This is a genomic window from Caulobacter sp. FG7 (assembly GCF_057808875.1).
In genome coordinates this window covers 1-54,829 of record NZ_JBMDIW010000025.1, presented here as the reverse complement: position 1 = coordinate 54,829, position 54,829 = coordinate 1, and the positions used below count along the sequence as shown (strand labels likewise).

Annotated in this window: 57 protein-coding genes, 1 tRNA gene and 2 pseudogenes (1 of these 60 cut by a window edge); 39 read left to right on the top strand and 21 right to left on the bottom strand. The window is 66.4% G+C overall.

The features are described 5' to 3' along the window. Positions 1 to 973: the end of a DNA/RNA non-specific endonuclease gene (locus tag ACODR1_RS19080; RefSeq protein ID WP_488881865.1), read on the top strand. 1,025 nt of this gene lie to the left of the window's left edge; only the last 973 of its 1,998 coding nucleotides appear in the window; its start codon lies off the left edge, out of view; its stop codon occupies positions 971 to 973. A gap of 161 nt (positions 974 to 1,134) precedes the next feature. On the opposite strand, the gene ACODR1_RS19075 is transcribed toward ACODR1_RS19080, so the two are convergent. Both ACODR1_RS19075 and ACODR1_RS19070 read right to left on the bottom strand, forming a co-directional pair. Then, on the bottom strand, positions 1,135 to 1,587 hold the full coding sequence (locus tag ACODR1_RS19075) for a response regulator transcription factor (protein WP_488881864.1): 453 nt from the start codon (positions 1,585 to 1,587) through the stop codon (positions 1,135 to 1,137). Between the two features lie 37 nt (positions 1,588 to 1,624). Further along, the gene (locus tag ACODR1_RS19070) at positions 1,625 to 2,239 is read right to left on the bottom strand and encodes a response regulator transcription factor (protein ID WP_488881863.1); all 615 of its coding nucleotides are present in this window, start codon (positions 2,237 to 2,239) and stop codon (positions 1,625 to 1,627) included. A 67-nt stretch (positions 2,240 to 2,306) separates the two neighbouring features. Here ACODR1_RS19070 and ACODR1_RS19065 point away from each other — a divergent pair, with 67 nt between their 5' ends. The 6 genes from ACODR1_RS19065 (at position 2,307) to ACODR1_RS19040 (ending at position 8,160) form a co-directional block, all read left to right on the top strand. After that, complete coding sequence (locus tag ACODR1_RS19065; RefSeq protein ID WP_488881874.1) at positions 2,307 to 3,908, top strand: sensor histidine kinase; 1,602 nt, start codon at positions 2,307 to 2,309, stop codon at positions 3,906 to 3,908. Positions 3,909 to 4,037: 129 nt separating this feature from the next. Then, entirely contained in the window at positions 4,038 to 5,093 is a 1,056-nt protein-coding gene (locus ACODR1_RS19060; protein WP_488881862.1) for an NAD(P)-dependent alcohol dehydrogenase, read from the top strand. A 198-nt stretch (positions 5,094 to 5,291) separates the two neighbouring features. Next, positions 5,292 to 5,852 carry a helix-turn-helix domain-containing protein gene (locus ACODR1_RS19055; protein WP_488881861.1) on the top strand — a complete coding sequence of 187 codons (561 nt, stop codon included), beginning with the start codon at positions 5,292 to 5,294 and terminating at the stop codon, positions 5,850 to 5,852. 97 nt (positions 5,853 to 5,949) lie between these two features. Further along, the gene (hisD, locus tag ACODR1_RS19050; RefSeq protein ID WP_488881860.1) at positions 5,950 to 7,275 is read left to right on the top strand and encodes a histidinol dehydrogenase; all 1,326 of its coding nucleotides are present in this window, start codon (positions 5,950 to 5,952) and stop codon (positions 7,273 to 7,275) included. A 4-nt stretch (positions 7,276 to 7,279) separates the two neighbouring features. Further along, positions 7,280 to 8,026 (top strand): SDR family NAD(P)-dependent oxidoreductase, encoded by a 747-nt coding sequence (locus ACODR1_RS19045; RefSeq protein ID WP_488881859.1) that lies wholly within the window; start codon positions 7,280 to 7,282, stop codon positions 8,024 to 8,026. Between the two features lie 47 nt (positions 8,027 to 8,073). After that, positions 8,074 to 8,160, top strand: a tRNA-Leu gene (locus ACODR1_RS19040). A gap of 57 nt (positions 8,161 to 8,217) precedes the next feature. On the opposite strand, the gene ACODR1_RS19035 is transcribed toward ACODR1_RS19040, so the two are convergent. Further along, entirely contained in the window at positions 8,218 to 9,129 is a 912-nt protein-coding gene (locus tag ACODR1_RS19035) for a hypothetical protein (RefSeq protein ID WP_488881858.1), read from the bottom strand. 237 nt (positions 9,130 to 9,366) lie between these two features. On the opposite strand from ACODR1_RS19035, the gene ACODR1_RS19030 reads away from it, so the two are divergent. Next, positions 9,367 to 9,582: a hypothetical protein gene (locus ACODR1_RS19030; RefSeq protein ID WP_488881857.1), complete on the top strand. Its 216-nt coding sequence runs from the start codon at positions 9,367 to 9,369 to the stop codon at positions 9,580 to 9,582. Here the strand turns inward: ACODR1_RS19030 and ACODR1_RS19025 are convergent. From ACODR1_RS19025 to ACODR1_RS19010, 4 genes and pseudogenes are all read right to left on the bottom strand, one after another. Then, the gene (locus ACODR1_RS19025; protein WP_488881856.1) at positions 9,570 to 10,010 is read right to left on the bottom strand and encodes a hypothetical protein; all 441 of its coding nucleotides are present in this window, start codon (positions 10,008 to 10,010) and stop codon (positions 9,570 to 9,572) included. The two genes, ACODR1_RS19030 and ACODR1_RS19025, sit on opposite strands and share 13 nt — an antisense overlap. A gap of 63 nt (positions 10,011 to 10,073) precedes the next feature. Continuing rightward, on the bottom strand, positions 10,074 to 10,421 hold the full coding sequence (locus ACODR1_RS19020) for a hypothetical protein (RefSeq protein ID WP_058350191.1): 348 nt from the start codon (positions 10,419 to 10,421) through the stop codon (positions 10,074 to 10,076). 213 nt (positions 10,422 to 10,634) lie between these two features. Beyond that, positions 10,635 to 11,006: a hypothetical protein gene (locus ACODR1_RS19015; protein ID WP_488881855.1), complete on the bottom strand. Its 372-nt coding sequence runs from the start codon at positions 11,004 to 11,006 to the stop codon at positions 10,635 to 10,637. Positions 11,007 to 11,166: 160 nt separating this feature from the next. After that, positions 11,167 to 11,355 (bottom strand): annotated as a pseudogene (locus ACODR1_RS19010) (LuxR C-terminal-related transcriptional regulator); the annotation flags it as partial. A 105-nt stretch (positions 11,356 to 11,460) separates the two neighbouring features. Between ACODR1_RS19010 and ACODR1_RS19005 the strand changes: the two are divergent. Continuing rightward, positions 11,461 to 11,835 (top strand): helix-turn-helix domain-containing protein, encoded by a 375-nt coding sequence (locus tag ACODR1_RS19005; protein WP_116488708.1) that lies wholly within the window; start codon positions 11,461 to 11,463, stop codon positions 11,833 to 11,835. A gap of 10 nt (positions 11,836 to 11,845) precedes the next feature. Here the strand turns inward: ACODR1_RS19005 and ACODR1_RS19000 are convergent, their stop codons facing one another. Further along, positions 11,846 to 12,607: a competence/damage-inducible protein A gene (locus tag ACODR1_RS19000; RefSeq protein ID WP_488881854.1), complete on the bottom strand. Its 762-nt coding sequence runs from the start codon at positions 12,605 to 12,607 to the stop codon at positions 11,846 to 11,848. Positions 12,608 to 12,796: 189 nt separating this feature from the next. Between ACODR1_RS19000 and ACODR1_RS18995 the strand changes: the two genes are divergently transcribed. Together ACODR1_RS18995 and ACODR1_RS18990 are read left to right on the top strand one after the other, a co-directional pair. Continuing rightward, positions 12,797 to 13,087: a hypothetical protein gene (locus ACODR1_RS18995; protein ID WP_488881853.1), complete on the top strand. Its 291-nt coding sequence runs from the start codon at positions 12,797 to 12,799 to the stop codon at positions 13,085 to 13,087. 13 nt (positions 13,088 to 13,100) lie between these two features. Beyond that, positions 13,101 to 13,886, top strand: a complete 786-nt coding sequence (locus tag ACODR1_RS18990) for a DNA/RNA nuclease SfsA (protein WP_488881852.1) — start codon at positions 13,101 to 13,103, stop codon at positions 13,884 to 13,886. An 18-nt stretch (positions 13,887 to 13,904) separates the two neighbouring features. On the opposite strand, the gene ACODR1_RS18985 is transcribed toward ACODR1_RS18990, so the two are convergent. Continuing rightward, entirely contained in the window at positions 13,905 to 14,714 is an 810-nt protein-coding gene (locus ACODR1_RS18985) for a DUF5677 domain-containing protein (RefSeq protein WP_488881851.1), read from the bottom strand. A 307-nt stretch (positions 14,715 to 15,021) separates the two neighbouring features. Next, entirely contained in the window at positions 15,022 to 15,906 is an 885-nt protein-coding gene (locus ACODR1_RS18980; protein ID WP_488881850.1) for a hypothetical protein, read from the bottom strand. Positions 15,907 to 16,117: 211 nt separating this feature from the next. Here ACODR1_RS18980 and ACODR1_RS18975 point away from each other — a divergent pair, with 211 nt between their 5' ends. Beyond that, positions 16,118 to 16,684 carry a recombinase family protein gene (locus tag ACODR1_RS18975; protein WP_488881849.1) on the top strand — a complete coding sequence of 189 codons (567 nt, stop codon included), beginning with the start codon at positions 16,118 to 16,120 and terminating at the stop codon, positions 16,682 to 16,684. A gap of 41 nt (positions 16,685 to 16,725) precedes the next feature. On the opposite strand, the gene ACODR1_RS18970 is transcribed toward ACODR1_RS18975, so the two are convergent. Continuing rightward, on the bottom strand, positions 16,726 to 17,385 hold the full coding sequence (locus ACODR1_RS18970) for a DUF2971 domain-containing protein (RefSeq protein WP_488881848.1): 660 nt from the start codon (positions 17,383 to 17,385) through the stop codon (positions 16,726 to 16,728). An 87-nt stretch (positions 17,386 to 17,472) separates the two neighbouring features. On the opposite strand from ACODR1_RS18970, the gene ACODR1_RS18965 reads away from it, so the two are divergent. From ACODR1_RS18965 to ACODR1_RS18950, 4 genes are all read left to right on the top strand, one after another. Continuing rightward, a complete protein-coding gene (locus ACODR1_RS18965) occupies positions 17,473 to 18,024 on the top strand; it encodes a hypothetical protein (RefSeq protein ID WP_488881847.1) in 552 nt (183 codons plus the stop codon). A 932-nt stretch (positions 18,025 to 18,956) separates the two neighbouring features. Beyond that, positions 18,957 to 20,156 (top strand): DNA methyltransferase, encoded by a 1,200-nt coding sequence (locus ACODR1_RS18960; protein ID WP_488881846.1) that lies wholly within the window; start codon positions 18,957 to 18,959, stop codon positions 20,154 to 20,156. A 1,139-nt stretch (positions 20,157 to 21,295) separates the two neighbouring features. After that, a complete protein-coding gene (locus ACODR1_RS18955; RefSeq protein WP_488881845.1) occupies positions 21,296 to 22,240 on the top strand; it encodes a DUF4238 domain-containing protein in 945 nt (314 codons plus the stop codon). 139 nt (positions 22,241 to 22,379) lie between these two features. Beyond that, on the top strand, positions 22,380 to 23,243 hold the full coding sequence (locus ACODR1_RS18950; protein ID WP_488881844.1) for a hypothetical protein: 864 nt from the start codon (positions 22,380 to 22,382) through the stop codon (positions 23,241 to 23,243). A gap of 36 nt (positions 23,244 to 23,279) precedes the next feature. Here the strand turns inward: ACODR1_RS18950 and ACODR1_RS18945 are convergent, their stop codons facing one another. The 3 genes from ACODR1_RS18945 to ACODR1_RS18935 form a co-directional block, all read right to left on the bottom strand. Further along, on the bottom strand, positions 23,280 to 23,927 hold the full coding sequence (locus ACODR1_RS18945) for a trypsin-like peptidase domain-containing protein (RefSeq protein ID WP_488881843.1): 648 nt from the start codon (positions 23,925 to 23,927) through the stop codon (positions 23,280 to 23,282). A gap of 17 nt (positions 23,928 to 23,944) precedes the next feature. Then, the gene (locus ACODR1_RS18940) at positions 23,945 to 24,682 is read right to left on the bottom strand and encodes a hypothetical protein (RefSeq protein WP_488881842.1); all 738 of its coding nucleotides are present in this window, start codon (positions 24,680 to 24,682) and stop codon (positions 23,945 to 23,947) included. 296 nt (positions 24,683 to 24,978) lie between these two features. After that, the gene (locus ACODR1_RS18935) at positions 24,979 to 26,646 is read right to left on the bottom strand and encodes a recombinase family protein (RefSeq protein WP_488881841.1); all 1,668 of its coding nucleotides are present in this window, start codon (positions 26,644 to 26,646) and stop codon (positions 24,979 to 24,981) included. A 40-nt stretch (positions 26,647 to 26,686) separates the two neighbouring features. Here ACODR1_RS18935 and ACODR1_RS18930 point away from each other — a divergent pair. The 9 genes and pseudogenes from ACODR1_RS18930 to ACODR1_RS18890 all read left to right on the top strand — a co-directional run. Further along, positions 26,687 to 26,992 (top strand): annotated as a pseudogene (locus ACODR1_RS18930) (DNA/RNA nuclease SfsA); the annotation flags it as partial. Positions 26,993 to 27,137: 145 nt separating this feature from the next. Further along, entirely contained in the window at positions 27,138 to 27,968 is an 831-nt protein-coding gene (map, locus tag ACODR1_RS18925) for a type I methionyl aminopeptidase (RefSeq protein ID WP_488881840.1), read from the top strand. 294 nt (positions 27,969 to 28,262) lie between these two features. Continuing rightward, positions 28,263 to 28,955: a GntR family transcriptional regulator gene (locus ACODR1_RS18920; protein ID WP_488881873.1), complete on the top strand. Its 693-nt coding sequence runs from the start codon at positions 28,263 to 28,265 to the stop codon at positions 28,953 to 28,955. 198 nt (positions 28,956 to 29,153) lie between these two features. Further along, the gene (locus ACODR1_RS18915) at positions 29,154 to 29,678 is read left to right on the top strand and encodes an antitoxin Xre/MbcA/ParS toxin-binding domain-containing protein (RefSeq protein WP_488881839.1); all 525 of its coding nucleotides are present in this window, start codon (positions 29,154 to 29,156) and stop codon (positions 29,676 to 29,678) included. After that, complete coding sequence (locus ACODR1_RS18910; RefSeq protein WP_488881838.1) at positions 29,675 to 30,349, top strand: RES family NAD+ phosphorylase; 675 nt, start codon at positions 29,675 to 29,677, stop codon at positions 30,347 to 30,349. The genes ACODR1_RS18915 and ACODR1_RS18910 overlap by 4 nt, the downstream gene beginning before the upstream one ends. Positions 30,350 to 30,507: 158 nt before the next feature. Then, on the top strand, positions 30,508 to 32,892 hold the full coding sequence (locus tag ACODR1_RS18905) for a TonB-dependent siderophore receptor (RefSeq protein WP_488881837.1): 2,385 nt from the start codon (positions 30,508 to 30,510) through the stop codon (positions 32,890 to 32,892). After that, positions 32,892 to 34,181, top strand: coding sequence for an MFS transporter (locus ACODR1_RS18900; RefSeq protein WP_488881836.1), 1,290 nt, complete (start codon positions 32,892 to 32,894; stop codon positions 34,179 to 34,181). Before ACODR1_RS18905 ends, ACODR1_RS18900 begins: the two co-directional genes overlap by 1 nt. A gap of 78 nt (positions 34,182 to 34,259) precedes the next feature. Beyond that, on the top strand, positions 34,260 to 35,321 hold the full coding sequence (locus ACODR1_RS18895) for an LLM class flavin-dependent oxidoreductase (protein WP_488881835.1): 1,062 nt from the start codon (positions 34,260 to 34,262) through the stop codon (positions 35,319 to 35,321). Next, the gene (locus ACODR1_RS18890) at positions 35,318 to 35,971 is read left to right on the top strand and encodes a cysteine hydrolase family protein (protein ID WP_488881834.1); all 654 of its coding nucleotides are present in this window, start codon (positions 35,318 to 35,320) and stop codon (positions 35,969 to 35,971) included. Before ACODR1_RS18895 ends, ACODR1_RS18890 begins: the two co-directional genes overlap by 4 nt. Before the next feature lie 77 nt (positions 35,972 to 36,048). Here the strand turns inward: ACODR1_RS18890 and ACODR1_RS18885 are convergent, their stop codons facing one another. Both ACODR1_RS18885 and ACODR1_RS18880 read right to left on the bottom strand, forming a co-directional pair. Next, positions 36,049 to 36,741, bottom strand: a complete 693-nt coding sequence (locus tag ACODR1_RS18885) for a TorF family putative porin (protein WP_488881833.1) — start codon at positions 36,739 to 36,741, stop codon at positions 36,049 to 36,051. Between the two features lie 248 nt (positions 36,742 to 36,989). Beyond that, positions 36,990 to 37,811 carry an SDR family NAD(P)-dependent oxidoreductase gene (locus ACODR1_RS18880; protein WP_488881832.1) on the bottom strand — a complete coding sequence of 274 codons (822 nt, stop codon included), beginning with the start codon at positions 37,809 to 37,811 and terminating at the stop codon, positions 36,990 to 36,992. 68 nt (positions 37,812 to 37,879) lie between these two features. On the opposite strand from ACODR1_RS18880, the gene queF reads away from it, so the two are divergent. Then, complete coding sequence (gene queF / locus ACODR1_RS18875; RefSeq protein WP_101716658.1) at positions 37,880 to 38,335, top strand: preQ(1) synthase; 456 nt, start codon at positions 37,880 to 37,882, stop codon at positions 38,333 to 38,335. Between the two features lie 4 nt (positions 38,336 to 38,339). Here queF and ACODR1_RS18870 read toward each other — a convergent pair whose 3' ends face one another. Next, entirely contained in the window at positions 38,340 to 39,059 is a 720-nt protein-coding gene (locus ACODR1_RS18870) for a hypothetical protein (protein ID WP_488881831.1), read from the bottom strand. A 237-nt stretch (positions 39,060 to 39,296) separates the two neighbouring features. After that, positions 39,297 to 39,911: a nitroreductase family protein gene (locus ACODR1_RS18865; RefSeq protein ID WP_488881830.1), complete on the bottom strand. Its 615-nt coding sequence runs from the start codon at positions 39,909 to 39,911 to the stop codon at positions 39,297 to 39,299. Between the two features lie 77 nt (positions 39,912 to 39,988). On the opposite strand from ACODR1_RS18865, the gene ACODR1_RS18860 reads away from it, so the two are divergent. The 4 genes from ACODR1_RS18860 to ACODR1_RS18845 all read left to right on the top strand — a co-directional run bounded on the left by ACODR1_RS18860 (position 39,989) and on the right by ACODR1_RS18845 (position 43,002). Then, complete coding sequence (locus tag ACODR1_RS18860) at positions 39,989 to 40,600, top strand: NUDIX domain-containing protein (RefSeq protein ID WP_488881829.1); 612 nt, start codon at positions 39,989 to 39,991, stop codon at positions 40,598 to 40,600. Positions 40,601 to 40,672: 72 nt separating this feature from the next. Beyond that, positions 40,673 to 41,503 carry a serine O-acetyltransferase gene (cysE, locus tag ACODR1_RS18855; RefSeq protein ID WP_101716655.1) on the top strand — a complete coding sequence of 277 codons (831 nt, stop codon included), beginning with the start codon at positions 40,673 to 40,675 and terminating at the stop codon, positions 41,501 to 41,503. A 274-nt stretch (positions 41,504 to 41,777) separates the two neighbouring features. Next, positions 41,778 to 42,689, top strand: coding sequence for a LysR substrate-binding domain-containing protein (locus ACODR1_RS18850; RefSeq protein ID WP_488881828.1), 912 nt, complete (start codon positions 41,778 to 41,780; stop codon positions 42,687 to 42,689). A 106-nt stretch (positions 42,690 to 42,795) separates the two neighbouring features. Then, entirely contained in the window at positions 42,796 to 43,002 is a 207-nt protein-coding gene (locus ACODR1_RS18845) for a DUF3126 family protein (protein ID WP_101711814.1), read from the top strand. Between the two features lie 167 nt (positions 43,003 to 43,169). Here the strand turns inward: ACODR1_RS18845 and ACODR1_RS18840 are convergent, their stop codons facing one another. Then, entirely contained in the window at positions 43,170 to 44,435 is a 1,266-nt protein-coding gene (locus ACODR1_RS18840; protein WP_488881827.1) for an MFS transporter, read from the bottom strand. 94 nt (positions 44,436 to 44,529) lie between these two features. Here ACODR1_RS18840 and ACODR1_RS18835 point away from each other — a divergent pair, with 94 nt between their 5' ends. Both ACODR1_RS18835 and ACODR1_RS18830 read left to right on the top strand, forming a co-directional pair. Further along, entirely contained in the window at positions 44,530 to 45,144 is a 615-nt protein-coding gene (locus ACODR1_RS18835) for a TetR/AcrR family transcriptional regulator (protein ID WP_488881826.1), read from the top strand. After that, positions 45,141 to 45,821: a GNAT family N-acetyltransferase gene (locus tag ACODR1_RS18830; protein WP_488881825.1), complete on the top strand. Its 681-nt coding sequence runs from the start codon at positions 45,141 to 45,143 to the stop codon at positions 45,819 to 45,821. Before ACODR1_RS18835 ends, ACODR1_RS18830 begins: the two co-directional genes overlap by 4 nt. An 82-nt stretch (positions 45,822 to 45,903) precedes the next feature. Here the strand turns inward: ACODR1_RS18830 and ACODR1_RS18825 are convergent, their stop codons facing one another. Beyond that, complete coding sequence (locus ACODR1_RS18825; protein WP_488881824.1) at positions 45,904 to 47,895, bottom strand: OPT family oligopeptide transporter; 1,992 nt, start codon at positions 47,893 to 47,895, stop codon at positions 45,904 to 45,906. A gap of 101 nt (positions 47,896 to 47,996) precedes the next feature. After that, positions 47,997 to 48,776 (bottom strand): PhoH family protein, encoded by a 780-nt coding sequence (locus ACODR1_RS18820; protein ID WP_154112524.1) that lies wholly within the window; start codon positions 48,774 to 48,776, stop codon positions 47,997 to 47,999. Between the two features lie 313 nt (positions 48,777 to 49,089). Here ACODR1_RS18820 and ACODR1_RS18815 point away from each other — a divergent pair, with 313 nt between their 5' ends. The 7 genes from ACODR1_RS18815 to ACODR1_RS18785 all read left to right on the top strand — a co-directional run bounded on the left by ACODR1_RS18815 (position 49,090) and on the right by ACODR1_RS18785 (position 54,674). Further along, a complete protein-coding gene (locus ACODR1_RS18815) occupies positions 49,090 to 49,617 on the top strand; it encodes a gamma carbonic anhydrase family protein (RefSeq protein WP_488881823.1) in 528 nt (175 codons plus the stop codon). Positions 49,618 to 50,146: 529 nt separating this feature from the next. Next, positions 50,147 to 50,428 (top strand): hypothetical protein, encoded by a 282-nt coding sequence (locus ACODR1_RS18810; RefSeq protein ID WP_488881822.1) that lies wholly within the window; start codon positions 50,147 to 50,149, stop codon positions 50,426 to 50,428. Further along, positions 50,428 to 50,865 (top strand): periplasmic heavy metal sensor, encoded by a 438-nt coding sequence (locus tag ACODR1_RS18805; protein WP_488881821.1) that lies wholly within the window; start codon positions 50,428 to 50,430, stop codon positions 50,863 to 50,865. The genes ACODR1_RS18810 and ACODR1_RS18805 overlap by 1 nt, the downstream gene beginning before the upstream one ends. Continuing rightward, on the top strand, positions 50,862 to 51,434 hold the full coding sequence (locus ACODR1_RS18800) for an RNA polymerase sigma factor (protein WP_488881820.1): 573 nt from the start codon (positions 50,862 to 50,864) through the stop codon (positions 51,432 to 51,434). Before ACODR1_RS18805 ends, ACODR1_RS18800 begins: the two co-directional genes overlap by 4 nt. Positions 51,435 to 51,543: 109 nt before the next feature. After that, complete coding sequence (locus tag ACODR1_RS18795) at positions 51,544 to 53,352, top strand: copper resistance system multicopper oxidase (protein WP_488881819.1); 1,809 nt, start codon at positions 51,544 to 51,546, stop codon at positions 53,350 to 53,352. Beyond that, entirely contained in the window at positions 53,352 to 54,311 is a 960-nt protein-coding gene (locus ACODR1_RS18790; protein ID WP_488881818.1) for a copper resistance protein B, read from the top strand. Before ACODR1_RS18795 ends, ACODR1_RS18790 begins: the two co-directional genes overlap by 1 nt. Positions 54,312 to 54,344: 33 nt before the next feature. Then, a complete protein-coding gene (locus ACODR1_RS18785) occupies positions 54,345 to 54,674 on the top strand; it encodes a copper-binding protein (protein ID WP_488881817.1) in 330 nt (109 codons plus the stop codon). Positions 54,675 to 54,829: the final 155 nt, after the last annotated feature.

Here is a 54,829-nt window from a genome sequence, read left to right as displayed (position 1 = left end):
CTCCGTCGCCGGCGCGGTGTTCAAGGAAACCCATGTCGAGGCCGCCGACGGCGTCCACAAGGCCGCGGACCTGAAGGATCGCGGGGGCTACGACCCGGACTTCCTCGGCGCGGGCCTGCCCGTGCCCTGGCCCAAGCTCGAGGCGTCGATCGAGGCGGGGCTAGCCAGGCCCGTCGACGCCTTGGCCGATCGCCCGTATGAGCTGCGCTACACCCATTTCGGCGTGCAGTTCTCGCAAGCGCTGAAGCTGCCGGCGGTCACGGCGGTCAATATCGACGGCAAGCTGGCCGTCCGCATCAAGCGCGGCGACGACAAGTGGTTCGTGGATGCGCGCATCGACCCGGCCTCGCAGTATACCGCCAAGCACTATGCGGACCGGGCCATCGATCGGGGGCACATGGTTCGCCGCGAGGACCCCAACTGGGGAGCCGATGCGACCCAGGCCAATTTCGACACCTTCCACTACACCAACTCGGCGCCGCAGCACTCGCTGCTGAACCAGGGCAAGACCCTGTGGCAGGGGCTGGAGAACTACATTCTCGACAACAGCCGGACCGAGGGCTTCCGGGCCTGCATCTTCACCGGCCCCGTCCTCAACGGCGACTACGAGTATCTCGACGAGGAAGGCGGCGTCCGCGTGCCGCTGGAGTTCTGGAAGGTCGCGGTCATGCCGATCAAGGCCGAGGACGGCCGCGAGAGCCTGCACGCCACGGCCTATCTGCTCAGCCAGGGCCACCTGATCCGCAAGCTGCTGGAGGATCGCAACCGCAGCGAGGCCGTCGAAGGCTTCCGCCTCGGCGCCTACCGGACCTTCCAGATCGCGATCAAGGATCTGGAGGAGGCCACGGGCATGAACTTCCATGGCCTGCGGGACCACGATCCCCTGGCCGGAACAAGGGCCGGTGCGGAAGCCGTCGACAGCGGCCTGCCGTTGTTCGTGCCGCTGACCGAGGCCGAGGACCTGGTGCTGTAGGACGTAGCGACATTCACCGGCTGAGACGAAAACCTCGTCCTTCGACAAGCCCAGGATGAGGTTTTTTCTATCGCTTGGGCCTCTAGATGGTCCTCACCCTGAGCTCGTCGAAGGGCGAGGACCACGCAACCGGGCCTGCCCCAGCCGGGAGGAGCGACGCTTCAGGCGTCGGGCGATTTCGCGCGCGGGGCCAGGGCGGTTTCCAGGCAGCCGATGATGCTGGCGCCGCTGAACGGCTTCTTGAGGAAGCAGGTGGCGCCCAGGTCGAGGCCGCGCGTGCGGGCGCGGTCGTCGTCGAAGGCGGTAATCAGGATCACGGGCGTGGGCACGCCGCGCTCGCCCAGCGCCTGCTGGATGTCGAAGCCCGAAAGGCCGGGCATCTGCACGTCGCTGATCAGGCAGTCGGCCCCGTCCGAGATCTCCGAGGCCAGGAAGGCGGCGGCGGAATCGAAGGTCGCGACGCGATGGCCCAGCGAGCGGATCAGGGCCTCCAGCGAGGTCCGGACGGCTTCGTCGTCGTCCACGACGGCGATCAACGGGGCTTGCGACACCAACTCGTCCTTCCAGGTCCCGTCGCGGGCCAGCGACGGCGACGAGCTTCCTATCTGCCGCAAGCGACGAGCGGACGGAACTATACTCGGGTGTGTGGCGTCAGGTCGCGGCGGCGCCCAGCTGCTCGGCCATGCGCACGAACTCGACCACCGAGCGGGCCTGCATCTTCCGCATGGCCGCGCCGCGATGGATCTTCACGGTGATCTCCGACAGGCCGATCTCGAAGGCGATCTGCTTGTTCATCAAGCCCTCGGCGACCAGGCCCATGACCTGGCGCTCGCGCGTGGTCAGGGTCTCGTAGCGGCGGCGCAGTTCGTCGAGGCCCGAGCGTTCGGTGCGCTGGGCGAGGTCACGGTCGATGGCGGCCATCACCGCGTCGAGCATGTCCTGGTCGCGGAACGGCTTTGCGAGGAAGTCGACGGCCCCGGCCTTCATGCCGCGCACGGTCATGGGGATGTCGCCGTGGCCGGTCATCAGCACCACCGGCATGCGGATGTCGGCCGCGTTCAGCTGGGCCTGGAAGTCGAGCCCGCTGACCCCGGGGAGTCGAACGTCCAAGACAAGGCAGCCGGCGTCATGCGCATGTCCCGAGCGGAAGAAGTCCTGGGCGTTGCCGAACAGGCGCGTCTCCAGTCCGACGGACCGGAACAGGCTGTCGAGGGCCTCCCGCAGGGGGCCGTCGTCGTCGACAATGTGCACCGTCGGACTGGACATGGACGAATAGCTGGACCCGCCGCCGGCGCGGCGTCAACAATGGGGAGCGCTTCCTTCGGTGAGCTCGATGCACGACCGTACGGGCGATGTCTTGGACATATCGGCCAATAGCTTGGCCGGGCTGCTGGATGCGGCCCACGAGCCGATCCTCGTGCGCGACCTGGATGGGCGGATCCTGTTCTGGAACCAGGGCTGCGAGGCCCTGTACGGCCATGGCCGCGACGTCGCGCGAGGCGCGCTGGCGCCGGATCTTCTGAACACGGTGTTTCCCGCGCCGCTGGACCAGATCACCGCCCGCCTGCTGGCCGAAGGGCGCTGGGAGGGCGAGGTCACGCGCCGCCTGGCCGACGGCCGCGAGGCGGTGATCGCCCTGCGCTGGTCGCTGCGCCATGATGTTTCCGGCGCGCCCGCCCAGGTGCTGGAAACCGGGCGCGACGTCACCGAGGCCCGCAAGGCCGAGGAGGCCCTGCGCCGCAGCGAGTACCGCTTCCGCAACGTCTTCCACGCCATGAGCGTGTCGTTCTGGGAGCTGGATTTCTCGGCCCTGGCCGGCATGTTCGGCGCCCTGCGCGCCAAGGGCGTCACCAGCCTGCGGGCCCACATCGCCGAGAACCCGCGCTTCGTGCGGCAGATGATGGAGGCCAGCCAGGTCGTCGACGTCAACGACAAGTCGCTGCAGCTGTTCGAGGCCACCCGCGAGCAGTTGCTGGGGCCGGTCGACCGCTTCTGGCCGCCGTGCAGCGAGCACGTCTTCGCCGCCAGCGTCATTGCGGCGCTGGAGAAGAGGCCGCACTACGAGAGCGAGTCCCGCTTTCGAACCTTCGACGGCCGGGAGTTCGACGGCCTGTTCACCTGCTGCTATCCGCGCGAATACCTGCCGCAGGGCGCCACCCTGGTGGGGGTCATCGACATCACCGATCGCCTGCGGGCCCAAGAGGACCTGCAGCGGGTGCAGGCCGAGCTGGCCCATGCGGCGCGGATCTCGACGCTGGGTGAGCTGACCGCCTCGATCGCCCATGAGGTCAACCAGCCGCTGTCGGCCATCGTCACCAACGGCGAGGCGGGGCTGCGCTGGCTGCGGCGCGCGACGCCGGACCTAGGCGAGGTGAGCCGCGCCTTCGACCGGATGATCGGCGAGGCCAACCGCGCCTCGGGCGTCATCGGCCGCATCCGCACCATGGCCGTGAAGGGTGAGCCCGAGAAGGCGCGGCTTTCGCTGGCGTCACTGGTCGAGGAGGCGGTGCTGCTGGTGCGGCGCGAACTGACCACCCACGACGTGGCGCTGCGGGTGCAGGTTCCGGCCGATCTTCCCGAGGTCGAGGGCGACCGGGTCCAGCTGCAGCAGGTGCTGGTCAACCTGATGGTCAACGCCGCCCAGGCCATGGCCGAGGCGGAAGAGCGCGTGCTGACGATCCGCGGCTCGGCCGAGGGCGAGGCGGTGGTCCTGTCGGTCGCCGACACCGGACCTGGCGTGCCGCCCGAGCGACAGGCTCAGCTGTTCAACGCCTTCTACACCACCAAGGCGGGCGGGATGGGCATGGGCCTGTCGATCTGCAAGACCATCGTCCAGGCCCATGGCGGCGAGATCGCCGTGGCCTCCGCGCCGGGCGAGGGCGCGGCGTTCGTGCTGAAACTGCCCTGCGCCGGGGACGCGCAAGAGGCTGATTGATGAAAATCACTCATCAGCCTGTGCAAATCTGAGCGGCTAATTTTACTGTCGCGCGCGCGCTAGTTTGGCTTTGCGAGACTCCTCCCCGGGTCTCCGCCTCCCCAAAAAGCCAATCGGAATATCCTGCACATGGCCATCAAAGCCTATGGCGCCTTCGCCGCCGACAAGCCGCTGGAAGCGATGGACATCACGCGCCGCGCCGTCGGCGCCAATGACGTCCAGATCGAGATCGCCTATTGCGGCGTCTGCCACTCCGACCTGCACACCGTGCGCTCGGAATGGGCCGGCACCCTGTTCCCCTGCGTGCCCGGCCACGAGATCGTCGGCCGCGTCTCGGCCGTGGGCGGCCAGGTCAGCCGCTTCAAGGAAGGCGACGTCGTCGGCGTCGGCTGCATGGTCGACAGCTGCAAGCACTGCCACTCGTGCGACGAGGGCCTGGAGCAGTTCTGCGAGAACGGCTTCGTGGGCACCTACAATGGTCCGACCAACGACGCCCCCGGCCACACCCTGGGCGGCTACTCGCAACAGATCGTCGTCAAGGACGACTTCGTGCTGAAGATCAGTCACCCCGAGGAGCAGCTGGCCGCGGTGGCCCCGCTGCTGTGCGCCGGCATCACCACCTGGTCGCCGCTGCGCCACTGGAACGTCGGTCCGGGCAAGAAGGTCGGCGTGGTCGGCATCGGCGGTCTTGGCCACATGGGCGTCAAGCTGGCTCATGCCTTGGGCGCGCACGTCGTGGCCTTCACCACCTCGGAAGCCAAGCGCCAGGACGCCCTGGACCTGGGCGCCGACGAGGTCGTGGTGTCGCGCAACGAGGCCGAGATGGCCGCCCACGCCAACTCGTTCGACTTCATTCTAAACACCGTCTCGGCCAGCCACAGCCTCGACGCCTTCACCGCCCTCCTGAAGCGCGACGGAACCTTGTGCCTGGTCGGCGTGCCGGAGCATGCTCACCCGAGCCCCGACGTCGCCGCCCTGATCTTCAAGCGCCGGTCGATCGCCGGCTCGCTGATCGGCGGCATCGCCGAGACCCAGGAGATGCTCGATTTCTGCGCCCAGCACGGCATCGTCTCGGAGATCGAGAAGATCGACATCCAGGAGATCGAGACCGCCTACGAGCGCATGCAGAAGAGCGACGTGAAGTACCGCTTCGTGATCGACAGCGCCTCGCTGGCCAAGGCGTAAGGGTCCGGTTCCGCGCGGCCTTCCGGGTCGCGCGGACCACCCCTGGCGACGCGGTTCTCATACCCGGGTATGAGGCCGCCACACCCAGGGAGCGCGACGATAAGCCCAGGTGCGATGGCGGCGCGGCCGTCGCGGGCGGAACAATGATCCCCGAAAAGAGAGAGCCCTTGGGGGGCGCTCCAGCCAGGGATCGAAACCATGTCCTTCTTCGCCGTCGACACCGTTTCCGCCACTCCCGTCGCGCGTCTTCGGATGGCCGGCGACCTGGCGGGAGAGCCCCGCACCTTCGAGGACCTGCGCGAGGTGCTGGAGGCGCTGGAGCGCTCGCTCGAGCGGAACGCCCAGGCCGCCCGCGCCCTGGTCGCCCGGGCCTCGGCCATTGTCGTCGGCGTGGATGCGCGCGCGACCGCGCCGATCCAGGGCGGCCTGGCCCCCTGGCAGGCCCGCAAGCTGCGCAAGCACATCGACGAGAACCTCGACGGGACCCTGACCACGGCCGCGCTGGGCGAGCTGGTGGCGCTGAGCGCCAGCTATTTTGGCCGCGCCTTCAAGGCCACCTTCGGCGAGACGCCGCACGCCTACATCACCCGCCGCCGGCTGGAGGCGGCCAAGGACCTGATGCTGTCCACCCGCGATCCGCTGAGCCAGATCGCCTACCAGTGCGGCTTCGCCGACCAGTCGCACCTGTGCCGCCTGTTCCGCCGCTCGGCCGGCGTGGCGCCCCAGGCCTGGCGCCGGGCCAACCGCCTGGCGGCGTGAGGCGCTCTCCACCCAGCGACCGTTCCCGCCGAACCGCGCGCCGGCCCAGCCGATCCGGGCCACATGTCCTTCCGGGAGATCCCAGGAGGACAAGACCATGGCCAGGTGGTTGAAGACCGGCGCGGACGTGACGGCGGTGGCGAACGCGGACCGGGCGGTGCGCGAGACGGTGGAGGGCATCCTCGCCGACGTGGCCGCGCGCGGCGACGCGGCGGTGCGAGACCTGTCGGTGAAGTTCGACGGCTGGGACCGCGAGAGCTATCGCCTGTCGAGCGCCGAGATCCAGGCCTGCGTCGAGCAACTCTCGGACCGCGACCTGGCCGACATCGAGTTCGCCCAGGCCCAGGTCAAGAACTTCGCCCAGAAGCAGCGCGAGACCCTGCTCGACCTCGAGGTCGAGACCCTGCCGGGCGTGGTGCTTGGCCACAGGCACATCCCGGTCGGCGCGGCCGGCTGCTACGTGCCCGGCGGCAAGTATCCGCTGCTGGCCTCGGCCCACATGTCGGTGCTGACGGCCAAGGTGGCCGGCGTGCCGCGCGTGGTCACCTGCGCCCCGCCGTTCGGCGGCAAGCCCGCCCCGGCCATCGTCGCGGCCCAGGCCCTGGCCGGCGCCGATGAGATCTACTGCCTGGGCGGCGTGCAGGCCGTCGCCGCCATGGCGCTGGGCACTGAGACCATCGCCCCGGTCGATATGCTGGTGGGCCCCGGCAACGCCTATGTGGCCGAGGCCAAGCGCCAGCTGTTCGGCCGGGTGGGCATCGACCTCTTCGCCGGCCCGACCGAGACCCTGGTCATCGCCGACGACACCGTGGACGGCGAGCTGTGCGCTACCGATCTGCTGGGCCAGGCCGAGCATGGCCCCGACAGCCCGGCCATCCTTCTGACCACCTCGCGCAAGCTGGCCGAGGACACCATCGCCTGGGTCGAGAAGCTGCTGCAGGTGCTGCCGACCGCCGCCATCGCCCGTCGGGCCTGGGAGAGCTTCGGCCAGGTGATCCTCGCCGACAGCGACGCCGAGATGGTCGAGATCGCCGACCGCATCGCCTCCGAGCACGTGCAGGTGATGACCGCCGACCCGGACTATTTCCTGCGCAACATGACCAACTACGGCGCGCTGTTCCTGGGCGAGCGCACCAACGTCTCCTATGGCGACAAGGTGATCGGCACCAACCACACCCTGCCGACCAAGCTGGCGGCCCGCTACACCGGCGGTTTGTGGGTGGGCAAGTTCCTCAAGACCTGCACCTACCAGAAGGTGCTGACCGACGAGGCCTCGGCCCTGGTCGGCGAATACTGCTCGCGCCTGTGCGCCCTGGAAGGCTTCGCAGGCCACGGCGAGCAGGCCAATATCCGCGTGCGTCGCTACGGCGGCCGCGAGGTGCCCTATGCGGGCGCGGCCTCGCCGGTACTGGCGGCGGAGTAGGGGCATGCAGCTGCCGCGCACGCCCTCGTTCCGCCTGGACGGCCGCCGGGCCCTGGTGACGGGGGCGGGCAGGGGCATCGGTCTCGCCGCCGCCGCGGCCCTGGCCCAGGCCGGGGCCGAGGTGACCCTGGCGGCGCGCTCGGCGAGTGAGATCGAGGCGGCCGCCGATGCGATCCGCGCCGAGGGCGGGCGGGCGCAGGCGCTGGTGCTCGACGTCGGCGACCTTTCGGCGGTGAAGGCCGCCATCGCCGCGGCGCCGGCCTTCGACGTGCTGGTCAACAACGCCGGCACCAACCGCCCCAAACCCTTCGTCGAGGTCACGGAAGACGACTACGACGCCGTGCTCGACCTCAATCTGAAGGCCGCCTTCTTCGTCGCTCAGGCCGTGGCGGCGCGGATGGTCGAGGCCGGGACGAAGGGCTCGATCGTCAACCTGACCTCGCAGATGGGCCACGTCGGCGGCGCGCGGCGCAGTCTCTATTGCGCGTCGAAATGGGGGCTGGAGGGACTGTCCAAGGCCATGGCGCTGGACCTCGCGCCGCACGGAGTCAGGGTCAACACCATCGCCCCGACCTTCATCGAGACCCCGCTGACCCGGCCGTTCTTCGACAGCGTGCTTTCCAAGATCAAGCTGGGGCGCCTCGGCCAGGTCGAGGACCTGATGGGCGCGGTGGTGTTCCTGGCGTCGGACGCGTCGGCGCTGATGACCGGCAGTTCCTTGGTCGTCGACGGCGGCTGGACGGCCGACTGACGGGGCTAGGCGCCCCGCGCGAGCTGGGCTAGGCCTCGCTTACCAGTGCGGGCATGGCGAAACTGGTAGACGCAGCGGACTTAAAATCCGCCGGCCGCAAGGCCTTGCCGGTTCGACCCCGGCTGCCCGCACCAAGGCGCTTGTCTTTCCTGGAAAATGCTCATCGTCTCCCATGCCGGATCCTGATGCTGCTATTTTTCGTAGTGCAGAAGGCAGCTTATTTCCGAAGAATTTATATTGTTGTCGATGTGGTCGGCGATGTTCTTGAATTTGATATCGCTCATCGAGCGGCGCATTTCCTGGATCGTTGTTATTGTTGTGTTTTTCAATGCTTCATGGAATGGAGCTTCAAATCTGTCGCCGTAGAAGCGAGATGAAAAAATCTTGCCGTTGGTCGTGCTGCGAAGGGCGACGCCGATGATGTCTACGTAAGCGCCTTCCCTCGGGTCGGGTACGCAGCTCAACAGGTAGGGCGACCGGCTGCCTCGGTCGAAGCCGGTGAAATGGAGATGGCGCCCCGTCGAGTAGACGTCGCCGGAGATCATGGCTTCCGGTGGCGCGCTGCTGCTGCGCAGCGGGTAGGCGATCCTGAACTTGATTGCCGGTCTCTCCGCCTGCTCGGTCAAGGAGACCTCCATCGCGGATACGACGACTTCCTTGTCCTGGGTTTGCCCGGTGCCGTGGCGGTAGGTCAGGTAGACGCCGGAAAGTCGGCGGCCCAGGTGTGCGATCTCGTCGTCGCTCGGTCGCCGAGCCTCTTGTTCGACTTGCAGCCATGCTGGCGCGACATCGCCGTGCGAGAGACGATGATTATAGACCGCCTGGATGATTGGACGCATCGTTGTGCGGAAATGAAAGTCCGCAGAGTGAATGTAGCTCTCTATTGACTTGTATATATTAAGTATTTTTTCTGGATTGTGCTTCGAGAAATCGAGATTTCCACCATTCATGAACCGGCGAATGTCGTCGGTGGAGACTATGGATTGGTCGAATATATCGGTGAATTTCTTGTTTGAACCTTTGGCGAAAACCGTAAGCGCGCGCAGCGCGTCGAGCTTTTGCACCGTGAGGTTCGCTGGCAGCCCAACAGCCTGCCGGTTCATAGGCTCCCCCGTTGCGAATCATTATCGTGAATCAAGTCAAGCACGACCTGGGCGGTATTCCAGGAGATTTGGCGGCTTTCCCCGATATCCACGCCAAGGCGTTCGATTTCCGACGCTCCAACCGGTCGAAACCGCCTCACCGTGAAAGCAAGCTCGGCGCGTCTCTTGGTTTGAAAGGAAAAAACAATGGGATGCCAATGCAGCCGCTGCCTCGGTCGTTCGGCGACGGGGGCGATCGTGGGCGGCGTATCGACGGGCCTTCTCGCGGCCAAGGCCGGGGCGCTCGTAGGGTCGGTCGTGCCCGGCATCGGGACCGCGACAGGCGCGGGTATCGGGTGGACCGCTGGATGGCTCTACGGCCACTTCAAAGGCAGCGGCGACAAGAAGTGGGCCATGGATAAGGCCAAGTCCGCAGGCCGGATGATCTGCATGGCGCAGATTCAACCGCGCTGACCAAAGCGAGGCGGCGCTCGTCGCCGCCTCCACGCCAGCGCCGCCAGCCCCACGGCGAAGGCCACCAGTTCTGCGTAGCTCCACAGGTAATAGGCCGAGAAGAAGCCCCACTGGCGCAGCGAGCGGTCCAGCGCGAAGGCGACGTGGGTCAGCACGATCAGCAGCTGGAAGGCGGTCATGAATAGCAGCCAGATCCGCCGATCGAACAGGGTCAGGCCGACCAGCACGCTGAGATAGACCAGGTCGACCGCGAAGATGCCCCACTGGGTGAGGCTCTTGTCCTCGATCTCGGCCAGGGCCGAGGCGACCCAGGCCAGCATGGTGGCGACAGCCAGAAGGCGCTCGAGCCGGCCGCCCATCCACAGCGCCACGCCGCAGACCACGAACATCGCGCCGGCGCCGAGCTGGGTCGGCAGGATGCTGAACATGAGGCCCCCGAACACTGTCCGGGGGCCATTGTCGCGACGAATCGCGCGGGCCGGAAGAGGCGGTCAGGCCGACTTCACCACCTCCAGGAAACCGGTGCGGGTGGGATCGCCGTCCTCTTCCTTGTCGCCGCCGCCGACCAGGGTGACGCGGCGCAGGCCGATCTGGTCCTTGGCGTCGGCCAGGGCGCCGTGGGCGGCGATCAGCGAGCGGCGGACGTCGGCCAGGCCCGAGGCGGCCTCCATCACGTGGTCGACGGCCTGCTGGCCGACCCCGGCGGCGACCCTGGCCTGCAGGCGGGCGCGGGGCATGGCGGCGATCAGTTCGCCCATGGCGGCCAGGGTGTTGTCCACGGCCTCCTCGGCGGTGAACAGGCGGGTGGCCAGGTGCTCGGCGACGATGCGGCGGTTCATGGAGCGGTGTCCCCTCGGAAGTCCGGCGCTCCGGCAGGCGCGGTCCGGACGGTGATCGAAGGCGCCGGCGGGCGCCTTCTGGGGGAAGGCCGCCTCAGCCGTGGCGCAGGTTCTGGAAGAGCTCGACCACCTGGCGGGCGCTGAGCAGCCCGCCGATCAGCATGGCGAAGCCGAGCGCGATGGCCAGGACGGCCAGGAGGCGGAAGGCGGGGGTCAGAGCATGGTCGGATCCTCCGCGTATTTCTCGCGGAAGCCATCGTCCAGCACCGTGGCGGTGATGGTCAGGATCTCCCTCAGCACCATCTCGGCCGGCTTGGCCGCCGATTCCTTGCGGATCGCCGAGACCAGGTCGGCCACCAGCGGCTGCAGTTCCGGCGGGGCCAGGTCGGCCAGCTGGCGTTGCAGCTGCGACCAGCCGAAGACTGGGACCGCCGGTTCCGGCGGAAGAGGCGGCCAGGCCTGCTCGAAGGCGGTCACCGCCTGGCGGATCTGGCGGGCCTTCCAGACCAGCAGGCCCAATCGGTGCTCCTGCAGGCTGGTCGTGTTCGCCGGCGGCGGGATGGTGTTGTCGGGAAACTCTTTCACTGGGGTCGAAGGCCTCGGTTGATTGCGAGGCCGACGGTGGCGAGGAGGGCGGGGCGTCCGCCAGTCCGATTGGATCGGGGTGGGATTGAATCCCATAGTCGCCTGGGGCGAATCCCACGGCCGCGGCGACTCGCTCGTGCTCGCTCAGCACCCGGGCGGCGGCCCGCCGGCCGTTGACGCCGAGCTTGCGGCAGGCGCTTTCCACCAGGGCGTCGGCGCGCGACTTGGAAACCCCCATCAGCGGGCCGATTTCCTTGGAAAGCCTGTGTTCGCTGACGAGGCGAAGGGCTTCCCGTTCGCGCTTGGTCAACAGTTCTAGGCCGGCGGCGATGTGGGGCGTGTCGGGCATGAGGGCGAGCGGAAGGAAACTACTCGATCTAAGAGGGAGGTGCGTTGCGGCCGGTGACGGCTACGTCGATAGATAGCCGAGTTCTGTGAGCTTCGGACAATATCGATGACGACAACCGGCCCGGATCCCATCGACCTTGCGGTCGGAACCCGCATCCGTATTCGTCGTCGTTATCTGAAGGTCAGCCAGGACGACCTGGCCGCGGCGCTGGGCCTGACCTTCCAGCAGATCCAGAAATACGAGCGGGGCGAGAACCGCGTCTCGGCCTCGATGCTGGTGCGCATCGCCGGCCGGCTGGAGACGACGGTGGCCGCCCTGGTCGGCGAGGACGCGCCGTCGGGCGAGGATTCGGCCATGCTGGCGGCGCTGACCCTGCCCGGCGCGCTGGACCTGCTGCACGCCTACGCCGCCGCGGGCCCCAAGACCCAGCGGGCGCTGCTGGGCCTGGCCCAGTCGCTGCTGGCGGCCGACGAGGAGTAGGCCTGGAACCTCAGGCCTCCAGCCGTTCGACATTGGTGACGCCCAGGTCGGCCAGGGTCTTTTCCAGTTCGACGGCGGCGGCCTCGACCTCCGCCGGATCGCGGCCGCGGATAACCAGGCTGGCGCCGTAGACGTCCGGCAGGGCGAAGAACGGATAGCTGCCGATCGACAGGTCCGGATGGGCCTTGGCGACGGCCTCCAGCGGGGCGGCGATCGTGCCCTCGCCGGCGCCGGTGACCCGCACGGTCGTGGCCACCACCACGGCGCCGGTGCGCAGGCGGGGCCCCACGTCGTCGAGCATGCCGCGCATGATCGCCGGCACGCCGGCCAGCACGAACACGTTCTCCTTCTGGAAGCCGGGCGGGCCCTGCACCGGGTTCTTCACCAGGCTGCCGCCCTCGGGCACGTGGGCCATCCGGCGGCGGGCGGCGTTGGGCTCGCCCCAGCGCTCGCGCAGCATGGCCATGATCTCGGGATGCTCGGGGGCCGTCACCCCGAAGGCCTTGGCCACCGAATCGGCGGTGATGTCGTCGTGGGTGGGGCCGATGCCGCCGGTGGTGACCAGGTAGTCGTACCTGGTCCGCAGGGCGTTGACCGCATCGACGATCTCCTGCTCGACATCGGGGACCACCCGCGCTTCGCAAAGGTCCACGCCGTAGGTCGCCAGGTACTTGGCGATGGCGTTGAGGTTCACGTCCTGGGTGCGGCCCGACAGGATCTCGTCGCCGATGATCAGCACCGCCGCTGTCACTCGATCCTTGCTGGCCGTCATACGCGTGGCTCCCGGTTGTCGCCATCAGGACTTAAGGCCACGCCGGCCGGGCGGCAACGGCGTCGTGCAATCAATCCTGGTCGGTAATCCTGGCCGGCAATCCTGGCCGGGCGCGCCCAACCCCCGATTGACACCCGGGCCGGGGTGGCAGCTTATCGCTGCATCTTTCAGCTTAGCCATTGAGCCGTGATGCGCGCCTTCGTCGTTTCCGCCCTGATCTCCATCGCCGTGGCCGGTTCGGCCGCCGCCCAGACCGCCGCCCCTACGGACGCCGCCGCGCCGGCCGCCGCCGACAAGAAGGCCGAGAAGAAGAACGCCGGCGTTGTCTGCCGCCGCGAGCGCGTCGTCGGCAGCAACCGCCCGGTCCGGGTCTGCACCACGGCCGCCCAGCGCGACACCGACAAGGAAGCCGCCCGCACCCTGCTCGACGGCCGCGCGCCCAATAGCACCGACGCCCCCGACGGCGGTTCCACGAACTGACGCCTTCGACGTCGTGCATCTTCCGCAACCGCTGACCCGCGGTCGCATCGTCCAGCGCTACAAGCGGTTCTTCTGCGACCTGGTGCTGGACGACGGCCGCGAGATCACCGCCCACTGCCCCAACTCCGGCGCCATGCTGGGCGTGAACCTGCCGGGGCAGGGGGCGTGGGTCTCCCACTCCGACGATCCCAAGCGCAAGCTGGCCTGGACGCTGCAACTGGTCGAGGCCGCCGGTCCCGACGGGACGGGCCTGGTCGGAATCAACACCATGCTGCCCAACAAGCTGGTGGCCGAGGCCCTGGTCGGCGGGGTGATCCCGGAGCTGACCGGCTACGCCTCGATCCGGCCCGAGGTGAAGTACGCCGCCGCCAGCCGCGTCGACTTTCTGATTACCGATCCCGACCGGCCGCCGTGCTGGCTGGAGGTCAAGAATGAAAATCCTAATTACATCGCCCAACGCAAACTGTGGCTTGAGGTAAAAAACGTACACTTATCAAGGGATAGGGGGCTGGCAGAATTTCCAGACTGTGTGGCTGCCCGTTCAACCCGACATCTATCCGACCTCCGCTCCATGGTGGCTGAAGGGGATCGGGCCGTGGTCCTGTTCGTCGTGCAACGGGACGACTGCGATGAATTCAGGCCCGCCGCCGACAAAGACTCTGCCTTCGCCGCAGGCTTGGCGAAGGCCCATGCAGCGGGCGTGGAAGTGCTGGTCTACGCCTGCGACATGAGCACCGAGGAAATCCGGATCAGTCGTCGCATCCGTAGCCTCTTCGACATTGAGAAGGTTGCAGTCTGATCAGCCGCCGACATCGCGTCAGTCGTCTTTCGCAAGCGCAGGGTCGAGCTTGCGGAAGCGAGCAGAAGCGTCGCCCAGCTTCTTATTCAACTCGCCGTATCCGAACATCTGCGTGACCGCGATCCCCATAGGGATCGCGCATCGCATAGCCTCCACCAGCGTCTCGCGGATGTCGTCGTTGTCGTTTGGGCCCCACTTGAATCCTGACCACGAGTTGCGGTCCGGGGCGATATCCATATGCCGCTTCATCGACGTGGCAGACGGGTGCGCGGCATCGTCGGAAAGCTGCTTATAGAGCAGGTAGAGCTTCTTGAATGGGCCAAGTTGGGCCACATCTTCCGGCGAGAAATACCGCCCCTTTGGCAAACCCACCATGAAATCGTTCAGCGCCTTGGCATCAATGCCGCCGAAATCGTTCTTCAGGATGGTCTTGGCCTTGCCCTTCCGCGCAGCCGTGTCGTCAGACCGGATCATGTCGAGCGTCTGGACGGGATTGTCGTGCAGGCCCGCGAGGGCGAACGTCTCTTCCATCACGCTCCGAACGAGAATGCGTGCCTCCACGACCATGCCACGCTCAGCCATCACAACGGCGCCTTGATAGGTTTGCAGGCCACGAAGGAGCAGCATTGTGGCGACGGTATCTCGCTCGAATGACGTGCCCCTGACCTTGGCCATGGCTTCAAGAGCAATCTCTTGCAGGATGTCGCTGATCTCACCGGCCATAGCAAACCACTCCGCTGATTGCGTGCGGTATTCATGAACCCAGTCCTGAACCGCGTCGGCGAGAAAGCCGCTCTTCTGGAAGGCGCCGTCGAAATCGTTGGTCATTTCGCCAAGGTAGTGACCGTGATTATTTCACGCCAGACGGCTGACGTGATTGGCGTAAGTCGCATGGCCACGAAGCCCGCCAGCCTCAACTTGAATGGTACTGGATTTCCTCCGGTCAATGCCGAGCCGCGTCCTCACGGGTGATCGGTACTTTGGGGCCGTCTGCCGACCGATTCAGCAAATCGCGTTTGGCTCGATGAACTGTCGGCTGTCAGAAGCTCAAAGGGCTGACCAGTCGAACATGAGGATGGCAAGATGCGGACCCTGCCGAGCCTCGGAAGGTGACAAAGATAGGATTGCTGCGTGATCACTTTGAAGTGGGTTTCCAAAATGAGCGTTTAGGCAGCGCGGGATCAGGCTTCACGACCACCTCCTCACCGTCCAGCCCACGGATTTTGTACTCGCCAGTATCGCCAAAACGCGGACCACGCGCCTTGCAGATGGACACCAGCGTCTCATAGGAGCGCCTTCTGTCCTTATCGCTGTGCTTCAGCATTTCGCCGACCATCTGGTCCATGCCCAGTACCTGTGGCTCGATGGCCTCGTACTCCTCCTTGGTCCATGTGGTGACGATTACATCGCCCTCAACTTTGCCCTTAAGCTGGGAGCGGAAAGCTGCCTTTTCGGCAGTAAAGTAAGTCAAATGGTCGATGGTTGAGTTGTGCTGGCTGTCCAACATCATCAGGGTGTTTAGCACATCCTTTCCAGCGAACTTACCCACTCGATAAACCTCGTCGGTGTTGAAGGTGACCCGCTGAGGAATGTTGGCCAAATGCTTCATGGCCATGCTGACATGCGGATTGTGCTCCATCTTCTGCACTCGCTCGGAGGCCTCCTTCATGTGCAGGAAAATTGCGGTCTGAGCCGTGTAGATCAGGCCCAGTTTGTGGACGACGCTAAAGGCGGCGAACTTGTCCTTCTCATCATCTGTCGCTCGGTTCGCAATCTTCGTGGCCCGGAGACCGAAGTAGTAGGCAGCCAGCGCACCAACGAGGGCGCCAACTATACCGATCCCGCCGCTGACCAGATCACCGCTGACGTCGCTTTTCTCGGGCGGCATCTGGATTGTCACGGCCATGGGCTGCGATGCGACTGATCGAGTTACGGTAGGCTTCAAAGCTGGAGCAGGAGCAGTCGAGGCGGTTGATGAGGTAACAGGATGAGCGGTTGCTGGCTGCATATTGCTGGTCATCTGGCGAAGCTATGCCTTCGGGCGAACGACACAACCTCCTCGACCGCTCCCGAAGAATTTTTGGAGGAAGGCCGGATGAAACAAGGGCGAGCGCCAATAGGGCTTGCTCATGCGGCACTTCCCGAACCTCGACTTTGAACGTGCCAATAGGCTCAATATTGACTTTTGCCACATATCGTGCCACAGGGTCTTTAGATTTATGGCACAAGGAATGAGCGTCATCGGGACGGTAATTGGTTACGCGCGCACGTCTTCGGTCGATCAGCAAGCTGGACTCGAAGACCAAGTTGCAGAACTTCGGGCCGCCGGATGTGAAAAGGTATTCAGCGAGCACGTATCTGGTGTGGACGCACATCGCCCGCAGTTGCGAGCTGCGCTCGACTACCTCCGCGATGGCGACTCCTTCGTCGTCACCAAACCAGAGCGGCTTGCCCGTTCGACCCTTGACCTGTTGACCATCGTCAAGGGGCTGAAGGAGCGTGGCGTCAACGTAGCCATTCGCTCGATGGGAATGGACACGAGCACGGCTACTGGGGAGCTTATGCTGACGGTGCTTGCCGCCGTGGGCGCTTTCGAGAGATCGATCATGCTGGAACGTCAGCGAGCCGGTATCGCCGCCGCGAAGGCGGCCGGAAAATACACCGGCCGGGCACCCACGGCGCGCAACAGGTCCGCCGAAATTCTGAAGCTGAAAGGTGAGGGAAAGGCTGTGACCGACATCGTCAAGGCCACAGGCGTCAGTCGCCGCAGCGTTTACCGGATCATTGCGGCAGAGTGATGCTCCGCCGCCAGCGGCGACCACTCAGATATTTGCTCAGATCACGCCCATAGTTTCGAATTGCGGTTTCTCACAACCCGAAACGTCTGAAAAGCGAGGCGTGCCTTGAACACCTCGACGCCGGACATGCCGCTGAGGGCGTCTGCGACATCGGCCCTCGTAATTGGTGAATTCGGGCCGACGATCACCTGACGCAGTTCCACCGCTGGACCGAACTCGAAGAAATACAGCCCATCCGGATCGCGAGTGCTGTGATCCAGCTGGATGAACAACCGCCACTCATCCTCGTATCGCCAATGGGCGAACTTGGTGGTCAACGCCTCGTGCATCATCGTTGCCGCAACGTCATCTCCCGCCCGGATCGCAGCACGGGGGTCCACAGTCCCGCGCTTGGTCCGATACCTCACCTTCGCGAGCGCGCCATCCGGGATGTCGAACCCAAGGCACACCCCCGTATGGTTCTGGGCATAGTGTGACCACTGAACTGGGTTGCTCGCCTTGCCGCTGAAGCACAGTAGGCCATGATCTTTGTCCATGGCCTCTCGCCACTCGCTGAACACGCGGCGGTCATCGGCATCCTTCATGGAAAAGGAAAGGAACTCGAACGGATCGTTCAGGGCGGCGAGCCGGGCGATCTTGAGGCGCCGATTCCTGACGGCCTGAAGGCCATAGTTGCGCTTCAGGAAGTGGTAGACTCTCATGCATGCTCCCGTTGTGAAGCAGAGTCGCACGATGGGCATCGGCCGTCGAACGCTTCAGGACCGGCGGGAACTTGACCGGACGACAAGATGACCGAACCGCTATCCGCTGACGATGCGTACTACGTCGCCCTTGGCCTCTTCGTGGACAACTTCGCCACGGTCGAGACACATATGCAGGTGCTGCTCTGGAATGTCGCGGGCGTGAAGCAGGATGTAGCGCGAGCCATGTTCGACGCGGGCGGCATCGAAAGCGCCAAACAGAAAATCCGGAAGCTATTCGCCGCGAAGGGCTTCACGGAACCTGAGCCCCTGAAGGAAGCCATCGACCAGCTAACGGTGATCGCCAAGGCGAGAAACCTGATCGTCCACTACGCTTCTAACATCAAAGACGAGGACATCGGCGCCAGCGCGCGTGTGATCTCCAACCACATCCACGCCTATGTCCCCAAGAAATTGGTCGAATTGCGAGTTACGCCTGAACTTTTACGGGGCATGGTTGCTGACCTCGCCCTGATCAACACACGGCTTAGCCATTTTGAGATCAAATACATATTGGGCGCGCCAATCGACGATGCCGAATGGCGTCCGCTAATCAAGCCGGGCCACAAGTGGTTTTACCCCAACGCCATCAACGGATGATGATGACTTGGCGTGCGGGACCACATCATCTCATCGAGCCCAGCGATAGCTGACGCGACCTATTTCGCCCGACGTTAAAGAACGTCGGCGTCGATACGGCTTCTTAGCCGTCATTATGCCGTAACCGACCGGCGGGCAGGCGTTGGCAGTCTGCTCACTCAACGCCGCCAGATCGGCAGGAAGACCGTAAGCTTCATCAGAACTCGTCGTCTGGGCTGCACAGCTGACAGATCACAACATGAAGCCGCTCTGCCATTTTGATAAGTCGAAGCCGCTCGGCCTCAACATGACCATTAGGCAGAGTTCGCGATGGGTCATGACCGGGCGGATCATACCCCCAGCTCAAACTTAGTTCGCGCGCACCTTCCTCTCGGTTGATCGTGGCCATGGGCCTGAACAGCTTTGGCCTATCGGTCTTTCCGCCCATCATGTTCGCCACGGCAGGCGTCGATCTGGCTCGCTGGGCCAGATCAGCACTCGTAAAACGCAGGCCGCGAGTACCGGGCGTTTATGATCGAGCAGTAGCCGGACCAATCGTACCATCATAGCTTCTGAAGGCAGTCGCGCCCCGCGCAAGCAGGCATAATTTGGCGCGGCGCCGAGCCAATAGACACTAAAATGGCGACGAGAGTGGGTGAGATTTCTGCCTTTGAGTAGGTTATATATTTCTTCCATTATCTATTTATTCGCGGTGATAGAAATATCTACCGGGGCTCGTCATTTTGAATGCTTCAAAAAGTAGCTCTGTTAGCGAATGCGACCAGACGGGGCACCCGTGACCACGCCACGAGATCAGCATTAGAAGAACAGCCGTCGAGGTGTCGCCGCACAGGGGTGCGGTGCCTACTTGCCTCTCCAGCGCCCCGTTACCGGGCGAGCAATTTCCTCCGGCAAGATAAGGTAAAGGATTCTACTGCTTTCTTGACCTCTGCATGCCGTTCGATACCGCGCCAAAAGTCAATGAAACCGCCACTCGCGCTGGTGGCGACCGCCTTGGGGTGAGCTTGCGAGCGCTCCGGCGCCAACGTGGCCTGACCCAGAGGGCATTGGCATCGATTGCCTTCATGGACATCGTCACTGTCCGGCAGTTAGAGGCGGGCGGAGGAACTGTTGGCCCACTCCTACGCGCGATAGGTGCCCTACAGGGGCGCTTCCGCGATCAGCCGAGTGAAATGGCGCTGGGAGAGTGGATCGCCGCCACGAGAAAGGGTGCTGGACTGACACAGTCAGCGCTCGCCGGTCTTGCAGGTCTAAGCAAGCCGACCGTTATTCAGATCGAGCATGGTCAGGGGGCCGCCAGAAGCCTGATCGGCGCGATGGCGATGCTTGGCCTAACACCGGAACTTGTCCCCCAATCCGCCGTCAACGATGTGCAGCTCTACAAGGGCGACTGCCTCGACATCTTGCCTCGCCTGTCGGCTGGATCGGTACACGCGATCATCGCTGACCTGCCATATGGCACCACCGAATTGAACTGGGATCGCCAAATCCCGCTGGCGCCGTTGTGGGAACAGTTCCGCCGCATCCTCACCCCCACAGGGGTGGTAGTCATGACGGCCACGCAGCCGTTCACCACGCAGATGATCGGCAGCAATCTCGACTGGTTCAAGTATTCTTTGATCTGGGAAAAATCCCGTCCTACCGGCTTTTTGCACTCGAAGTTCATGCCCTTGAAAAGGCACGAGGACATCTGCGTCTTTTCGCCCGGTGTTGTTGTCGGTCGGCACCGCAGCAAGCGACAGATGACCTACAACCCCCAGAACCTTGAGCCCCTTCCAACGCCGAAGCGACGAGCCAACGGTGTTACGCAGGGCACCTTCATCGGCAACAAGGTCGGCACCCCGACCGTCCAGACGCACACGGGTTATCCGAGTTCGATACTGCGGTTTCCCTCCGAGGCAACGCCCAGCCACCCGACACAAAAGCCACTCGACCTCATGCGTTACCTCGTCCGGACCTACAGCAATCCCGGCGACACAGTACTGGACTGTTGCATGGGCGCTGGAACGACTGGCGTGGCGGCGATTCTGGAAGGCAGGCACTTCGTGGGTGTCGAACTTCAGGCGGAGTACTTTCAGGCGGCATCACAACGGTTGGCCGAGAGCAGCAGGACTATGGCGCCGACGCGATGAAGTCGGCCTGACGGTCCTGCATGTAGCGGCGGATCGGCTTTCGCCCAGCGCCGCCCTTCCCACGGAGACAGGCCTCGGCCATCCGCAAGTGGATGAGCCCGTGCCGTCGTCAATCGCCATTGCCTTAGTTCGACGCCCCGGATGACCTCACTGCCTATCACGCGATGTGGCTATGAAGATCGGAGTCGGTCAGCAGCACCTTTTCGGAAAGGTGTAAGCGCGCGAGCTTCGCTCGCGCGGACCTCAGCGACCGCTCGGCTTTCGCCTTCGCTTTTCGCTTTCGGTCGGTTTTTATCTCTTGGAAAAATTATCCTTGAAGGGAAGTTTCCGTTTTCTCGCGCTCAGATTAGCTTTCAAATCCCCCTGTTCCTTCCCCTTCCACCTGAAAAACGCGCAGGCAGAAGGGGAAGGAACAGGGGGATTGTAAACTGTCTCGGACGAGTCAGCTTCCTGTAGGAGGCATTTGGTTTCTACACCGCGAGTGGCTTCCCGACACCTCGCTACTACCTCGACTTCCCTACCCCACAGCACCGAGTTCGTTCCACCTGAAGAGTGGAGCTTTGGGGACTTGGACTCCGATGTCGCTTGCGCGTTTTCATCGGTCCGCCTTGCGCTCCCGGTGAACGAATGCATCTGGCCGCTCCATCAAGTGGAACGTTGCTGCTTGAACTGGGTCGAAACGGTTCACTGCCACCGGCTACGGCGACAGTTGCACTGCCGGGCTCTACAGGCCGCACGGCAGTCGTCTTGGCTCCCATATCGGTTCGAGCGGGCCACGACTTCTCTAATCTGGTGTGGCTACCTACCCCACACATGGCCTCTTCAGGCCTTACGGGCGACCGGGACCGAGCCCGCTCCGTGGGCGCTCTCTTCGCCACTCCTGTGCCGGTCACGAGTTTACGCCCAGCCTTTTCCAGTTTCGCGGTGGGGTCCGCATTGTGATCGCCGGTGGCGATCCCCCTGAGAGACACGGTCGCTCGTCGAGCAGGTCCGCTGGGCGGTCCACATTGATATTTAGCCAGCACGGGAAATTCGCGTCTATTTCTGCGTGCGGCTCTCCAGCATCAGCACGGCGGAGACCGGCATGACATCCCGGCCAAGCCAGCCATACTGACCGTTGCGGTAAGAACGACGGGCCGATGAAGAAACTCAAAAATACGAACCGCCAACACCACGTCGCCCAGTTCTATCTGAGAGAATGGGCGACTGATGGGAAGCTGTACTGTCTTCAAAACGGCGTCGTGCGGCGGGCTGCTGTGCGGGACGTGGCCGTGCAGAACCGGCTTTACCAGCAGCCGTCGTTATCCGCAGCCGACGAAAACTTCATTCGGTTCTGGATTTCCAAGACACCGGAAGACGCCCACGAGACCCACAATCGCACCCTCGCCATCATGACTGCCGCCCATCGGTTCGAGGCCCAGTTTGGCGGGCTAATCGACAAGGTACCCCAAGCGCAAGAAGCGTTGGAACACATCAAGATCAACCAGCAGGAACTCTGGTACGGCGCGTTGGAAGACGAGATCGCGCCGGTTCTGAAGCGGGCCATGGCGGGCGACCTCAGCTTCTACGATGACAAGAACCACTGCGCTGGCTTCTTGCTCTTTCTTGCCCAGCAATTATGCCGAACCAAATCATTGAAAGATAAGACAATTGCAAAAATGAGGGCGAACGAGGGGTATTGGCGCGAAATGACGGCGGCGGGGATCGATTTCGAGAACTGCTGGCTCATCCTGACCGAGATCATTGCCCAGTCCATCGGCCGCAGCCTTTACTTGGACAGGCGGGAACGCCGTCTTGTGATGATCGAAAACGCCACGAATACACCGTTCATCACGTCAGACGCGGTCATGTTGAATTTACTGGCCAGCGACGTCGAAATCCCAGAGGACCTGAGCATCTACTACCCGATCTCGCCGAGGCACGCGCTTATCCTGACCCACACCGATGGGGCCAGTCTGTATTCCACCGGAACCCTAACCTCGGACGAGGTCGCGGCGCTGAACGGCCGGATCGCCGAGGCCGCGCTATTGCAAACTTTCGGCGACAGCGCCGCAGCCCTCTCCGCCCACATCCCGCATCGTTAGAGCAACGTTGCGCTGTCGCCGTTGGGCGTCGAACTCGCGAAGTCCGCTCTGCTAATGCGACGGCGGTGAGGTTCATGTCCTTGAGCTTGGCCGCGATCACGGCCATGACGTGGTCCGGCTGATTGGGTAGGGCGAACTTGTGCAAGTTGATCTGATCGCGTTCTTGAAATGGTTGGGCATCCCCGCGTTCAGTGGATTGGCAGCGTGGGGAGCGGCCTATGGCTACCTCAAATTCTTCGGTGAAAAAGCTGTTGAGCAGGCTCTGCAAAAAGACCTTAAGAAATTCGAACACTCCCTGACTACCAACATCGAACAATTCAAGGCGTCCGAGGCAACAAAGAACGAGGCATTCAAGGCGGTTCAAGCCGAGTACCTTGAACGGATCAAGTTCGACCTAAGCGCTTCACTCGACCGAGTGTCAAAACTTAACGAAGTTCAGTTCGATGTTTACCCCGAGGTATGGCGGCTTGCTCAGGAAGCTGTCTACGGGGTCGGCGATCTGATCGCCCGCGCCCGTTTCGGAGGTGGCATCAGCGGTTTGAACGACAAGCAGCGCGCCGAAACGTACGAGCGAAAAGAATTTCTTGAGAGCGAACGCGATCTGGTAGAGCAAAAATTGGCAATTGGCCCGATGCAGGGCCAGAAAGCATTCAACGAAGTCGAAGAACGCCATCGTCTGGTTCGCGCGTCTGGTGGATACAATGCCTTCAACACGTACTTGCGGATGAAGGGCATCTTCATTGTCCCTGAACTTCGATCCCGGCTGACTGATCTGGCGACCATGATGCTCGAAGCCATCTGGGAACACCAAGACGACGCCGAGGGTGATTTCAAGGACATGAAGACGGCCGAACGCCGCCAGAAGCGTGATGCCCTGAACAAGGCTTGGGACGTCATCCGGGTGGACTTGGAGAAAGACTTCTACTCGCGCCTTTCAGGCAGCGACATGACGGCGACGCCGACGCCGCCCTCCGAAGAACCGCCTGCCGACAAGGAGGAATAGGCGTCCCTCATAGGGGCGCCGACATGGCATGATGGGTCAGACCTGCGACAGCAGCCCGCACAGATAGTCCGCTGCAATCACATCCCCATGGTTGCCGCCGTCTGATGCTGGCGACGTGCCGATGCACATGCCGATCCATTCGCCCGAAGTGAGGAAAACCGGTCCGCCTGAATGGCCGGGGATGATCGGACCATCGACTTTCAACACATCCTTCTCACGACGAACAAAGGACCCTGTCCACCGGTGAGCGGGGGCGGGCGGCCACATCTCCGCAACATGGGGAAAGCCAAGTCCGAATATCTCTGCCCCCGGCTCGACGGTTACGTTCGCCGGACAGTCAAACACCGCCATCTGCGACAGCGCTCCCCCCATCAGAAACGCGCCGGGGTTCATGTTCATTGCAAGAAAATCCGACATCTTGTCAGGCTCGCCAGCGTGCAGAAAGCGGGGTGTCCGAGACATCAGCTCGCCATCAAACAGGGAAATGGCATGGTGCTGACCGCCCACCATCAAGTTGATCTCTGAGGGCCAGACAGCCCAATCGAACGTGGGCTGCATCATGATCGGCACGTGTGCGGCCGTTACCAGAAACACGCGCTCCTTGCTTCGCAGAAAGAAGCCCGAACCCGTGGCTGGGTCCTTCCCAGTTCGATAGGAAAACAGCGGTACGGTCAGATCGGCCATCAGCGAAACCTACGAATTCAAATCTCAGCGCCGGTGAATTCGACTGGGCGCGCCGGGTATTGCGGAAACGGTTCGGCGCTCATCGGGACCCAATCGTAGGATTGTGGCGGCATCTTTCCGACGAACTGCGTTGCGGATTTGTATTCGACCTTCGCGCCACACATGACCATCTTGGCGGACTTCAAGAAATCGGGAGCCTTCAGCACGTGAAGGGGAAGGCCTACTGCCACGAATTGCACTTGAACGGATGTATCCCGCCCCTTGGGCATGGTCATCGACAGAAACCCACCTGTGTCGATAGCCCTGAACTTGGTAGTCATCTGCCCCTTGCCACGGGGCTGCGTCCAGATGATCTCCGCGTCTTCAAACGCCAACCGGGCATCATATGGCGATTTCGTCAGATTGACGAAGACCGTCACATTTAAGGTCGCCGACACCATGGTTTCAGCGGCGAAAGTGACAGACGGCACATTCATGAAGCCGTGGCAGGTCGGACGCACTTTCAGCCATTCAAGGACGCGCCACCACGGCTGGGGGAACCAAGGTCGGGGATAGCGGGCCACGAACCACTCCCACCCCGTCCAGAGCGCGCCCACTGCGATAAGGGCGGACGCGATTACGATCTTCGTCACGGCGGCCTTAGGCGAACCGCTGGTGATCCAGTTGCCCGCGAAGGATTCCAGAACGAATTTTGCGACCCCGTAGAGCGCAGCCAATATGGCCGCCGGTCGAGCCAGCTTGATCCATTTCACCATTGTTCGCTGCCCCTCGCCGCATCCGATGTAAGCTAACGCCGACGCTGGGAGACACAAAGATGAAGCGGTTTCAGCTGAAGTATGATCCTGACAGCGTTGCGAGCGCTGGCGGCGACATGCGCGTCATGTGCGGCGACCACGAGCTAACCCACGACTGCGGCTCTGCCGCTGAAATGACCAAGGCCATTTAAGACCTCCAACGTGGACTGGATGCGCTAAAGGCCGAGGCCAAGCGCAAGTTCGACGCAGCGTGGAAAATCAAGATGGCCCTCGACACCAATTGAATCCGGCTGCGTTCAGGCGTCCTCAGGCACGTAGGAGCCCGCTTCTTTCATCAGGCCGACTAACCACGGGTCCCGGTACAAGTCGTTGATGCTGGGCCGCTCGAATCCCGCCTTGCCCAACTGGATGGCGCTCTCAATGCCGTGCCCCTCCTTGGAGAGGAACATCTTGCCACCATTCGCGTAGAATCTGATCTCACCGATGATGCCCTTCAAGGCCACTGACAAGGCCAAGCGGCGATCATAGAGTTCCGCTCCCTCCAACGCCTCCAGATCAACCAAAAGCGCCTTCAACGCCTCTTGATGTTCCTTAGCGGGACGTTCCCGCTGCCGGGTTGCCGAGGCTGACGCCAACTGCTCGATCTCACGCGCGACCGATAGTTGCTCGGCTTCGGCGCGGTCCAATTCAACGGCAAGCCGGACACTGCCACTCCCGGCCTTGATCAACTGCACGATGTTGTTGATTTCGCCTTCAAGCTTGGCATGGCGCGCCGTGGCGCGATCCAGTTCGGCCCTGTGCGGATCGGCTTTCGGAACAGTTGGTGCGCTCAAATCCAAGTTGATGACGTTGAGCAGCACGGCCTGTTCAAACGCCGGGTAAGGATACCGGACCCGATTGGTGCAGAGGCCGCGACCGCTGTCCACGCAACGCAACACCGCCTTGCTGGCCTGCGCTTGTGAGGAATGAACACCCACGGTTCCACCGCATACGCCGCATTTGGTCAGGCCCTGAAAGAGGTTTGTGATGTTGCGCGCGTTGTTCCCGCGATTGGGACCACGGCGGCGACCGACGATGATCGCCTGAACGCGACTGAATTGGTCCTCATCGATAATTTCCGGATAGTAACCCGGTATCGGGTCGCCATCTGGCATCCGCCCCGCTCGGTCGTTGCCCATAGTCGCAAACCGAGGCTGGTACTCGCCAAGGACAGTCCGGCTCTTGGCGATCCCGAGAACTGCTGCGTGCTGCCAGCCCTTCGCGGCATGCTTGAACGGCGGAACCGGCGGCACCTCAGTGTTGAATCGGACCGCTACAGCTGACGTACCCATACCCGCTTCGATCATGTCGAAGATGCGTTGCACCACAGCACGACGGTCGTCGATCACCTCGAACTCTATTTGTCGGGCCGCTCCCTTCCCCGTAGTCCGCGCCTTCAGCCACGATGGCCCGGCCGCGTGCCAACGGCGGCCTTCCTCGCGAGCCTTTCTCTTACTTTCCGCGTGCGCTTCCTTCACCGCCACGCCCATGCGCTTGGCCGCACGGTGACTAACGCTGATGGCCATCAGGGCGCCCATCAATCGTTCCTCGGTGGCGGATTCCGGGCCGTACTCGCGCTCGTCGTTCATCGTGACGATGGTGATCCCGCTGAGGATCAACGTCGTTAGCGTGTGCATCATCTGCACTTCGGGCTCACGGCCAAGACGCGAGAATTCGTCGATGAGCAAGTAGGAGCCGGGCAGCACCGTGCCGTCATGGACCTGCGTCAGAAACTTGCCGAGATCGCCCTTTTTCCGGTGGCGGCCACGGTAGGATGACACCCCCTCATCTCGCAGTGTCTCATCGAGCAGGATGCCTTTTTTGGCCGCCCAAGCGCGTGACGACTTTAGCTGACGTCTTAGACTGTCCCCCTCGGTCTGCGCTTTGCTCGACCACCTTATGTACGAGTAGGCCTTGATAGACATGGGTTTTCTCCACCTTGGCCATTAGATGCAATTAGGAAATCAAATCAAGAACGTCCACCTGTCGCGATCGCCGGGCCTGGCGGAGTTCCCCGACTGCAAGGCCGCCCGCTCGACCCGGCATCTGGAGGACCTCGCCGCCCAGGTGCGGGAGGGTCACCGCGCCGTGGCGCTGTTCGTCGTGCAGCGCGAGGATTGCGAGGACTTCCAGGCCTGCCGCGAGCTGGATCCGGCCTTCGCGCGCGGCCTCGACGTCGCCGCCGAGGCGGGGGTGGAGGTCATGGTCTGGGCCTGCGCGATGAGCACGCAGGAGATCCGGATCGCGCGGCCGATCGCCTGGAAGCGCTGATCGCTCCTTCCCCCATCAAAGGGGGAAGGGAGCGCGTTGTGCGCGCGGTTGAACTTTCATGCTATAGTCGCGACATAAGCCCGACCGACATTCGTATTCTCGGCCCTCTTCGGAGGCGCTGATCGCTTTTGAGACCGGACCGCCCATGACCCTCGACGACGCCTTCGAGATCGAGACCGAGACCCGCACGGGCCAGATCAAGATCCACAAGCCCGAAGACTTCGAGGGCATGCGCCGCGCCGGCCGCCTGGCCGCCGAATGCCTGGACATGCTGATCCCGCATGTCGTGCCCGGCGTGTCGACCGACGAGCTCGACCGGCTGGCCCGCGAGTTCATCCTCGACAATGGCGCCCTGCCGGCCTGCCTGTTCTATCGCGGCTATCCCAAGACTGTCTGCATCTCGCGCAACCACGTGGTCTGCCACGGCATCCCGGGCGACTGGACCCTGCGCGAGGGCGACATCGCCAACATCGACGTCACCGTCATTGTCGACGGCTGGCACGGCGATACCTCGCGGATGTACGGCGTGGGCGAGGTGGGCCCGCGCGCTCGTCGCCTCGTGGACATCACCTACGAAAGCCTGGCCCGGGGGCTGGCGGCCGTGAAGCCGGGGGCGACCCTGGGCGACATCGGCCACGCCATCCAGTCCTATGTCGAGGCCCAGCGCTGCAGCGTCGTGCGCGACTTCTGCGGCCACGGCCTGGGCAAGGTGTTCCACGACGCCCCCAACATCCTGCACTTCGGCCGTCCCGGTCAGGGCGCGGTGCTGAAGGCCGGCATGTTCTTCACCGTCGAGCCGATGGTGAACCTGGGCAAGCCGGCGGTGAAGGTGCTGGGCGACGGCTGGACGGCCGTGACCCGCGACAAGTCGCTGTCGGCCCAGTGCGAGCACTCGATCGGCGTGACCGAAGACGGCTGCGAGATCTTCACGGCCTCGCCCACCGGCCTGTTCCAGCCGCCGATGCAAGGCGCCTGATCGGGCGGCGTGTGATCCTCGTCCTTCGACAAGCTCAGGATGAGGATCACGGATAGGCCCCCGCTTTGGAAAGCCTCACCCTGAGCCTGTCGAAGGGCGAGGTTTCGCCCCGATGGTCGCGTGGCCGTCAGGGCCGCACCCTTACGGGCGCGTTGCCTCTAGGCGAAACTGACATTTCAGCCTACCTATCAGTCCGAGGACAACCTTCGGAGCGGTTTCGTGCGCCAGCCTTCGCCCCCTCGGGCCCCTGACGACGCCCCCTACAACGTCGCTGGAGGCGGCGCGCGCTCGCGCATGCTGGTGCTGGACGTCTGCTCGTCGTCGGGTCTGGAAGACTGGTCGCCCGACCTGCAGAAGGCCAAGGTGTACGAGAAGATCCTGCTCGACCTGATCCTGGGCGAGCTGCCGCCGGGCGCGCGGCTGGACGAGCAGTCGCTGGCGGCGCGCTACGACGCGGGCCTAGCTGGGGTGCGCGACGCCCTGGGACGCCTGGCGCTCGAAGGCCTCGTGATCCGCCGCGCCCGCTCGGGCACCACGGTGGCGCCGCTGGATCTGGTGGACCTGCGTCAGGGCTACGAAGCCCGGGCCCTGATCGAGCCGCACTGTGCGGGCCTGGCCGCCCGCCACGCCTCCAAGGCCGACATCGCCGCCATCAAGGCCGTGTTCGACGACGCCGAGGCCGCCGCCAGGACCCGCGACCTGCCGGCCCTGGTGGCCATGGACCAGCGCTTCCACGCCGCGGTCGCCCGGGCCTCCGGCAACCTGGCCCTGGCCCGCATCCTCATTCCGCTGCAGCACAAGGCCGCCCGCTTCTGGGTGTTCTCGTTCGGCGGGGCCACCGAGGCCGAGCTGATGGCCGATATCGAGCAGCACCGCGAGGTCGCCGACGTCATCGCCAGCGGCGACGTCGAGGCCTCCAAGGCCGCGATGATGCGCGTGCTGAGCGTGACGCCCGAGGCCGTGCAGCGGCCGCCGGTCGAGGCTTAGCGCCTTTACCTTGGCCCTCCCCCTTGATGGGGGAGGGTTGGGTGGGGGTGGTGCGGCGTTGGCCATCGCGCGCTTGCCTGAACCGTCGTAGCCACCCCCATCCCCGGCCCTTCCCCCATCGAGGGGGCAGGGGGCTTCTCGCACGTCCTTCCATAACGTCCAGATTTAGACTATATGTGGATCTGGATGGAGGTCCGCATGTCGAACGCCAAGCGCAAACCCGTCGAGATCGCCGCCGGTCGGGGCGTGCTGGACCTGTCGCGGTTCTCGCCCGCCAACCGCCGGCGGCTCAGCGGCCCCGGCCTTCGCACCTTCCTATCGATCGCCGACCTGTGGGGTCTGACCGAGGACGAGCGCCTGCTGGTGCTGGGCCTGCCGTCGCGCTCGACCTATTACAACTGGATCAAGGCGGTGCGGGAGCATCGCGACATCACCCTCGACCTCGACATGCTGACCCGCATCTCGGCGGTGCTGGGCGTGCATCAGGCCCTGGGCGTGCTGCATGCCGGCGAGCGCGAGGGTGTCGCCTGGCTGCGCAACCCGCACGCCGCCCCGTTGTTCGGCGGCCGCGCGCCGATGCAGCTTCTGACCTGCGGAACGCAGGACGGCATGGTCAGCCTGCGCCGGTTCCTCGACGCGGCGCGGGGCGGGCTCTACATGCCGCCGGGCGACCTCGACCGCGACTTCCGGCCCTATCAAGACGCCGAGATCGTCTTTTCGTGAGCGACGAGGCCCATGCCCCCGCACCCCGGCCGGCCTTTCGCCTGATCCCCTCGCGGTTTCCACCGATCGGCCTGTTCGACACCGTGGCGACGGCCGCCGACCTCGATGCGGTGATGGAGCTTTCCGGCTGGACCAACGACCGGCTGGTGGCCGAGCGCATAGCCCGCCTGCCGATGGAGGAGCGGGTCTATGGCCGCCCCAACGCCAGCATCGTCATGGCGTCGTTCCTGCACGTGGCGCCGGGCGGCATGCGCTTCAACGGCCCCGACCTCGGCGCCTGGTACGCCGCCGAACACCTGACGACGGCGGTGGCCGAGGTCGCCCATCACCTGCGCCGTGAGGCGGTCGCCACCGGCGCGGCGACGATCAGCCGGCAGTACCGCGTCTACACCGCGCGGCTCGAGGGCGAGTATCTCGACATCCGCGGCCGGCAGGCGGCGCGGCCCGAAGTCTACGCCAGCGACGACTATGCGGCCGGCCAGGTGCTGGGCGAGGCGGTGCGGGCGTCGGGCGGGGCAGGCATCCTGTTCGACAGCCTGCGCCATGCGGGCGGCGTCAACGTCGTCGCCCATCGCCCCCGCAACGTTCAAGACGTGACGCAGGGCGACCATTACGAGTTGACGGTGCAGGCCGCCTCGCGCCGGATCGAGGCCCGGCGGCTCGCGGCCTGAGGCGGCGAGGCGGAACATCCCGCCAACTGTGAGGCTTTCCCGACACAGGCCATGGCAATCCATTCTAAAATGTCAGAAGAGATTTTGACGAACGTCAAGTCATCCCCATTTGGTGCGGCGAGGCGGGGCCGTGGCCCCGCTCTCCGGAGCCTGCACGTATGTCCCGCCGCCTCGCCCTGCTCGCCGCCCCCTCCTTCATTGGAGCCTTCGCCGGCCTCGCGGCCGTTTCGACCGCGCACGCTGACGACCAACTGGCCGAGGTCGACGCGGTGGTGGTGGTCGCCCGCGACCGCAACGCCGGCCTGCTGGAAAAGCAGCCCAACGACACCGTCTTCGGCCTCGACAAGCCGCTGATCGAGACGCCGCGCTCGGCCAGCTTCGTGTCCGGCCTGACGCTGCAACGCTACGGCATCGAGACCATCGACGGCCTGACCGCGGTCTCGCCCGGCACCTACACGGCCAGCTTCTACGGCGTGCCCGGGGCGCTCAACATCCGCGGCACCCTGGCCGAGAACTACTTCCGCGGCTTCAAGCGCATCGAGAACCGCGGCACCTATTCGACCCCGATCGGGGCTGCCGACCAGATCCAGATCGTGCGCGGCCCGCCCACCCCGATCTACGGCTCGGGCAAGGTCGGCGGCATGCTGAACTTCATTCCCAAGTCCGGGAAGGGCGAGGGCGGCTATCTCACCGAGCCCGAGGGCGAGCTGACCGCCACCTTCGGCAGCTACAACCGCAAGAACGCCACCGCCCAGATCGGCCTGCCCGCCAATTTCGGCGACGTGGTCGGCGGCGTGCATGTCTATGGCGAGGTCGAGGACAGCCACAGCTATTATCGCGGCATCTATCCGCGCCGGCAGACCTTTCAGGTCTCGTCCGATTTCGACCTGGGCGACGGCTGGAGCACGGCGCTGGGCGGCATGGTCTATCGCTCCAAGGGCGACGTGCAGACCGCCGGCTGGAACCGCCTGACCCAGGACCTGATCGACAGCCGCACCTATGTCACGGGCCGTGATGCGAGCCTGGTCGACGCCGACGGCAACGGCCGCCTGACCCCCAATGAGACCGGCGGGGCCCTGTACCTGCCCTATTACGGCTTTCCGTCCACCGACGCGGCCCACACCCTGGATGTCGGCGTCGGGACCACGAAGCTGTCCCCGCGCACGGTCTATGTCTCGGGCGCGGACTTTTCGAAGACGGCGACCAACACCCTCTATTTCGACATCGCCAGGAAGCTGTCGCCCGACAGCGCGATCAAGCTGCAGCTGTTCTACGACGACCTGGAGAACAAGCGCTTCGTCTCCTACGGCTACCCCGCCCGCTTCGACAGCAATGTCTGGGAGGCCCGCGCGACCTATGAGTTCGCCAACCGCTTCCTCGACGACGCCGTGGTCGCCCGCTCGTTCGTCGGCGCCTCGTACCGCAGCTTCAAGGGCCGTCGGCGCGAGAGCTACAACAGCGGCCTGATCGCGCTGGACCGCCGCGACCTGTCGGTGGGCCAGACCGCCACCGACCTGATCGGCAGCCCGTTCACCGACCCGTCGATGACCTGGGAGAACGACAACCACACCAGGTGGACCCAAGCCGGGATCTTCTTCACCACCGACATCAAGGTCGGCGAGAAGCTGAACCTGATGCTGGGCGGCCGCTACGACGACTACGACGTGACCTCCGAAGACGTGGGCTCGCTGAGCTTCACGACGCCAGGCGAGCAGCACGCCGCCAAGGGCAAGGGGACCTACACCGCCAGCGTCACCTACAAGGCGCCCTTCGGGTTGATGCCCTACCTGTCGTACGCCAAGGCCTCGGCGCTTGAGATGAGCCAGGCCGGCGACGTCAATCCGGGCCTGGTCGCCGACGCGGGCGACGCCTGGCTGTCGGACAGCGACCTGGCCGAGGCCGGCGTGAAGTTCCAATGGCTGAAGGGCGCGCTGATCGGCTCGCTGGCCGGCTATCGCCAGAACCGCACCCAGCTGATGGGCATCAACGGCGATCCGGCCGGCACGCGTTCGAAGGGCGTCGAGCTGGAGGTGCGCTGGCTGGCCAGCCAGCATTTCAGCTTCACCTTCTCGGGCAACACCCAGCGGACCACGGTGAAGGGGCCCGACACCTCGTTCCAGTACGTGCCGACCTATACGGCCGGCGTGCCGGGCGCGCAGGGCTATGGCGGCTCGTACGTGGTGTGGAGCTTCGCCAGCATCCGGCCGGGCGACTACGACTACACCCTGATCCCGAAATCTGTGCTCAGCCTCTACGGCGCCTACGCCTCGGACCAGCACGACTGGGGCAAGCTCTACGGAACCCTGGGCGTGACCCACGTGACCAAGACCTCGGGCACGGTTCCCGGCGCGGTGGTCTATCCGGCCTATGGCGTGGTCAACGGTTCGCTGGCCTATGAGCAGGGCCTCTACACGGCCACGCTCAACGTCGATAACCTGCTGGACGAGCTCTATTTCACGCCCGTCGCCGACACCTACGCCAACCTCGCCGCCCTGCCCGGCAAGGGGCGCGAGTGGCGGATCACCCTCGCAAGGCGCTTCTGATGACCGACCACCAGATCCAGCATCGCCCCTGGCTGCTGCTGGGCGCCTTTTCCTTGCTACTGTTCCTGATCACGGCGGCGACCTATTCGTCGCTGGGCGTGATGATCCCGGCCATGGTCCCGCAGCTGGGCTGGAGCTGGCAGAACGCGTTCCTGGGTTTCACCGTCATGGGCGTGGCCACGGGCGCCTCGTCCTGGCTGCCGACACTGCTGATCCGCCGCTGGGGCGTGCGTGCGACGCTGGTGGCGGGCGCGGCCGTGATGGCCGCGGGCCTGGCCCTGCTGGCCAAGGTGCAGAGCCTGCCGGCCTATTTCCTGGCCACGGCCCTCCTGGGGATCGGCTTCCAGGCCGCCGCCCTCATTCCCGGCACCCACGTGCTGTCGGCGATCTTCCGCCAGCGGGCCCTGCCGTTCGGGATCTACTTCACCAGCGGCGCCCTGGGCGGCGTCGCCGGCCCGCTGCTGGTGCTGGCCAGCCAGGGCGCGTTCGACGGCCAATGGCGGATCTATTGGGCGCTGCAGGCGGTGGTCATCGGCCTGCTGGGCCTGCTGTGCGCCGCCGTGGTCGGCGGGCCCAAGTGGCTGGAGGAAGCCGGCCGGGCCATGGACCGCCTGACCGCCGCCGAGGCCAAGACCGCCCCGGCCCATCCGCGGGTCTTCCGCACCGACCATGACTGGAGCGTCCGCGACGCGGTGCGCACCCCGCAGTTCGCCATCCTGGTGGCGGCCTATTTCAGCCACCTGTTGGCCGGGGTCACCGCCGCCAGCCTGACCCAGGCGCACCTCACCGAACTGGGCGTGGCCGGCGTCGTGGCGGCAGGCGCGCTCAGCGCCGAGGGGCTGATGCAGGTCGCCGCGCGGATGGCCGGCGGCGCCGTGGGCGACCGCATCGACCCGCGCTGGCTGCTGGTGCTGGCCCAGGGCCTCCTGGTCGCCGGCCTGCTGGCCCTGGCCCACGCCACCACCCTGCCGTTGCAGGCGCTGTACGCCGTGGGCGTGGGCCTGGGCTTTGGCCTGACCGTGCTGGCCGTCAGCCTGCTGCTGCTGAACTACTTCGGCCGCCGCAACAACGTCGAGCTGTTCTCGCTGGTCTGCCTGGTGGGCGCGGTGTCGGCGGCCGGGCCGTTCATCGGCGGCTTCATGCGCGACCGGCTGGGCAGCTTCACCCCGACCTTCCAGCTGTTCGCCGCCCTGACGGCGGTGGTGTTCGTGGCCGTGCTGCTGATGCGTCCGCCCAAGCCGCGCGCCGTGGCGGCGGATGTCGAAGCCGGAGCCGCCGCCGACGCCTGAGGCCGGCCTCGCGCCGCCGCCCTTTTGGTCTATGGTCGCGCCTGACTCGAAGTTGAGCGAGCGGGCGTGGAGGCGATGATGGCGTACGACGGCGGGCGCAAGGAGTTCGGCGTCTTCCTGCCCGTGGCCAACGGCGGCTGGATCGTCTCCAGCAGCACGCCGCCGCTCGACGGCCTCTATCCGCAGAACCGCGCCGCCGCCGTGCTGGCCGACCAGATCGGCCTCGACTTCGTGATGTCGATGGCCAAGTTCCGCGGCTTCGGCGGCGACACCGACCACTGGGGCGCGGCCCTGGAATCGGTGACCTTGATGGCCGCCCTGGCCGAGGCGACCAGCCGCGTGAAGATCTGGGCCACGCTGCATCCGCTGCTGCAGAACCCGGCCGTGGCCGCCAAGCTGATTTCCACCTTGGACCACATCAGCGGCGGCCGCGCCGGTCTCAACATCGTCGCCGGCGCCTATCGCGACGAGTTCGCCCAGATGGGCGCCTGGGACGACAGCCTCGGCCACGACGACCGTTACGCCCTGGCCGAGGAGTGGACGCGTCTGGTCAAGCGCCTTTGGACCGAGGACAGCGTCAGCCACGAGGGTCGCTTCTTCACCCTGGCCGATTGCCAGTCCAAGCCCAAGCCACTCAGCAAGCCGCGCCCGGACCTGATCTGCGCCGGCGTTTCCGAGCGCGGCTTTGCCTTCGCCGTGGCCGAGGCCGACGCCTGCTTCATCGGCGGAGAGGACGAGGCGGCGCTGCGCGACGCCAGCCGCCGGGCCAAGGCGCGGGCGGCGCAGCTGGGCAAGGCGATCCGCACCTACGCCATGTGCACCGTCGTCCACGCCGATACCGACGCGCAGGCGCAGGGCCTGGCGGATCGCTATCGCGACGGGGTGGACATGGGCGCGGTCACCACCATGTTGTCGAACTGGGGCGTGCCTCCCGAGCGCCTGGCCGAAACCGCCGCGCGCCAAGGGGCGTTCATGACCCGCACCGTGATCGGTGCGCCGGCGACCTGCGGCGCCAAGATCGGCGACCTGGTCGAAACATGCGAGCTGGATGGGCTGATGCTGATCTTTCCCGACTACGAGGCCGGGCTGGCGATGTTCGGCGACGAGATCCTGCCGGGCCTGCGGGAGGCCTATCCATGAACGCTACGCCGATCATCGCGCAGGACGGTCTGGCCGCCTGGATCGCCCCGTCGCGGACGGCGCTGGTGATCGTCGACATGCAGGTGGATTTCGCCGCGCCCGACGGCGTCATCGGCCGGTTCGGCGTCGATCTTTCGGCCGCCGCGGCGGCGCTGGAGCAGGCCCAGCGGCTGGCGGCGGTGGCGCGGGCGGCCGGCGCGCCGGTAGTGTTCGTCGGCCTGGAGACTACGCCCGAGAGTGATCCGCCGGTGGTGCTTGAGCGCATGCGCCGGCGCGGCGGCGATCCCGAGATCGAGCGGGTGATCTGCCGCGAGGGAACCCGGGGCGCGGACTTCTACGGCCCCTTGCCGGAGCCGGGCGAACTGGTGATCCGCAAGCCGCGCTACAGCGCCTTCGTCGGTACGGATCTCGACGCGCGGCTGCGCGCACGGGGCGTGGACACCCTGGTGGTCTGCGGCCTGACCACCGAGTGCTGCGTCGACAGCACGGTGCGCGACGCCTTCCATCGCGACTATCACGTCTTCGTCGCCGGCGACGCCTGCGCGGCCTATGAGCCCGACCTGCACGAGGGCGCGCTGAAGAGCCTGGGCCTGTCCTTCGCCCTGCTGGTCGATACGCCCGAGATCGAGGCGGCCTGGGCCGGACGCTAGCCGGCGCTTACAGACAAAGAAAAAGCCGCCCGGGACGGACCCGGGCGGCTCGTTCGTTGGTCCCGAAGGGACTTGGCTTAGAAGGAAGCCTTCAGCGACACGGCGACGCGCGAGTCGTAGATGCTGCCGAAGTCATGCTCGCTGGTGTCCCAGTAGCGGACGTCGAGCGCGAGCTTGTCGGTCACGGCGTAGGCGACGCCGAGGTTCCAGGTGGTGTAGTCGGCGCCGTCCTCGATGGTCTGCTTGCCCAGGGCGCCGCTCAGCGAGAACTTGTCGTTCAGCGGGATCGAGCCGTTGGCTTCGTAGTAGACGGCGGTCGACAGGTCGCCCGGCCATTCCGGCGAGAAGTAGACGGCGCCGCCGAGGGTGGCCTTGCCGAACGGCTTCGACACGGCGGCCTTCAGCTCGGTGTAGCTATACTTGCCGGGGGTCAGGCCCTTGTCCTTCGAGTAGCCGTAGTAGAGCACGCCGAAGTCCATCGACACGTCGCCGACGGTCGGCTTCACGCCGGCGTAGAAGTCGACTTCCACGCTCGGGTCATCGGTGCCGAAATCGACGTTCGAAGCCCACACGCCAGCGTAGCCGACGCCGTAGCCAAGGTCGACGCCGCCGAACACTTGCGGGTCTTCGTTGGTTTGGCTGACGCCGCGGAACACGTAGTCGCTGGCGATGCCGACATTGTACGAAAGGCTGACTTCCTGAGCCATCGCGGCGCCGCCGAGGGCGACCGAGGCGGTGGCGGCGGCCAGCGCGAGCTTGAAAATCTTCATCCGTGTTATCCCCTTTTTTGTGTAGCCCGCCGGGAGTGTGGTCCCAACTTGTGCGGCGCCTGCAAGCGCGTTCCTTCACAAGCCGGGATTAACCGCGGGCCATGCTTTAGTTGCAATCAGCGGGGGCACAGCGCCAGCAATAAGAACACGGATCGCTCAAAACCTAGGCAACTGTGGCTCATTTGCTGCAGAAGCGGCGCATTGGCCACAGTTGTCGCGAAGTTGTCGATCTGCGTTTGCCTGCGACTTCAGCGCATCGACAAGGTCGCGGCGCCCAGATGCAGGCCGGCGTCGACGAGCAGGGTCTCGCCGGTGACGTGGCGTGCGGCGGGCGAGGCCAGGAACACCGCGGCCCCGGCGACGTCTTCGGCGGTCGAGGCGACCTGCAGCGGCGTGGCGGCGGCGGCTCCGGCCCGCAGGCGGGCGACGCGGTCCTCGTCCATGGCCTTGCCGAACCATGGGGTGTCGATGAAGCCGGGGCAGATGGCGTTGACGCGGATCTTCGGGGCCAGGGCGCGGGCCAGCGACAGGGTCATTGTGGTCATCGCGCCCTTGGACGCCGCGTAGGGCACCGACGAGCCATTGCCCATGACCCCGGCGATCGAGCTGGTGTTGACCACGGCGCCCGGACGCGGCGCGGCCTCGAGAAGGGTTCGGGCGGCGCGGACCATCTGGAAGGCGCCCACGACATTGACCGAATAGAGCTTGAGGAAGTCCTCGGCGTTCACCGCGTCGAGGTCGCCATGCTGCGGGGCGAACTTGGTCATGCCGGCGTTGTTGAACAGCGCGTCGATGCGGCCCGACGGCGCGGCGGTTTCGGCGATCCTGCGGCAGTCGGCGTCGTCGGCGACGTCGCCTTGGGCCAGCACGGCCTTGGCGCCCAGGGCCTCGACCTGGCGGGCGGTCTCTTCGGCCTCTTGCGCGCTGCGGGCGAAGTTGACGACGACCAGGCCCGCGCCCCGGCGGGCGGTCTCGACCGCGATCGCCCGGCCCAGGCCCGTGGAGGCGCCCGTGACCACCACCGTGAAGCCGTCGAAGTCGCGTCCGGTCATCGTTTCTCTCCCAAACAAGTGTTTGCGACACCGTAGCGAGGGCGCCGGCGCTTGTCTCGCCGGGGACGCGGGCCTAAATCGCCGCCATGACCGAACTTTCCGTGACCCAGCTGGGCCAGACCGTCGCCGCTCCCGCCAGCCCGGAAGAGGCCGTGCTCGAGGCCGTGCCGAACCCGCAGAACGACGTGCTGTACCTGGCGCGCTTCGTGGCGCCCGAATTCACCTCGCTGTGCCCGGTGACGGGCCAGCCCGACTTCGCGCACCTCGTCATCGACTACGCGCCGGGCGACTGGCTGATCGAGAGCAAGTCGCTGAAGCTCTATCTGACCAGCTTCCGCAACCACGGCTCGTTCCACGAGGACTGCACGGTCAAGGTGGCCCGCAAGATCGTCGAGGTCGCCAAGCCCCGCTGGCTGCGCATCGGTGGCTACTGGTACCCGCGCGGCGGCATCCCGATCGACGTCTTCTGGCAGACCGGCCCGGCGCCGGAAGGCCTGTGGGTGCCCGACCAGGGCGTGGCGCCGTACCGCGGCCGGGGGTGAGCCGCTAGGCGGTAGGCAGTCCGATAGGGGTGAAGGCGACGGTTCGGATCGCCTCCCCCGAAAGCACGATGTTGGGCAGGGGCTTGTCGCGTGGGTTGCGGACGTGGTGGACGAGGCCGCCCTTTGCCACGAGAGTGAAAACCTCACACTCGGCAAGCACCAGCGAGACGATCTTTTTGGACGAGTCCAAGGTCAGGTGCTTGAGAACGCCCTCATAGCCGACTGCCGCTCCGTCGAGCTCCAGGTTGGTGACGACGTGGGCGATGGCGCCCTGAGCGGCCGTGGCCTCGGCCACCCACCCATACAGCGCGCTTCTGACGGGACTTTTTGAGGCCAGTTGCCAACCTACCAGATAGTGGGTGGCAACGAACGTGAGCACGGTCAGCAGGACCAGGTTTCCAAGAGCCCAAAGCAGGTCGAGGCCACGCGCTCTGCCTTCCGACTGAGGCAGGTGCAGCGCTACGGCGTAGGGGTTGGGATGGGCGCTCTTCCAGCCGATATCGAGCACGCCGCACAAGAGTTCGCCCAAACCGTACAGTCCGGCCCAGACAAAGTGCGCGGCAAGTGCTCCACTGGCCACGAGGGCGAGCGTGATCACCGAGTTGGGCGGCGGCGGAGACGCTTCAAGGCCGGTCCGGAAGCCACCGGAGTAGACGCCGGCGACGAACGCAAAGCCTGGCGCGAGCAGAAAAATTGCCAGAACGAGCGTAAGGCTGAAGATCACCCGATGCGTCGTGCCGGCGCTTGTCCGGCTGAGTTCTTGTCGTCTTCCTGCGTCGAAGGCAAGCGAAGCACTCCGTCCTTGTCGGGCTTGGAGTGCGCGATCACCTCCGCCCAGGAACCGTAGTGTTCCCGCGCTTGCCGCAGAGCCTTCAAGGTCTCGGTCGACGTGACTTTCATGACCTCAATATGTGTCCATCACCGTGTGTCGCCAAGCGGAAACACAGGCATTTCAGCCTGCTTACTCGCTCCACTCACTCGTAATCGCCGTCACGTCCGGCCGCACGCGCTCCTGCGGTTGTTCCGCCGACGTGCCGATGTAGAGGAAGCCAGCGACCTTCTCGTTCTCGGCCGCACCGAGGATGTCGAGCGCCCGCTGGTCGAAGCTGTACCAGTCGGTGATCCAGTTGGCGCCGTAGCCCATGGCCGAGGCGGCCAGCAGCAGCTGGGTGCAGACCGCGCCGGCGCTCATCACCTGCTCCCATTCGGGCACCTCGTGCGGCACGGGGCGCGAGATCACGGCGATGGCCAGGGGCGGGGTCGTCAGCTTGCGCATGGCGGCCGTGGCCTTGGTCGGGTTGGCCTGGTCGGCGGCCAGCGGCGCGATCTTCGCCGCGAAGGCGGCCTTGGCCTCGCCGCGCAGGATCACGAACCGCCAGGGGGAAAGCTTGCCGTGGTCGGGCACGCGCGCGGCCAGACGCAGCAGGTCGGCCAGCTCGTCCTCGCTGGGGCCAGGCGCGTGCAGGGCCATGGCCGAAGCCGAGCGGCGGCGCGCCAGGAAGGCGAGGACCTCGGGCGCCGCCTCGATCGCGATCGGTTCGCCGAATTCGGGGGCGGGGGGAATGGAACCGGCCAAGACGATCTCCTGAAAGCGCGCTACAGGCACGTCACCTATGGCCGAGCCCCGGCCGGCACAAGTCGCGAGCCGTTCGCATGTCCGAGAAATTCGACTGGCTGAAGCCGCACGGTCAGCCCTGGGGCGTCACCAGCGCCCGCCAGGTCTACGACAACCCCTGGGTCACGCTGACCGAGTACCAGGCCGTGGCGCCCACGGGGCGACCGGCGCTCTATGGCAAGCTGTCGTTCAAGAATAGGGCGATCGGGATCGTGCCCCTGCATGAGGACGGCACGGTGACCCTGGTGGGCCAGAACCGCTTCGCCCACGCCAACTACAGCTGGGAGCTGCCCGAGGGCGGCGCGCCGCTGGACGAGGATCCGCTGGAGGGCGCCAAGCGCGAACTCGCCGAGGAGGTGGGTCTGGTCGCGGCCGAATGGCGGCCGCTGCTATGGATGGAACTGTCGAACTCGATCACCGACGAGATCGCCATCGGCTTCCTGGCGCTGGGCCTGTCGCCCACTGAGAGCGCCCCCGACGACACCGAGGACCTGGCCGTGGCCCGCGTGCCGTTCGCCGATGCGCTGGAGGCGGCGGTCACTGGGCGGATGCCCGACTCGTTGACGGTGGCGTTACTGCTCCGGGTGCACCATATGGCGGTCGTGGGCGAACTGCCGGCCGATCTGGCCGCGCTCGTCCTGGCTCGCTAGCAGCGCGCCGTCTGTTCGGCTGGAGCGTTTTGAATAAATATGCTCTAGTCACCGCTGGGAAGGGAGAGCCCCGTGGCCAAGCCTTTAGAAGTCGTGACCGATAAGGCCGCGCCGCCCGTCTGGGCCGCGCTGCGCAACCAGGCCGAACATGCCGCCAAGGCCGAACCGGCCCTGGCGTCGCTGCTCAACGCCGTCATTCTCAGCCACGACAACCTGGCCGACGCCCTGACCTTCCAGTTGGCCCGTAAGCTGGGCGACCAGGAGATGCGGGCCATGACCGCCCGCGAGTTCGCCGCCGAGGCCTTCGAGAGCGACCCGGCCCTGGTGGCCGCCGCCGAGGCCGACCTGCGCGCGGTGTTCGAGCGCGACCCGGCCACCAAGGGCTATGTCCAGCCGTTCCTGTTCTTCAAGGGCTTCCTGGCGCTGCAGACCCACCGCGTGTCGCACTGGCTGTGGGAGAACAATCGCGAGACCCTGGCCTTCTACCTGCAGAGCCGCGCCAGCGAGGTGTTCCAGGTCGACATCCACCCGGCCTCGCGCGTGGGCGCGGGCGTGTTCATCGACCACGGCACCGGCATCGTCATCGGCGAGACGGCGGTGGTCGGCGACGACGTCTCGATGCTGCACGGCGTGACCCTGGGCGGCACCGGCGCCGAGCGCGGCGACCGCCACCCCAAGATCGGCAAGGGCGTGCTGCTGGGCGCGGGCGCTAAGGTGCTGGGCAATATCCAGATCGGCGACTACGCCAAGGTGGCCTCGGGCTCGGTGGTGCTCAAGCCCATCCCGGCCCACTGCACCGCCGCCGGCGTGCCGGCCCGCATCGTCAACTGCCCCACCTGCGAAGAGCCGGCCAGGACCATGGACCACACCCTGGCCGACGTGGTGTACGACTACGTGATCTGAAGGGGGCTTCCATCCACAAAAATGGGACCTTTTTCCGTAAAATCCCCGCTCTCGCGGGGATTTTACGGGTGGGGGAGGCACGCCACGAGCCGCGCCGTCTCCGGCCTCTCCACCGGCTTTGCCGTCATCCCATAGACCGCCAGCGCCCACAGCGCCGCGACCGCCGCCCATTGGGCCGGCGTGATTTTCCGCTGTCTGTCCATGCGCCGTTTATCCGGCGGTTGCCCCGGCGCGGCTAACGACTTATCGGTCGAGGTCTGTGAGGTTTCGTCACATGGCCCGACGTCCGCTGCCCCCGCTAAACGCCCTGCGCGCCTTCGAGGCCTTCGGCCGCCGCGGCCGCATGACCCTGGCCGCCGACGAACTGTGCGTCACCCACGGCGCGGTCAGCCGACAGGTCCGCCAGTTGGAGGACCATCTCGGCGTCGCCCTGACCGAGGGGCCGCGCAATCGCCTGGTCATGACCGAGGCGGGGCTGAAGCTGGCCCAGGGCCTGACGCGGGCCTTCGACATCCTCGAGGAATCCGTGCCGCGCCCGCCCGAGGACGAGCCGCGTCCGACGGTGGTGTCGTGCCTGCCGACCTTCGCCATGAAGTGGCTGATCCCGCGCCTGCCCGACTTCCTGGAGCGCTTTCCCGACACGCCGGTGCGGGTGGCCGAGTCCAACGGGCCGTTCGACTTTCGCGCCGACGGGATCGACCTGGCCATCCGCATGCGCGACCCCGATGGTCCGCCGTCGCCGGACGGCGAGGCGACGGCCTTTCTCGACACACATGTCGGGCCGGTTGTGGCGCCCGATCTGGCGGCGAAGGCGTCCAGCGTAGAGGGCCTTTTGACGCTGCCGCGCCTGCACACCCGCACCTTCCTGCACGGCTGGGACCAGTGGGCCGAGGGGGCGGGCGTGGCCTTGTCGCCGGCCGGCCTGGTGCGCGAGTTCGACCACTATTTCTACATGATCGAGGCCGCGGCGGCCGGGCTGGGCGCAGCCATGGTTCCGCACGCCTTCGTCGAGCGCGATCTTGCGGCCGGCCGGCTGGTCGCGCCGCTGGGCATGGTTCCCCAGCCCACCCTGCTGTGCGCGCTGACGCCCCTCTCCGGCGCCTCGCGCGGGGCCCGGCGGTTCCGCGACTGGCTGGTCGAGCAGGGGCGGGCCTCGCCTTCGCCGCCGTTTTCTCAACAGACCTGATCGGGCGCCCGCGCAAAAGGCCTTACACTTTGCGCCGTGGACCTCTAGTTTCCCGCCATTCCGCCCCACGGGGGCGAAAGCCCAACAACGAGATCAGGAGCCCCCCGTGGACGCCGCCGCCATCGCCAAGCTCGAAGCCCACCTGAAGCGCACCTTCGGCAACCCGCACATCGCCGTGAAGGCCCGTCCCAAGCAAAAGGACTCGGCCGAAGTCGAAGTGAAGGGCGAATTCATCGGCGTCGTCTTCCAGGACGAGGACGAGGACGGCTCGTACATGTTCGAGATGGCCATCCTGGCCGAAGACCTCGACTAAGCCTTTCGCCTGTTCAGGCAGGAAGCGGCCGCCCCGGTTTCGCCGGGGCGGCCGTTCTTGTTCGAGTGTCACCCATCCGTAAAATCCCCACGAAAGCCTGGGCGCTCGACGATAGAACACCTGGGTCCCCGCTTTCGCGGGGGGGGGGGGGTACGGAGGAGGCGGGTTCAGATCGCCGCCGCCTTCACTTCCCGCCGGATCAGCAGCGAAGCGCCCGCCGCGATCAGGCCGGCCACGCCCGCCAGGATGAAGGCCTGGACGTACTGGCCTTGGGCCGCGCGGATCATGCCCGCGCCGACCGCCGCAGTCGCCGCGCCCAACTGGTGGCCGGCGGCGATCCAGCCGAACACGATCGGGCCGTCGCGGTCGCCGAAGGCCTGGGTGGCCAGGCGCGCGGTCGGCGGCACGGTGGCGATCCAGTCCAGGCCGTAGAACACCGCGAACACCGACAGGCTGACGATCGAGAAGTCCGAATAGGGCAGGTAGATCAGCGAGAGGCCGCGCAGGGCGTAGTAGACGAAGAGCAGCTTGCGCGGGTCATGGCGGTCGGTCAGCCAGCCCGACGCCGTCGTGCCGAAGAGGTCGAACAGGCCCATCAGCGCCAGCAGGCCGGCGGCGCGGACCTCGGGCATGCCCCGGTCGCCGCAGAAGGCGATCATGTGCACGCCGATCAGGCCGTTGGTGGTCAGGCCGCAGATGAAGAAGCCCAGGAACAGCAGCCAGAAGGTGCGGGTCTTGCTGGCCCGCGCCAGGGCCCCGAAGGCGCCGGCCAGGGCGTTGGAAGCCGAGCCGCGCGGCGGCTCTTCCCAGTCCTCGCCCGCGCCGAACGGCTTGTGGCCGATGTCGGAGGGGCGCTCGGGGATCAGCAGCCAGGCGATGGGGGCCATCACCGCGGCGACGGCGGCCACGGTCAGCACCACCGGGCGCCAGCCGCCGTGCTCGGCGATGAAGGCCATGGCCGGCAGGAAGATCAGAGAGCCTGTGGCGGTGGCGGCGGTCAAAAGGCCCAGCATCAGGCCGCGCCGCTCGACGAACCAGCGATTGACGATGGTCGCGCCCAGCACCATGGCCACCGCGCCACTGCCGAAACCCGCCAGCACCCCCCAGGTGGCGACGTAGTGCCAGGTCTGGGTCATGAAGGCCGAAAGCCCCGTCGAGACGGCCATCAGCACCAAGGCCAGGCTCACCGTCTTGCGCACGCCGAACGACTGCATCAGGGCCGCGGCGAAGGGACCGGTCAGGCCGTAGAGGAAGATGCCGATGGCGGCGGCCAGCGAGATCGAGCCCCGGTCCCAGCCGAAGCTCTTTTCCAGCGGGAGGATCAGCACCCCCGGCGCGGCCCGCAGGCCGGCGGCCGCAAGCAGGGCCAGGAAGGTCACGCCGGCCACCACGAAGGCGTAGTTGCGGCCGAAGGGGCGTCGGATCGTCGCCATGCGGGTTTCCTCGCGGAAAATGTAACCGATCGGTACGGGTCTTGATGGCGTTGTACGTACCGGTTAGTAACATCGTCAAGAGGCCTTCTGAGCTATGACGAAAACCGACGCCGACGCCCCCCTGCATCTCCAGCCCTACGGGCCAGGCCCGCGCGCGGCCGAGAAGATTTTCGAGACGGCCCGCGACCTGTTCTACCGCGAGGGCATCCGCGCCGTCGGCGTCGACGAGATCGTCAGCAAGGCGGGGGTGACCAAGCCCAGCCTCTATCGCAGCTTCAAGTCCAAGGACGACCTGGTCGCCGCCGTGCTGCGCGAGGTGGAGGAGGGCTTCTGGGACCGCTTCAAGTCGGCCGAGGACGCCTTCCCGGACGATCCCAAGGCCCAGATGGTCGCCTATTTCGAGGGCCTGGCCGCACGCTCGGGCGGGGCCGACTATCGCGGCTGCGCGCTGAGCAACGCCGTCGTCGAATATCCCGATCGCAGCCATGCCGGCCGGGCGGTGTCGCAGGCGCACAAGCAGGACCTGCGCGATCGCCTGCGGGCCAAGGCGCAGGTGATGGGCGCTTCGGATCCCAAGGCCCTGGGCGATGCGATGATGTTGCTGATCGAGGGGGTGTTCACCTCCAGCCAGATGTTCGACGACGACGACAAGCCGGCCCTGGCGGTGGTGGGCGCGGTCAAGGCCCTGATCGCGGCGTACTGCCCGTGAGCTACCCCCTCGACCGTCCCGTCTGGTCCAGCCTGACCGGTCGCCAGTCGCGTCTGGCGGTCACGCGGGGCCGCGCCCTGCGGATGGATCCTGACTTCGGCATGTTCGCCGCCGTCGCCGACGAGACGCCGGAGAGCCTGGCGGCCTTGGGCGAACTGGTGCGAGAGCATGGAACCAGCGGCCTGGTGGAGCTTTCGCAGCTTCCGCCGGTTCCGGGGACGGTCGTGCTGTCCAGCGCCCTGTGCTGGCAGATGGCGGCGGAAGCGGTCACGCCGCTGAAGCCGCTGGATTTCGAGATCGTCCCGCTGGGCGACGCCGATGCGCCCGAGATGCTGGCCCTGGCGACCCTGACCAAGCCCGGGCCGTTCTTCACGCGCACCCACGAACTGGGCGACTTCGTCGGCGTGAAGGTCGGCGGAGAGCTGGCGGCCATGGCCGGCGAGCGGATGCGGCCAGACGGCTTCACCGAGGTCAGCGGCGTCTGCACCCGGCCCGAGTTTCGCGGCAAGGGCTACGCCGCCGGTCTGATGGCGCGTGTAGCGGGCGCGATCCTGGCGCGAGGCGAGACGCCGTTCCTGCACAGCTACGCCGACAATGCCGGGGCCAATGGGCTCTACCAGGCCCTGGGGTTCGAGCGCCGGGCCGACCTGCGGTTCACGGTGCTGGCGCCCGAGTAGGGGCAGGCTTCGCCCTCAAACGAAAAGACCCCGGAGGGCGCTGGCCATCCGGGGTCTTCGTCGTTCAGCGGAGAGAGGCCGGTCAGGCCTCTTCCATCTTCCGCGCCTGGATCCGGCACCAGCCGTAGAGGCCGGCGACCACGACCGCCGCGACGATGATGGCGATGACCATGCCCAGGTGCTCGGGCGGCGGGTTGGCGATGGCCAGCGGCGCGCCCTTGTTGGTGGAGACGATCAGCAGGGCCAGGGCCACGTTGAACAGGCTCTCGCCGACGATGAAGCCCGAGGCGATCAGCACGCCCAGGCGCTTGGCGACCTCGGCCTTGCGGTCCTTGGAGACGACGCGCTCGAAGATCCAGCCGGCGACGGCGCCGACGACCACCGGGGCGGTCACGGCGCTGGGCAGGTAGATGGCCAGGCCCACGCCCAGAGGCGGCAGGCTGAAGCGGTCCTTGCTGGCGCGGCGCAGCACGATGTCGACCACGACGAGGGCCAGGCCGATCAGGGCGCCCACGCCCAGCAGGTCCCACTGCAGGTTATGGCCGATGACGCCCTTGGCCAGGGTCGAGATCAGCGTCGCCTGCGGCGCGGCCAGCGGCTCGGCCCCGGGCACGACATTCAGGTTCGGCGCGCCGACGAAGCCGTTCGACTTGGCCAGCAGGTCGAGCACGAACGGGATGACGGTCGCGCCCGACAGCACGCCGATCACCAGGGCCGACTGCTGCTTCCACGGGGTGGCGTCGACCAACTGGCCGGTCTTCAGATCCTGCAGATTGTCATTGGCCACCACGGCCACGGCCAGCACGGTGGCGGTGACGTAGAGGGCGAAGGCGACCAGGGCCTTGGCGGCGTCGGGGCCGATCAGGCCGCGGCCGATGGCGCCGACCAGCAGCGAGGCGCCCAGCACCGTCAGGATGGCGATGCCCGAGACCGGGCTGTTGGACGAGCCGATCAGGCCGGCCATGTAGCCGCAGACGGCGGCGGCCAGCAGGCCGGCGAACACCAGGTAGGCGACGGCGGCGATGGTCAGCGGCAGGGCCAGGGCGCCGGCCGGACCACCCAGCGCGAAGGCGGCCAGCAGCCAGCCGGCCGGGGCCAGCAGGGCCACCGACACCAGGCCGACGACGAACAGCGGGATGTCCTGCTCGACGCGGGGCAGGTCGCCGCCGCCCGAGCGACGGGCCTTGCCGGCCTCGAAGGCCGACACCAGGCCGCGCCAGATCGGCACGACCAGTTTGCCCAGGGTCCAGATGGCGGCTGCGCCGATGACGCCGGCGCCCAGGAAGCGCACCTTGGTGGCCCAGACGGTCAGGGCGTGGTCGGCGACGCTGGCGCCGGCTTCGGCGGGGAACACGCCGGTCAGGATCGGCACCAGCACGGCCCAGGCGATGAACAGGCCGGTGAACATGGCGATGCCGACGGTGATGCCCATCAGGTGACCCGCGCCCATCAGGGCCAGCGAGCTCGACGCGCCGATGCCGGTCGCCCCCTTGCCGACCTTGACGAAGGCGGCGACCTCGGCGGCGAAGATCTTGGCCGCGCCGAGCGCGGCGAAGGCGGCCGAGGCCAGGGTGCCGGCGATCACGGCCCACAGGCCCGCCTTGCCCTCGGCCGCGCCTTCACGCGAACCCGAGCCGACCTTCAGCACCTCGGCGGCGGCGACGCCTTCCGGGTAGGGCAGGGGCGAGTTGGTCACCAAGGCTCGGCGGAGGGGAATGGTATACATCACGCCCAGGATGCCGCCGACGGCGCAGATGCCGAAGGTGGCCAGGAACGGGATGTCCGACCACCAGCCGATCATCAGGAGGCCCGGCAGCACGAAGATCACCGACGAAAGCGTGCCCGCGGCCGAGGCGATCGTCTGGACGATGTTGTTTTCCTGGATGGTCGAGGTGCGGAAGAACCGCAGCAGGGCCATCGAGATCACCGCGGCCGGGATCGAGGTGGCGAAGGTCAGGCCGACCTTCAGGCCCAGATAGACCTGGGCGGCCGTGAAGACGACGGTGATGAGGATGCCCAGGATCACGCCGCGGAGCGTGAACTCCGAGCGTGGGGCGGCGGTGATATCGGACATGCGGGTTCCGCAAACAGTTAAGGCGGCCGGACCTTGCCGTCCGGCCGCCTCATACTCAAGCCTTTCGAGGTTTGAACTGTTACAAAATCACAGATTCAGGGTCACAGAACGCCCAGCATCTCGGCCACCAGGGGATGGCGGACGATGTCGCGGTCCTCCAGGCGGACGACGGCGATGTTGGACATCTGCTCGAAGCGGTCGGCCACGTCGCCCAGGCCCGAGATGCCCGGCAGCAGGTCCGACTGGTTCGGGTCGCCGGTGACCACCATGGTCGAGTGCCAGCCCAGGCGCGTCAGCAGCATCTTCAGCTGCATGTAGGTGCAGTTCTGGGCCTCGTCGATCACCACGAAGGCGTTGTTCAGGGTGCGGCCGCGCATGAAGCCGACCGGGGCGATCTCGATGGCGCCCTCGGCCATCAGGGCCCGCATGCGCTTGACCGAAAGGCGATCGGTCAGGGCGTCGTAGAGCGGCCGCAGATAGGGGGCCAGCTTGTCTTCCATGTCGCCCGGCAGGTAGCCGATCGACTCCCCGGCCTCGACGGCGGGACGCGACAGGACGATGCGGTTGACCCGGCCGGCCTCGAGGGCCTCCACGGCCTTGGCGATGGCGAGATAGGTCTTGCCGGTGCCGGCCGGACCGAGCGCCATGACCAGGTTCTTGCTGTCCATGGCCTCCATGAGCTGCGCCTGGCCTGGCGATTTCGGTTTTATCGTCTTGATGTAGCTCTGATCACGGGGCGCGTTGTCCGTTTCCCCCAGCGGCGACCAGCCGCCGCGATGCTCCACCGGCAGGCGACGCACCTTGGCGTCGTCGTCGTAGCGGCCGTCAGCGCCTTCGCGCACCATCCGCTTAAGGGCTCGCTTGGTCATCAAAGCCTCCATTCGGGCATGAAAAAAGGACGAGGCCGTAAGGCGTCGTCCTTGGGTCGATGAGAGGAGCAGAAGACGGAGCCGCAGGCGCGGCCGGGCGGCTCGGTGGAGCCCCAGGAAGGCGGTGCTGTACGCCGGAACGCCGAACGCAAGACCCTGTTCTCCGTCATCAGGAGGCCGCGGACGGTATGGACCGCGGCGGATACGGAAGGAAAGTCCCCCGATGAGAGGATGTTCCACCCCGAATCACCGGATCTACAATAGGGGCTTTTATGGTTTATGAGCGATTAAAGGTCGCAGCCTTGGAAGAACACGGGGTGTACGGATGACTGTCTATTCGTTGGGCGATATCGCGCCGGATCTTCCGCCGCAGGACGAATACTGGATCGCCCCGACCGCCAGCGTGATGGGCAATGTCGTGCTCAAGCAGAACGCCAGCGTCTGGTGGGGCGCGGTGCTGCGCGGCGACAACGATCCGATCACCATCGGTGAGAACAGCAACATCCAGGACGGTTCGGTGCTGCACACCGACGCCGGGATCCCGCTGACCATCGGCGCCAACGTCACCGTCGGCCACATGGTGATGCTGCACGGCTGCACGATCGGCGACGGCTCGCTGATCGGCATCGGCTCGATCATCCTCAACGGCGCGAAGATCGGGAAGAACTGCCTGATCGGCGCCGGCGCCCTGATCACCGAGGGCAAGGAGATTCCCGACAACTCGATGGTGGTCGGCGCGCCGGGCAAGATCATTCGCGAGGTCAGCGAGCACCAGGCGATGATCCTGCAGGCCTCGGCCCTGCACTATGTGCAGAACTGGAAGCGCTATCGCGCCGGCCTGAAGGCCATTTGACAGGAAAAGCGCAGGAGCGCCGCCCGGAGGGGGGGATGGGCGGCGCTCCTGTCAGACCCGCGCAAGGGGCTTGAGCGCGGGGCCTTCTCACGACGGCGGCGGGACTGTCGCCGGCGTGGAAGTCGGATGGACCGGGAAGGCGCTCTCCACGAAGCCGCCGGTCGATCTGATGACCGGCATGATGTCGGGCGGCCCTTCCGATCGGATTAAGGTTGAGTTCGCGCAAAATCAGTAACGATGTTCTGCGGTTTTCCGGGGCGAAGCCCGGGCGGAAACCTCGTCATCCAGGCCTGGGTCTGCGCGCGATCGCCTTATGGGCGAGCGGTCCTCGTATTTTCCGGATAGGACGACGGCGGCCGGGGCCTTTTCACCATCGCCGCGGATCGTTCGGGTCTCCTGAAGGCCAGGCCTGCGGCAATATGACCGCAAGGCCGCCGGGCCCTTTCAAGGGGCGCGAACGGCTTGGCCATTTGTTGAGGGATTGGGCCGCGCCGGGCGTATTGTCCTGGCGAGAGCCAGGGAAACCGACATGAGCGAACAGCTCGACCACTTGATCGAAGCGATGCGGCGCCAGCCGCAGGCCCGGCTGGATGGCCTGGAAGGGCGCGTCTGGGCGCGGATCGACGTCCTGCGCCAGCCCTCTGGGATGCTGCTGACGCCGCTGCGCGCCGCCGCGGTGGTGGCCGCCCTGGGGATCGGCATGATCGGCGGCAACCTCGCCACGACCTCGACGACGAGCAGGCCGGTGGAGATCGCGGCCTTCTCGGTCGACGCCCACCTGGCGCCGTCGACCCTGCTGGACGGTCGGTGATGGCGATCTCGCGCGGCGCGGTGCTGACCGTGGTGCTGGCCCTGGCGGCTGGGATCGGCGGCGGCTGGCTCGGCTCCGGCCATCTGGTTCCCAAGCGCGAGGCGCCGTCGCTGCACGACGTCGTCCACAACGAACTGAAGCTGACCGCCCAGCAGGACCGCCGCATCGAGGCGCTGGAGCAGGACTTCGCCGTGCGCCGGCGCGCGCGGGAAGCCGAACTGCGGGCCGCCAACGCCCAGCTGGCCGCCGCCATCCAGGCCCGCCACGAATATACGCCCGAGGTCGCCGCGGCGGTCGAACGCTTCCACGTGGCGATGGGAACCCTGCAGAAGGAGACCGTCGAGCACGTGCTGGCCATGCGCAAGGAGCTGACCCCCGCGCAGGCGGCCAAGTTCGATCGTCGCGTCAGCGAAGCGCTCACGCCCGAGACCCCGTGACCCGGCCATCGGTCGACGACGAGGACGGCGCGCTGGCCCGCAGGGCGGCGCGGGGCGACGACCTCGCCTTCAGCCTGCTCATGCGTCGTCACAAGGGCCGGCTGCACGCCTTCGCCCGGCGTCACCTGGGCGACGCCGACGCGGCTCTGGACGTCGTGCAGGAGAGCTTCGTCGCCGCCTGGAAGGCGCTGGACCGCTACGATCCCGCGCGCCCGTTCTCGACCTGGCTGGCCGCCATCGCCCTGAACAAGTGCCGCGACCGCGGTCGCCGCCTGAAGGTGCGGCGGCTGATCCTCGGGGAACGCTCGATCGACGCCCCGGGAGTCCCAGACTACGCCGACCCAGCGGCGGGGCCCGAAACCCAGGCCCTGCGCGGCGAGCAGATGGCGCGGCTGGAGCGGGCGATCGCGCGGCTTCCCGACCAGCTGAAGGAGCCGCTGATCCTGACCAGCCTGGAGGGCCTGTCGCAGCAGGAAGCGGCCGATCTGCTGAAGGTCAGCGCCAAGGCCGTGGAGACCCGCGTCTACCGGGCCCGTCGGCGGCTGGCCGAATGGCTGGCCGAGACCTGAAACATTTTCCCGGGACGTTGAGGGAAGGCCGCGCGGGGCGCGTAGCATGGGGCGAGACCGCGTCGCGTCCGGAAGGGCGCTCCCCCGGCGCGCCGTACGAAGGACTGACATGCGTATCTCCCGCGGGGCTCTGGACCGCCGCCGTTTCCTGCGATCCCTGGCGATCCTCGGCGGCGGCGCGGCGCTGGCCGACCTGCTGCCCGCCTGGGCGCTTCCTGCGCAGGCGGGCGAGCGCTCGCCCGCGGCGCTGAGCGGCGAGGACATTCATCTGAAGATCGGCCACGCGACCATTTCGGTGGACGGCCGCACCAGCCACGCGGTGACGATCAACGGAACCGTGCCCGGACCGCTGATCCGGCTGAAGGAAGGCCAGACCGTCCGGCTGCACGTCAGCAACGACCTGGAGGAAGAGACCTCGATCCACTGGCACGGCCTTCTGGTGCCGTTCGAGATGGACGGCGTGCCGGGCGTCAGCTTCCCGGGGATCAAGCCGGGCGAGACCTTCGTCTACGAGTTCAAGGTCAAGCAGTCGGGCAGCTTCTGGTACCACAGCCACTCGGGCCTGCAGGAGCAGGTCGGGCACTACGGCCCGATGATCATCGATCCGGCGGGCGAGGACCCGGTGGCCTTCGATCGCGAGCATGTCGTGGTGCTGTCGGACCACACCCGCGTTCACCCCCACCAGATCTTCCGCCGGCTCAAGCAGCAGAGCGGCGCCTTCAACTTCCAGCGCCAGACCATCGCCGGCCTGCTGAAGGGCAAGGACCAGACCCTGGCCGAGCGTCTGGAATGGGGCCGGATGCTGATGGATCCGACCGACATCTCCGACGTCACCGGGGCGGCCTACACCTTCCTGATCAACGGCCGGGGCCCGCAGGACAACTGGACGGGCCTGTTCACGCCCGGCGAGCGGGTGCGGCTGCGGTTTATCAACGCCGCCGCCCAGTCGGTGTTCAACGTCCGCATCCCGGGGCTGAAGCTGACCGTGGTCGCCGCCGACGGCCAGCATGTGCGGCCCGTCGAGGTCGACGAGTTCCAGATCGGCAACGCCGAGACCTACGACGTCATGGTTCAGCCGGTCGAGGACAAGGCCTTCACCATCGTCTCGGAGTCGGTCGACCGCTCGGGCCTGGGCCGCGCGACGCTGGCGCCCCGGCCGGGTATGACCGCCGAGGTCCCGCCTGTGCGCGAGCGGCCCCTGGCCGACATGCGCGACATGGGCATGGACATGTCAGGCATGGACCACGGCGGCATGGATCACGCGGCCATGGGCCACGCCATGCCCGCGGCCGAGCCCGGCATGGCGCCGCCGCGGGCCCGGGGCGGCGACGTGATGGCCAAGGGCGACATGGGCGGCATGGACATGTCCATGCGCAATCCCGACAACGCCCCGCAGGTGCCGCTCGGTCCCGGCGTGCAGATGCTCTCGCCGATGGCGGTGGACCGCACGGCCGAGCCCGGCCAGGGGCTGGAGAGCGTCGGCCATCGGGTGCTGGTCTATCGCGACCTTGTGGCGCTGGAGCCCAATCCGGATCAGCGCGCGCCGGAACGGTCGATCGAGATCCACCTGACCGGCAACATGGAACGCTTCATGTGGGGCTTCGACGGCCGCAAGTTCAGCGACAAGCCGCCGCCCTATGCGTTCCGGCATGGCGAGCGGGTGCGGGTCGTGCTGGTCAACGACACGATGATGGCCCACCCGATCCATCTGCACGGCCACTATTTCGAGCTGGCCTTCGGTCCCGTCGGACACATGCCGCGCAAGCACACGGTGATCGTGCTGCCGGGAGGGCGGGTCGCCTTCGACTTCACCGCCGAGACCGGCGATTGGGCCTTCCACTGCCACATGCTCTACCACATGCACGCCGGGATGTTTCAGGTCTTCAGCGTGCGCGACGGCCAAGGGGAGGGCGCGTGATGAAGGCCTCCCTGATCGCCCTGCTGCCGTTGCTGTGGGCCGGCCCGGCCCTGGCGCAGCACGACCACCACGCGCCGGCGCCGGCCGATCCGCACGCGGGCCACGACATGGGCGCGACGCCGGCGGTTCCCCAGACAGCGCCTGATCCTCACGCCGGCCACGACATGGGTGCGATGGCGCCCGAACTGTCGCCCGAACTGTCGATGGAGCCGCCGCCGCTGCCCGATCGCGAGACCGCCGCGCCGCCGGCGCCTAGCGACCACCTGGCCGACCGGGTCTTCGATCCCGCCGCTATGGAGCGGGCGCGCGCCGTGCTGCGCCAGGAGCACGGCGGGGCCCAGGCCTCGCAGGTGATGCTCAACCTCTTCGAATATCAGGCCCGCTCGGGCGGCGACGGCTATCACTGGGCCGGCGAGGCCTGGTTCGGCGGCGACATCGACCGGCTGGTCATCAAGTCGGAAGGCGAGGGCGACCGCCACGGCGTCGAGAGCGGCGAGGTGCAGGCGCTCTATTCGCGGGCGATGGGTCTCTACACCGACCTGCAGGTGGGCGTCCGCCAGGACCTGGAGCCCAGGTCGCGCACCTACGCGACGGTCGGGTTCGAGACCCTATTGCCCTACTGGATCGAGGCCGAGGGCGCGGTCTTCGTGTCCAGCAAGGGCGATGTCCTGGCCAGGGCCGAGGGCGCGATCGACTGGCGCCTGACCCAGCGCCTGATCCTGCAGCCGCGCGCCGAGCTCAACTTCGCCGCCCAGGACGTGGCCGAGACCGGCACGGGCTCGGGCCTGTCGGACGCCGAGCTTGGCCTTCGCCTGCGCTACGAGGTGCGGCGCGAGTTCGCTCCCTATGTCGGCGTCACCTGGGGGCGGCGCTTCGGACGCACCGCCGACTACGCCCGGGCCGCCGGGGAAGGGGTTTCCGACACCAGCCTGGTGCTGGGCCTGCGGGCCTGGTTCTAGCGCCCCCAAGTCATTTGTTCACGGAGTAAGCTCATGAAAGTTCTCGGCATCGCGGGCGGCATGGTCGCCCTGGCCCTCCTCGCCCAGCCGGCCGCGGCCCAGACCGACGACCACGCCGGTCATGCGGGCCATGCCGCCCCGGCCGCCGCTTCGGCGATCGAGGCCGTCGGCGTGGTGCGGGCGGTCGACGCCAAGGCCGGCAAGGTCACCCTGGCGCACGAGGCGATCCCGGCCCGCAAGTGGCCGCCGATGACCATGGCCTTCAAGGTCTCCGACCCGGCCCTGCTGAGGGACCTCGCCGTCGGGACCAAGGTCCGCTTCAAGCTGGACGGCCAAACGATCACCGGCCTGACCGCGCTCTAGGCGGCAACGGCGACGCAGGACGGGTCCCGCTCTCCTCGCGAGGGCGGGACCTTTTCGCGTCTATGGCGCGGCGATCGGCGCCAGCCGGCCGAGCCAGGCGACGAGGGCGATGACCACCAGGCCGGCGGCGGTCTCGGCCAGCAGGCTGCGGCGCA

Excerpts from the sequence above, each read along its gene's own strand:
- ACODR1_RS19070 (WP_488881863.1), bottom strand. The coding sequence starts at position 2,239 with ATGTCCAGTCCGACGGTGCACATTGTCGACGACGACGGCCCCCTGCGG.
- ACODR1_RS19065 (WP_488881874.1), top strand. The coding sequence starts at position 2,307 with ATGCACGACCGTACGGGCGATGTCTTGGACATATCGGCCAATAGCTTG.
- ACODR1_RS19060 (WP_488881862.1), top strand. The coding sequence starts at position 4,038 with ATGGCCATCAAAGCCTATGGCGCCTTCGCCGCCGACAAGCCGCTGGAA.
- ACODR1_RS19055 (WP_488881861.1), top strand. The coding sequence starts at position 5,292 with ATGTCCTTCTTCGCCGTCGACACCGTTTCCGCCACTCCCGTCGCGCGT.
- hisD (WP_488881860.1), top strand. The coding sequence starts at position 5,950 with ATGGCCAGGTGGTTGAAGACCGGCGCGGACGTGACGGCGGTGGCGAAC.
- ACODR1_RS19045 (WP_488881859.1), top strand. The coding sequence starts at position 7,280 with ATGCAGCTGCCGCGCACGCCCTCGTTCCGCCTGGACGGCCGCCGGGCC.
- ACODR1_RS19035 (WP_488881858.1), bottom strand. The coding sequence starts at position 9,129 with ATGAACCGGCAGGCTGTTGGGCTGCCAGCGAACCTCACGGTGCAAAAG.
- ACODR1_RS19025 (WP_488881856.1), bottom strand. The coding sequence starts at position 10,010 with ATGTTCAGCATCCTGCCGACCCAGCTCGGCGCCGGCGCGATGTTCGTG.
- ACODR1_RS19020 (WP_058350191.1), bottom strand. The coding sequence starts at position 10,421 with ATGAACCGCCGCATCGTCGCCGAGCACCTGGCCACCCGCCTGTTCACC.
- ACODR1_RS19005 (WP_116488708.1), top strand. The coding sequence starts at position 11,461 with ATGACGACAACCGGCCCGGATCCCATCGACCTTGCGGTCGGAACCCGC.
- ACODR1_RS19000 (WP_488881854.1), bottom strand. The coding sequence starts at position 12,607 with ATGACGGCCAGCAAGGATCGAGTGACAGCGGCGGTGCTGATCATCGGC.
- ACODR1_RS18995 (WP_488881853.1), top strand. The coding sequence starts at position 12,797 with ATGCGCGCCTTCGTCGTTTCCGCCCTGATCTCCATCGCCGTGGCCGGT.
- ACODR1_RS18985 (WP_488881851.1), bottom strand. The coding sequence starts at position 14,714 with ATGACCAACGATTTCGACGGCGCCTTCCAGAAGAGCGGCTTTCTCGCC.
- ACODR1_RS18980 (WP_488881850.1), bottom strand. The coding sequence starts at position 15,906 with ATGACCAGCAATATGCAGCCAGCAACCGCTCATCCTGTTACCTCATCA.
- ACODR1_RS18975 (WP_488881849.1), top strand. The coding sequence starts at position 16,118 with ATGAGCGTCATCGGGACGGTAATTGGTTACGCGCGCACGTCTTCGGTC.
- ACODR1_RS18970 (WP_488881848.1), bottom strand. The coding sequence starts at position 17,385 with ATGAGAGTCTACCACTTCCTGAAGCGCAACTATGGCCTTCAGGCCGTC.
- ACODR1_RS18965 (WP_488881847.1), top strand. The coding sequence starts at position 17,473 with ATGACCGAACCGCTATCCGCTGACGATGCGTACTACGTCGCCCTTGGC.
- ACODR1_RS18960 (WP_488881846.1), top strand. The coding sequence starts at position 18,957 with ATGCCGTTCGATACCGCGCCAAAAGTCAATGAAACCGCCACTCGCGCT.
- ACODR1_RS18955 (WP_488881845.1), top strand. The coding sequence starts at position 21,296 with ATGAAGAAACTCAAAAATACGAACCGCCAACACCACGTCGCCCAGTTC.
- ACODR1_RS18945 (WP_488881843.1), bottom strand. The coding sequence starts at position 23,927 with ATGGCCGATCTGACCGTACCGCTGTTTTCCTATCGAACTGGGAAGGAC.
- ACODR1_RS18940 (WP_488881842.1), bottom strand. The coding sequence starts at position 24,682 with ATGGTGAAATGGATCAAGCTGGCTCGACCGGCGGCCATATTGGCTGCG.
- ACODR1_RS18935 (WP_488881841.1), bottom strand. The coding sequence starts at position 26,646 with ATGTCTATCAAGGCCTACTCGTACATAAGGTGGTCGAGCAAAGCGCAG.
- map (WP_488881840.1), top strand. The coding sequence starts at position 27,138 with ATGACCCTCGACGACGCCTTCGAGATCGAGACCGAGACCCGCACGGGC.
- ACODR1_RS18920 (WP_488881873.1), top strand. The coding sequence starts at position 28,263 with ATGCTGGTGCTGGACGTCTGCTCGTCGTCGGGTCTGGAAGACTGGTCG.
- ACODR1_RS18915 (WP_488881839.1), top strand. The coding sequence starts at position 29,154 with ATGTCGAACGCCAAGCGCAAACCCGTCGAGATCGCCGCCGGTCGGGGC.
- ACODR1_RS18905 (WP_488881837.1), top strand. The coding sequence starts at position 30,508 with ATGTCCCGCCGCCTCGCCCTGCTCGCCGCCCCCTCCTTCATTGGAGCC.
- ACODR1_RS18900 (WP_488881836.1), top strand. The coding sequence starts at position 32,892 with ATGACCGACCACCAGATCCAGCATCGCCCCTGGCTGCTGCTGGGCGCC.
- ACODR1_RS18895 (WP_488881835.1), top strand. The coding sequence starts at position 34,260 with ATGGCGTACGACGGCGGGCGCAAGGAGTTCGGCGTCTTCCTGCCCGTG.
- ACODR1_RS18890 (WP_488881834.1), top strand. The coding sequence starts at position 35,318 with ATGAACGCTACGCCGATCATCGCGCAGGACGGTCTGGCCGCCTGGATC.
- ACODR1_RS18885 (WP_488881833.1), bottom strand. The coding sequence starts at position 36,741 with ATGAAGATTTTCAAGCTCGCGCTGGCCGCCGCCACCGCCTCGGTCGCC.
- queF (WP_101716658.1), top strand. The coding sequence starts at position 37,880 with ATGACCGAACTTTCCGTGACCCAGCTGGGCCAGACCGTCGCCGCTCCC.
- ACODR1_RS18860 (WP_488881829.1), top strand. The coding sequence starts at position 39,989 with ATGTCCGAGAAATTCGACTGGCTGAAGCCGCACGGTCAGCCCTGGGGC.
- ACODR1_RS18850 (WP_488881828.1), top strand. The coding sequence starts at position 41,778 with ATGGCCCGACGTCCGCTGCCCCCGCTAAACGCCCTGCGCGCCTTCGAG.
- ACODR1_RS18840 (WP_488881827.1), bottom strand. The coding sequence starts at position 44,435 with ATGGCGACGATCCGACGCCCCTTCGGCCGCAACTACGCCTTCGTGGTG.
- ACODR1_RS18835 (WP_488881826.1), top strand. The coding sequence starts at position 44,530 with ATGACGAAAACCGACGCCGACGCCCCCCTGCATCTCCAGCCCTACGGG.
- ACODR1_RS18825 (WP_488881824.1), bottom strand. The coding sequence starts at position 47,895 with ATGTCCGATATCACCGCCGCCCCACGCTCGGAGTTCACGCTCCGCGGC.
- ACODR1_RS18820 (WP_154112524.1), bottom strand. The coding sequence starts at position 48,776 with ATGGAGGCTTTGATGACCAAGCGAGCCCTTAAGCGGATGGTGCGCGAA.
- ACODR1_RS18815 (WP_488881823.1), top strand. The coding sequence starts at position 49,090 with ATGACTGTCTATTCGTTGGGCGATATCGCGCCGGATCTTCCGCCGCAG.
- ACODR1_RS18810 (WP_488881822.1), top strand. The coding sequence starts at position 50,147 with ATGAGCGAACAGCTCGACCACTTGATCGAAGCGATGCGGCGCCAGCCG.
- ACODR1_RS18805 (WP_488881821.1), top strand. The coding sequence starts at position 50,428 with ATGGCGATCTCGCGCGGCGCGGTGCTGACCGTGGTGCTGGCCCTGGCG.
- ACODR1_RS18795 (WP_488881819.1), top strand. The coding sequence starts at position 51,544 with ATGCGTATCTCCCGCGGGGCTCTGGACCGCCGCCGTTTCCTGCGATCC.
- ACODR1_RS18790 (WP_488881818.1), top strand. The coding sequence starts at position 53,352 with ATGAAGGCCTCCCTGATCGCCCTGCTGCCGTTGCTGTGGGCCGGCCCG.
- ACODR1_RS18785 (WP_488881817.1), top strand. The coding sequence starts at position 54,345 with ATGAAAGTTCTCGGCATCGCGGGCGGCATGGTCGCCCTGGCCCTCCTC.